57 protein-coding genes and 2 pseudogenes (1 of these 59 running past the window's edge) are annotated in these 57,029 nt (G+C 40.8%); 35 read left to right on the forward strand and 24 right to left on the reverse strand.

The window, feature by feature from the left end; translation table 11 throughout:
* Positions 1-381: 381 nt before the first annotated feature.
* The 5 genes from RF53_RS16790 to RF53_RS16810 all read right to left on the reverse strand — a co-directional run bounded on the left by RF53_RS16790 (position 382) and on the right by RF53_RS16810 (position 5,925).
* Positions 382-1,578, reverse strand: coding sequence for a dipeptidase (locus RF53_RS16790; RefSeq protein ID WP_039038345.1), 1,197 nt, complete (start codon positions 1,576-1,578; stop codon positions 382-384).
* Between the two features lie 64 nt (positions 1,579-1,642).
* Positions 1,643-1,897 carry a YheU family protein gene (locus tag RF53_RS16795; protein WP_006793737.1) on the reverse strand — a complete coding sequence of 85 codons (255 nt, stop codon included), beginning with the start codon at positions 1,895-1,897 and terminating at the stop codon, positions 1,643-1,645.
* Positions 1,897-2,886: a hydrolase gene (locus tag RF53_RS16800; protein ID WP_039038346.1), complete on the reverse strand. Its 990-nt coding sequence runs from the start codon at positions 2,884-2,886 to the stop codon at positions 1,897-1,899. The genes RF53_RS16795 and RF53_RS16800 overlap by 1 nt, the downstream gene beginning before the upstream one ends.
* Before the next feature lie 710 nt (positions 2,887-3,596).
* Positions 3,597-4,019 (reverse strand): TIGR02444 family protein, encoded by a 423-nt coding sequence (locus RF53_RS16805; RefSeq protein ID WP_039038347.1) that lies wholly within the window; start codon positions 4,017-4,019, stop codon positions 3,597-3,599.
* On the reverse strand, positions 4,003-5,925 hold the full coding sequence (locus RF53_RS16810; RefSeq protein WP_039038348.1) for an ATP-binding cassette domain-containing protein: 1,923 nt from the start codon (positions 5,923-5,925) through the stop codon (positions 4,003-4,005). Before RF53_RS16810 ends, RF53_RS16805 begins: the two co-directional genes overlap by 17 nt.
* Before the next feature lie 132 nt (positions 5,926-6,057).
* Here RF53_RS16810 and RF53_RS16815 point away from each other — a divergent pair, with 132 nt between their 5' ends.
* On the forward strand, positions 6,058-6,261 hold the full coding sequence (locus RF53_RS16815; protein ID WP_010557786.1) for a YheV family putative zinc ribbon protein: 204 nt from the start codon (positions 6,058-6,060) through the stop codon (positions 6,259-6,261).
* Positions 6,262-6,291: 30 nt separating this feature from the next.
* Here RF53_RS16815 and RF53_RS16820 read toward each other — a convergent pair whose 3' ends face one another.
* Positions 6,292-6,507 (reverse strand): SlyX family protein, encoded by a 216-nt coding sequence (locus RF53_RS16820; RefSeq protein ID WP_006793743.1) that lies wholly within the window; start codon positions 6,505-6,507, stop codon positions 6,292-6,294.
* Complete coding sequence (locus tag RF53_RS16825; protein ID WP_039038349.1) at positions 6,494-7,492, reverse strand: WD40 repeat domain-containing protein; 999 nt, start codon at positions 7,490-7,492, stop codon at positions 6,494-6,496. Before RF53_RS16825 ends, RF53_RS16820 begins: the two co-directional genes overlap by 14 nt.
* Before the next feature lie 216 nt (positions 7,493-7,708).
* Between RF53_RS16825 and fkpA the strand changes: the two genes are divergently transcribed.
* Complete coding sequence (gene fkpA / locus RF53_RS16830; RefSeq protein ID WP_008126756.1) at positions 7,709-8,455, forward strand: FKBP-type peptidyl-prolyl cis-trans isomerase; 747 nt, start codon at positions 7,709-7,711, stop codon at positions 8,453-8,455.
* Positions 8,456-8,526: 71 nt separating this feature from the next.
* Here the strand turns inward: fkpA and RF53_RS16835 are convergent, their stop codons facing one another.
* Positions 8,527-8,997, reverse strand: coding sequence for an Rsd/AlgQ family anti-sigma factor (locus RF53_RS16835; RefSeq protein ID WP_006793746.1), 471 nt, complete (start codon positions 8,995-8,997; stop codon positions 8,527-8,529).
* Between the two features lie 523 nt (positions 8,998-9,520).
* Between RF53_RS16835 and hemE the strand changes: the two genes are divergently transcribed.
* A complete protein-coding gene (hemE, locus tag RF53_RS16840; protein ID WP_008126752.1) occupies positions 9,521-10,585 on the forward strand; it encodes a uroporphyrinogen decarboxylase in 1,065 nt (354 codons plus the stop codon).
* A gap of 73 nt (positions 10,586-10,658) precedes the next feature.
* On the opposite strand, the gene sthA is transcribed toward hemE, so the two are convergent.
* Both sthA and RF53_RS16850 read right to left on the reverse strand, forming a co-directional pair.
* Positions 10,659-12,089: a Si-specific NAD(P)(+) transhydrogenase gene (sthA, locus tag RF53_RS16845; protein ID WP_010557785.1), complete on the reverse strand. Its 1,431-nt coding sequence runs from the start codon at positions 12,087-12,089 to the stop codon at positions 10,659-10,661.
* 13 nt (positions 12,090-12,102) lie between these two features.
* The gene (locus tag RF53_RS16850) at positions 12,103-13,236 is read right to left on the reverse strand and encodes an acyl-CoA desaturase (RefSeq protein ID WP_039038397.1); all 1,134 of its coding nucleotides are present in this window, start codon (positions 13,234-13,236) and stop codon (positions 12,103-12,105) included.
* A 126-nt stretch (positions 13,237-13,362) separates the two neighbouring features.
* Here RF53_RS16850 and fabR point away from each other — a divergent pair, with 126 nt between their 5' ends.
* The 5 genes from fabR (at position 13,363) to leuD (ending at position 19,071) form a co-directional block, all read left to right on the forward strand.
* Positions 13,363-13,977, forward strand: a complete 615-nt coding sequence (gene fabR / locus RF53_RS16855; protein ID WP_039038350.1) for an HTH-type transcriptional repressor FabR — start codon at positions 13,363-13,365, stop codon at positions 13,975-13,977.
* Positions 13,978-14,389: 412 nt separating this feature from the next.
* Complete coding sequence (leuA, locus tag RF53_RS16860) at positions 14,390-15,943, forward strand: 2-isopropylmalate synthase (RefSeq protein WP_010557777.1); 1,554 nt, start codon at positions 14,390-14,392, stop codon at positions 15,941-15,943.
* Positions 15,940-17,016, forward strand: coding sequence for a 3-isopropylmalate dehydrogenase (leuB, locus tag RF53_RS16865; RefSeq protein WP_006793757.1), 1,077 nt, complete (start codon positions 15,940-15,942; stop codon positions 17,014-17,016). Before leuA ends, leuB begins: the two co-directional genes overlap by 4 nt.
* A gap of 55 nt (positions 17,017-17,071) precedes the next feature.
* Positions 17,072-18,472 carry a 3-isopropylmalate dehydratase large subunit gene (gene leuC / locus RF53_RS16870; protein WP_039038351.1) on the forward strand — a complete coding sequence of 467 codons (1,401 nt, stop codon included), beginning with the start codon at positions 17,072-17,074 and terminating at the stop codon, positions 18,470-18,472.
* Positions 18,472-19,071: a 3-isopropylmalate dehydratase small subunit gene (gene leuD / locus RF53_RS16875; protein WP_039038352.1), complete on the forward strand. Its 600-nt coding sequence runs from the start codon at positions 18,472-18,474 to the stop codon at positions 19,069-19,071. The genes leuC and leuD overlap by 1 nt, the downstream gene beginning before the upstream one ends.
* A gap of 82 nt (positions 19,072-19,153) precedes the next feature.
* Here leuD and RF53_RS16880 read toward each other — a convergent pair whose 3' ends face one another.
* Positions 19,154-20,662 (reverse strand): DUF3360 family protein, encoded by a 1,509-nt coding sequence (locus RF53_RS16880; protein WP_039038353.1) that lies wholly within the window; start codon positions 20,660-20,662, stop codon positions 19,154-19,156.
* A gap of 377 nt (positions 20,663-21,039) precedes the next feature.
* Here RF53_RS16880 and RF53_RS16885 point away from each other — a divergent pair, with 377 nt between their 5' ends.
* A complete protein-coding gene (locus RF53_RS16885) occupies positions 21,040-21,633 on the forward strand; it encodes a hypothetical protein (RefSeq protein WP_039038354.1) in 594 nt (197 codons plus the stop codon).
* 5 nt (positions 21,634-21,638) lie between these two features.
* Here RF53_RS16885 and RF53_RS16890 read toward each other — a convergent pair whose 3' ends face one another.
* Positions 21,639-22,001: a hypothetical protein gene (locus tag RF53_RS16890; RefSeq protein ID WP_008129050.1), complete on the reverse strand. Its 363-nt coding sequence runs from the start codon at positions 21,999-22,001 to the stop codon at positions 21,639-21,641.
* Positions 22,002-22,098: 97 nt separating this feature from the next.
* On the opposite strand from RF53_RS16890, the gene RF53_RS16895 reads away from it, so the two are divergent.
* On the forward strand, positions 22,099-22,545 hold the full coding sequence (locus RF53_RS16895) for a tellurite resistance TerB family protein (protein WP_008129052.1): 447 nt from the start codon (positions 22,099-22,101) through the stop codon (positions 22,543-22,545).
* A gap of 11 nt (positions 22,546-22,556) precedes the next feature.
* Here the strand turns inward: RF53_RS16895 and RF53_RS16900 are convergent, their stop codons facing one another.
* Positions 22,557-23,123, reverse strand: a complete 567-nt coding sequence (locus RF53_RS16900) for an NADPH-dependent FMN reductase (protein WP_006793765.1) — start codon at positions 23,121-23,123, stop codon at positions 22,557-22,559.
* Between the two features lie 118 nt (positions 23,124-23,241).
* Here RF53_RS16900 and RF53_RS16905 point away from each other — a divergent pair, with 118 nt between their 5' ends.
* Positions 23,242-24,135: a LysR family transcriptional regulator gene (locus RF53_RS16905; protein WP_039038355.1), complete on the forward strand. Its 894-nt coding sequence runs from the start codon at positions 23,242-23,244 to the stop codon at positions 24,133-24,135.
* Between the two features lie 108 nt (positions 24,136-24,243).
* Here the strand turns inward: RF53_RS16905 and RF53_RS16910 are convergent, their stop codons facing one another.
* From RF53_RS16910 to RF53_RS16925, 4 genes and pseudogenes are all read right to left on the reverse strand, one after another.
* Complete coding sequence (locus RF53_RS16910; RefSeq protein ID WP_006793767.1) at positions 24,244-24,615, reverse strand: hypothetical protein; 372 nt, start codon at positions 24,613-24,615, stop codon at positions 24,244-24,246.
* The gene (locus RF53_RS16915) at positions 24,615-26,231 is read right to left on the reverse strand and encodes a S41 family peptidase (protein ID WP_006793768.1); all 1,617 of its coding nucleotides are present in this window, start codon (positions 26,229-26,231) and stop codon (positions 24,615-24,617) included. Before RF53_RS16915 ends, RF53_RS16910 begins: the two co-directional genes overlap by 1 nt.
* 146 nt (positions 26,232-26,377) lie before the next feature.
* Positions 26,378-26,827 (reverse strand): annotated as a pseudogene (locus tag RF53_RS16920) (endonuclease); the annotation flags it as partial.
* Position 26,828: 1 nt separating this feature from the next.
* Positions 26,829-27,299 (reverse strand): annotated as a pseudogene (locus RF53_RS16925) (hypothetical protein); the annotation flags it as partial.
* 246 nt (positions 27,300-27,545) lie between these two features.
* Between RF53_RS16925 and RF53_RS16930 the strand changes: the two are divergent.
* On the forward strand, positions 27,546-27,926 hold the full coding sequence (locus RF53_RS16930; RefSeq protein ID WP_006793771.1) for a hypothetical protein: 381 nt from the start codon (positions 27,546-27,548) through the stop codon (positions 27,924-27,926).
* Between the two features lies 1 nt (position 27,927).
* On the opposite strand, the gene RF53_RS16935 is transcribed toward RF53_RS16930, so the two are convergent.
* Positions 27,928-28,371 carry a PaaI family thioesterase gene (locus tag RF53_RS16935; RefSeq protein ID WP_039038356.1) on the reverse strand — a complete coding sequence of 148 codons (444 nt, stop codon included), beginning with the start codon at positions 28,369-28,371 and terminating at the stop codon, positions 27,928-27,930.
* A 176-nt stretch (positions 28,372-28,547) separates the two neighbouring features.
* Between RF53_RS16935 and lexA the strand changes: the two genes are divergently transcribed.
* The 5 genes from lexA (at position 28,548) to RF53_RS16960 (ending at position 33,756) form a co-directional block, all read left to right on the forward strand.
* The gene (gene lexA / locus RF53_RS16940) at positions 28,548-29,165 is read left to right on the forward strand and encodes a transcriptional repressor LexA (RefSeq protein ID WP_006793773.1); all 618 of its coding nucleotides are present in this window, start codon (positions 28,548-28,550) and stop codon (positions 29,163-29,165) included.
* 415 nt (positions 29,166-29,580) lie between these two features.
* Positions 29,581-30,723: a cytochrome c oxidase subunit II gene (gene coxB, locus RF53_RS16945; protein WP_006793774.1), complete on the forward strand. Its 1,143-nt coding sequence runs from the start codon at positions 29,581-29,583 to the stop codon at positions 30,721-30,723.
* Complete coding sequence (gene ctaD / locus RF53_RS16950) at positions 30,723-32,315, forward strand: cytochrome c oxidase subunit I (protein ID WP_006793775.1); 1,593 nt, start codon at positions 30,723-30,725, stop codon at positions 32,313-32,315. Before coxB ends, ctaD begins: the two co-directional genes overlap by 1 nt.
* Positions 32,315-32,845, forward strand: coding sequence for a cytochrome c oxidase assembly protein (locus RF53_RS16955; protein ID WP_010557765.1), 531 nt, complete (start codon positions 32,315-32,317; stop codon positions 32,843-32,845). The genes ctaD and RF53_RS16955 overlap by 1 nt, the downstream gene beginning before the upstream one ends.
* A 35-nt stretch (positions 32,846-32,880) precedes the next feature.
* Entirely contained in the window at positions 32,881-33,756 is an 876-nt protein-coding gene (locus RF53_RS16960) for a cytochrome c oxidase subunit 3 (RefSeq protein ID WP_006793777.1), read from the forward strand.
* Here the strand turns inward: RF53_RS16960 and RF53_RS19700 are convergent.
* A complete protein-coding gene (locus RF53_RS19700) occupies positions 33,656-33,967 on the reverse strand; it encodes a DUF2909 domain-containing protein (RefSeq protein ID WP_074210162.1) in 312 nt (103 codons plus the stop codon). The genes RF53_RS16960 and RF53_RS19700 overlap by 101 nt on opposite strands.
* 14 nt (positions 33,968-33,981) lie before the next feature.
* On the opposite strand from RF53_RS19700, the gene RF53_RS16965 reads away from it, so the two are divergent.
* The 13 genes from RF53_RS16965 (at position 33,982) to RF53_RS17025 (ending at position 46,446) form a co-directional block, all read left to right on the forward strand.
* Entirely contained in the window at positions 33,982-34,722 is a 741-nt protein-coding gene (locus tag RF53_RS16965) for an SURF1 family protein (protein WP_033025338.1), read from the forward strand.
* Positions 34,712-35,206 (forward strand): hypothetical protein, encoded by a 495-nt coding sequence (locus RF53_RS16970; RefSeq protein ID WP_006793780.1) that lies wholly within the window; start codon positions 34,712-34,714, stop codon positions 35,204-35,206. Before RF53_RS16965 ends, RF53_RS16970 begins: the two co-directional genes overlap by 11 nt.
* Before the next feature lie 22 nt (positions 35,207-35,228).
* Complete coding sequence (locus tag RF53_RS16975) at positions 35,229-36,218, forward strand: COX15/CtaA family protein (protein ID WP_010557761.1); 990 nt, start codon at positions 35,229-35,231, stop codon at positions 36,216-36,218.
* A gap of 12 nt (positions 36,219-36,230) precedes the next feature.
* Positions 36,231-37,160 (forward strand): heme o synthase, encoded by a 930-nt coding sequence (gene cyoE, locus RF53_RS16980; RefSeq protein ID WP_006793782.1) that lies wholly within the window; start codon positions 36,231-36,233, stop codon positions 37,158-37,160.
* Positions 37,157-37,768, forward strand: coding sequence for an SCO family protein (locus RF53_RS16985; RefSeq protein ID WP_039038357.1), 612 nt, complete (start codon positions 37,157-37,159; stop codon positions 37,766-37,768). The genes cyoE and RF53_RS16985 overlap by 4 nt, the downstream gene beginning before the upstream one ends.
* Positions 37,769-37,942: 174 nt before the next feature.
* Entirely contained in the window at positions 37,943-38,215 is a 273-nt protein-coding gene (locus RF53_RS16990) for an STAS domain-containing protein (protein WP_039038358.1), read from the forward strand.
* A gap of 8 nt (positions 38,216-38,223) precedes the next feature.
* On the forward strand, positions 38,224-38,586 hold the full coding sequence (locus RF53_RS16995) for a response regulator (RefSeq protein ID WP_006793785.1): 363 nt from the start codon (positions 38,224-38,226) through the stop codon (positions 38,584-38,586).
* A 14-nt stretch (positions 38,587-38,600) separates the two neighbouring features.
* The gene (locus RF53_RS17000; RefSeq protein ID WP_039038359.1) at positions 38,601-40,688 is read left to right on the forward strand and encodes a chemotaxis protein CheA; all 2,088 of its coding nucleotides are present in this window, start codon (positions 38,601-38,603) and stop codon (positions 40,686-40,688) included.
* Positions 40,685-41,149: a chemotaxis protein CheW gene (locus tag RF53_RS17005; RefSeq protein ID WP_006793787.1), complete on the forward strand. Its 465-nt coding sequence runs from the start codon at positions 40,685-40,687 to the stop codon at positions 41,147-41,149. The genes RF53_RS17000 and RF53_RS17005 overlap by 4 nt, the downstream gene beginning before the upstream one ends.
* Positions 41,150-41,199: 50 nt before the next feature.
* Entirely contained in the window at positions 41,200-43,899 is a 2,700-nt protein-coding gene (locus RF53_RS17010) for a methyl-accepting chemotaxis protein (RefSeq protein ID WP_039038360.1), read from the forward strand.
* A gap of 72 nt (positions 43,900-43,971) precedes the next feature.
* Positions 43,972-44,796, forward strand: a complete 825-nt coding sequence (locus RF53_RS17015) for a CheR family methyltransferase (protein WP_039038361.1) — start codon at positions 43,972-43,974, stop codon at positions 44,794-44,796.
* A complete protein-coding gene (gene cheD / locus RF53_RS17020) occupies positions 44,786-45,403 on the forward strand; it encodes a chemoreceptor glutamine deamidase CheD (RefSeq protein ID WP_039038362.1) in 618 nt (205 codons plus the stop codon). Before RF53_RS17015 ends, cheD begins: the two co-directional genes overlap by 11 nt.
* A gap of 8 nt (positions 45,404-45,411) precedes the next feature.
* Positions 45,412-46,446, forward strand: coding sequence for a protein-glutamate methylesterase/protein-glutamine glutaminase (locus RF53_RS17025; RefSeq protein ID WP_039038363.1), 1,035 nt, complete (start codon positions 45,412-45,414; stop codon positions 46,444-46,446).
* A gap of 15 nt (positions 46,447-46,461) precedes the next feature.
* On the opposite strand, the gene RF53_RS17030 is transcribed toward RF53_RS17025, so the two are convergent.
* Positions 46,462-47,487 carry a polysaccharide deacetylase family protein gene (locus RF53_RS17030; protein WP_039038364.1) on the reverse strand — a complete coding sequence of 342 codons (1,026 nt, stop codon included), beginning with the start codon at positions 47,485-47,487 and terminating at the stop codon, positions 46,462-46,464.
* A 42-nt stretch (positions 47,488-47,529) separates the two neighbouring features.
* On the opposite strand from RF53_RS17030, the gene RF53_RS17035 reads away from it, so the two are divergent.
* On the forward strand, positions 47,530-48,801 hold the full coding sequence (locus tag RF53_RS17035) for an MATE family efflux transporter (RefSeq protein WP_039038400.1): 1,272 nt from the start codon (positions 47,530-47,532) through the stop codon (positions 48,799-48,801).
* Between the two features lie 3 nt (positions 48,802-48,804).
* Here the strand turns inward: RF53_RS17035 and RF53_RS17040 are convergent, their stop codons facing one another.
* Positions 48,805-49,074, reverse strand: coding sequence for a hypothetical protein (locus tag RF53_RS17040; RefSeq protein ID WP_006793794.1), 270 nt, complete (start codon positions 49,072-49,074; stop codon positions 48,805-48,807).
* Positions 49,075-49,083: 9 nt separating this feature from the next.
* Entirely contained in the window at positions 49,084-49,659 is a 576-nt protein-coding gene (nfuA, locus tag RF53_RS17045) for a Fe-S biogenesis protein NfuA (RefSeq protein WP_006793795.1), read from the reverse strand.
* Positions 49,660-49,807: 148 nt separating this feature from the next.
* Between nfuA and RF53_RS17050 the strand changes: the two genes are divergently transcribed.
* Positions 49,808-52,357, forward strand: coding sequence for a M14 metallopeptidase family protein (locus RF53_RS17050; protein ID WP_039038365.1), 2,550 nt, complete (start codon positions 49,808-49,810; stop codon positions 52,355-52,357).
* A 10-nt stretch (positions 52,358-52,367) separates the two neighbouring features.
* Here RF53_RS17050 and RF53_RS17055 read toward each other — a convergent pair whose 3' ends face one another.
* On the reverse strand, positions 52,368-53,042 hold the full coding sequence (locus RF53_RS17055) for a ComF family protein (RefSeq protein WP_039038366.1): 675 nt from the start codon (positions 53,040-53,042) through the stop codon (positions 52,368-52,370).
* Positions 53,043-53,116: 74 nt separating this feature from the next.
* Between RF53_RS17055 and bioH the strand changes: the two genes are divergently transcribed.
* From bioH to RF53_RS17070, 3 genes are all read left to right on the forward strand, one after another.
* Positions 53,117-53,857 carry a pimeloyl-ACP methyl ester esterase BioH gene (gene bioH, locus RF53_RS17060; RefSeq protein ID WP_039038367.1) on the forward strand — a complete coding sequence of 247 codons (741 nt, stop codon included), beginning with the start codon at positions 53,117-53,119 and terminating at the stop codon, positions 53,855-53,857.
* 89 nt (positions 53,858-53,946) lie between these two features.
* Complete coding sequence (locus RF53_RS17065) at positions 53,947-54,255, forward strand: hypothetical protein (RefSeq protein ID WP_006793799.1); 309 nt, start codon at positions 53,947-53,949, stop codon at positions 54,253-54,255.
* Positions 54,256-54,259: 4 nt separating this feature from the next.
* The gene (locus RF53_RS17070) at positions 54,260-55,111 is read left to right on the forward strand and encodes a putative metalloprotease CJM1_0395 family protein (RefSeq protein ID WP_039038368.1); all 852 of its coding nucleotides are present in this window, start codon (positions 54,260-54,262) and stop codon (positions 55,109-55,111) included.
* A 154-nt stretch (positions 55,112-55,265) separates the two neighbouring features.
* On the opposite strand, the gene RF53_RS17075 is transcribed toward RF53_RS17070, so the two are convergent.
* Positions 55,266-57,029 carry the 3' portion of a Tex family protein gene (locus RF53_RS17075; RefSeq protein WP_039038369.1) on the reverse strand. The gene runs 561 nt beyond the window's last position, so only the last 1,764 of its 2,325 coding nucleotides appear in the window; the start codon falls outside the window, past its right edge; it ends in the stop codon at positions 55,266-55,268.

Below are 57,029 nucleotides of genomic sequence, written 5' to 3' on the forward strand. Positions count from 1 at the left end.
CAACTATCGTAGAGTAATAATTAACGTTTAAGTTAATTAATACTAAAAAAAACCCGAGCTTAGTCTCGGGTTTTTTAATGCCTGCAATTTACGTCATGCGAAGGTGGCGCTCTTACCTTAGGCGTAGGTGCTTCGTAGCAACGCTCAATGAGTAATAATTAACGTTTTAGTTAATTGTTAGAAAAAGGTCACTTAGGTGGCCTTTTTTAATGCCTAAAGAAAAGTGTTTCGTTTTCAGCTATTAGTAGCTTGGTGTTAAATTATACTTAACACATAAAAAAGCACGACTTTAAGCCGTGCTATTAATTAAACTTTTTGACAACTGACAACTGACAACTGACAACTGACAACTGACAACTGACAACTGACAAATTTCACAGCTTAGTGTTTTTTGGCATATGCTTCAGCTTGCTTCCATACTCTTAGTGTATTGCCACTTAGTATTTTTTTTATGTCGCCATCGCTGTAGCCTCTATCCATAAGGCCTTGTACTAAGTTTGGATAACTAGATACATCCTTCAAGCCAATCGGTAACGAATCGCCAACACCGTCGTAATCAGAGCCAATGCCAACATAATCAATGCCAATCAACTCTACAACGTGATCAATATGATCAAGCACTTGTTCAAGGCTGGCAAAAGGGTACGGATTTTTAGCACGATAAGCCGCATCAAAATCATTACTTAACTTAGTGCCTTGTTCTTTAGCAGACTCTTTTGTACTTTTTAGTTGCTTACCCCATGCACCTGCTTTTGCTGTAACAAAGCTTGAACCAAAGTTAATTTGAATCACACCACCGTTCTTTTTAAGGGCTAATAGCATATCGTCATTCATATTACGCTCAAAACCCGGAGTGTATTTACGAAGCGATGAATGTGAGGCAATAACAGGAGTTTTAGACAATTCCATTACCTGATAAAACGCATCATCAGAAATATGCGATACATCTATTAACATGCCCATATTATTCATTGCAGTGACCAGCTCTTTACCAAAGGGGCTTAAGCCTTTCCATTTACGGCGAATATCGTAAGATGAGTCAGAAATATGATTACTTTGTGAGTGAGCAAGGGTGATATAACGTACGCCACGGTCAAAAAAGTGCTGAAGGTTTTTTAAGTCACCTTCAATAGGGGAGCCGTTTTCCATTCCCATAGCAATAGACAATTTGCCATTTTTAAATTGTTGTTCTATGTCGCTTGTAGAGCTTGCCATTGCAAATTTAGCGGGCGCACGTTGTGCAATCGCTTCCATCCCATCAATTAACTGGTTTGCTAATTGATAGCTTTTGCCTTTACCTTCAAACTCTAAATGGGCAGGAATATATATCGACATAAATGGCGCGTTTAAGCCACCTTTTACTGCGCGAGGGTAATCAAAATCGCCATCCTGAGTCGCTTTAGTTACATCAGCCCACGTATCGTGAATACGGTAAGGTACATCAATGTGGGTGTCGATTAAAATAGTGTCTTTGGCAAGTTTAACCGCTTTGTCTGACGCGCTAACAGGTTGCTCTGCAAAGGCTTGGTTTGTTAAAGCTAGTGATACGGCTACCACTAGAGTGCTGAGTTTTATCATGTTTTGGCTCTTTGGGTAAAAAGCCATTGTGTACGCTCAGCTAAAAAGTTACAAGTATTACACTCTAATCATACGACGCTTGTTGGTGCTCTTCACTTTGCAGTGCTTTAAATTCACTCTTTGAGATGATAGTGACCGATTCGTGCAGCTCTGAAAAAAACACCATGGCTTCGCCGCTTTTTAATTGTTGATTTACCTGCGCAACTTTACTTCCAATACTGAACTCTTGCTCGCCATAATCAGTGCCTTCACGCAGTACATAGCTTTCTATTAAATTGTATAGTGTGTCTTTATCAAGTTGTTCAAAAGGGATAATCATTACTGCTTGTTACTCGTTTTGTTTATTATGTGTTGGCCAAAATAGCTAGGTACGGCTTTTTCTAACCAAAAAATGGGTTTAAACGGATTACTACCGCTAATAAATCCAACGTGCCCACCTTTTTCAGAGACGCACAGGGTAACATCTTCACTCACATCTTGCTTGCTAGGCACTGCTTTAATCGACAGCATTGGGTCGTCTTTCGCATGAATGATTAAGGTAGGTACAGCAATATGTTTTAAGTAGGGCATAGCACTGGCTTGACGATAATAATCATGTGCATTCTCAAAGCCATGCAAAGGGGCTGTTATATGATTATCAAATTCTAATAAATCATTAATGTCCATTAATTCATCAGTTGTAATGGGTATTTGCTGCTTAATTTGAGGCAACTTGCGCTGCATCGATTTTTTCATACGATCGAGCAAATACTTTTGATAAATTTTACCCAAGCTTTTGCGTATTACATCACTTGATGATGATAAATCATACGGTGCTGATATAACGGCTGCTGCATTTAATGGGCATCGCTGGGCTTGCTCACCTAAATATTTTGCTAATACATTACCACCTAACGAAAAGCCAACCGCAAATAAAGGCCTGTTTGGAAATTGTAGTTTTAAGTGATTAATAAAAAAGGCTAAGTCGTCTGTGTCACCACTGTGGTACGCACGGGGAAGACGGTTTACCTCTGTTGAGCAGTTTCTAAAGTGCATGAGTACAACGGCATACCCTTGCTTTTTTAGCGCTTTCATCATGCCTTTGGCATAAAAGCTATTAATATTGCCTTCAAGGCCATGCAATACAATGGCGAGTGGAGCGTTTTCGTTATGCGGAAGTGACCATGCAAGCTCAATAAAATCACCGTCGGGTGTATCAAGCTGTTCTAATTCGTAGCGAGTATTATGAAAAGGGCGGAAAAAACGCGGCATTATGGTTTGAACGTGACGATTTGTCATCCACCATGCGGGTTTAAACTTATGAGTCATGTTTATACTACACACTTTGCAAAAACGAAGCGTTAGTGTATCAAAAAGAATAAAAAGCGCCTAATTAATAACTAATTAGGCGCTTTGTGCGTCGTGCTTAATTTTTTAATGTTGTTCTTTCAGATCAGCGTCGTGTACTTTTTTCATGAAAAAATACACAAAAAATAGGCATAAACTAATAACGACGCCTAAAAAGCCAAATGATAAAAATAACACTGGGTCGCTAAAAAAATCTCTAAAGAATACGTCCATAATTGCCTCCTGATGTTTATGGGTTAATCATAGTCCGGGGTTGTATTGACATATATGATCCAGATCAAGCTATTTCCTATAGTTACCTAGCAGCAAACTAGAAGTTGATTTGGATCATATTTTGAGCGGAACTTGAAGAGAGAAGGGGGTCAGGTTAAAGGTATTAGATAGTGAAATCTTAAGCAGGAGCTATTTTCTCCAAAAGCAAAGCGCCTCTAGACCTCTTTGTGATTTATTGGCTTAAATATCTTTTGAACAAAGAGAAAAAAGAGAAGTAAATGAGGGCAGGGTAATAAACTACTGAGCCAAACAACCGCTCAATAATTATATTTAAGTAATTTAGTTTGTTTTCCTCAAAAGCGAAGCGTCTCCTAATCTCTTTGTGAATAAATCATTTAAAGACCTTTTGCACAAAGAGAAGAAAATGAGCAGTGAAATAGGGTATAAAAACTCATAGCTTAGGTGGCTTTCACATATAGCTCAATATTGTTTGGCTCTGTATGTTTGACTAATTCAAACTCATTTACTGCTTCAATCAACATATGTTGCTGTTGTTTTTCAAGTTTCAGCTCAGTGCTTAGTAACTCTGCGCGTATTGTGGCGTAATCACTTATTGTATTCTGGTTAGCTTTTAAATAGCTGCGTGTGGCGCGCAGAGGTTGTAATGCCAGAGTGTCAAACTCACTAACCACTTTTTGTAAGTGACTTAATTGCGCAGTATTAATGCTCAAATTTAACGAATCTAAATAATAAAGTAATAAGCATAAATTTACATTTTTATCCTGTTGGTTCTGTAATGCCAGCAAGAAATTTTGTTGCCCAGGTTTTGCGTACAAGGTGCACGCAAACTGCCAAAAGTCGTCTTTATTGAGCAAGTTCATCGGCAAAGGCCTGTTCTTTTTCTTCCATTTCTTCAAGCGCCATAAGTAACTCTTCTTCAATATCGTTAAGTTTAGGCGTAAGCGTGGCTTGCTTAGCAATTAACTCTTTTAACTGGGCTTTGTTGTCATCGTTATAGAGTTCGTTATCGCCAAGTGCAACTTCCACTTCGCTGAGCTCTGCGGCGTGTTTGTCGAGCTGCTTTTCAAGTTTCTCAATTTGCTTTTTAAGCGGTTGAATGGCTTTTCTAAATTCAGCCTCTAGGCGCTTTTGCTCTTTTCTATTAACCCCTGAGTTTGCTTTTGGCTCATCGGCTTGCTCCGATTTAGTAGCCGCTTTATTCGCATTAAGAAGCCATTGGTAATAATCGTCAAGTTCGTAGCCAAATTGGGTTACTTCGCCGCTGTCTACAAGGTAAAACTCATCGGCGGTATTTTTCAGCATGTGGCGGTCATGCGATACGGTAACCATAGCGCCTTCAAATCCTTGCAGAGCCATAACAAGAGCATGGCGCATTTCTAAGTCAAGGTGGTTGGTTGGCTCATCGAGTAGCAGTAAATTTGGTTTTTGATATACCAGCATAGCCAGCACTAAACGGGCTTTTTCACCACCCGAAAACGGCGCTACAGGCTCAAGCGCTTTATCGCCAATAAAGGCAAAGCCGCCTAAAAAGTCACGTAGTGATTGTTCAGTAGCTTTTGGGTTTAAACGTTGTAAATGCGTAATTGCGCTGGCTTTTAAGTCAAGGGATTCAAGCTGGTGCTGTGCAAAGTAGCCAATATTAAGGCCTTGGTGCTGAAATACATCCCCTGCTTGTGGTTTTAAGTCGCCGGCAAGTAATTTAATTAATGTGGATTTACCTGCGCCATTTCTACCAAGCAGTGCAATACGGCTGCCAGGTACTAAGTTCAGCTTAATACTATTTAAAATAGTTACGTCGCCATACCCGGCTTGAGCTTTGTCGAGCGTCATGAGTGGGTTTGGTAGCGCTAATGGCTCTGCAAACTCAAAATTAAATGGTGAGTCAGCATGTGCAGGGGCAAGCTTTTCCATACGTTCAAGAGCTTTAACACGGCTTTGCGCCTGTTTAGCTTTACTGGCTTTTGCTTTAAAGCGAGTAATAAACTGTTCTAGGTGGGCAATTTGCTCTTGCTGTTTTTCGAACATGGCTTGCTGTTGTAATAAACGCTCTGCTTTTTGGCGTTCGAACTGCGAGTAGTTACCTTTGTATACATTGATAAGTTGTTTATCTATGTGCCAAATTTGATCAACCACGGCATCTAAAAACTCACGGTCGTGCGATATAAGTACCAATGTGCCTGTGTAGGCACGCAAAAAGCGCTCAAGCCAATATACGGCATCTAAATCAAGGTGGTTTGTCGGCTCATCGAGCAATAGTAAATCAGCGTTTCGAATAAGTGCTTGGGCAAGGTTTAAACGCATGCGCCACCCCCCCGAAAACGCACTAACAGGGTTTTCTATTTGGTTATTAGCAAATCCTAACCCATGCAACAGCTCGCCAGCTTGCGATTCAATGCTGTAGCCTTTCATGTTTTCTAGCTGAATATGCACTTTGGCTTGGGTATCGCCATCGTTATTTTGTTCTGCTTCTCTCAGCGCAATACGCAGCGCGTAGTATTCAGGGTGTCCTTGTAATACATAATCAATCGCGCTTATTTCGAGGGCTGGGGTTTCTTGTTTAACCGAGGCAATAGACCAATCTTTAGGAATACTGCAATTACCAGCATCAAGTTGCAATTCAGATTTTAGTAAACCAAATAAGGTTGATTTTCCACAGCCATTGGCGCCCACAAGGCCTACTTTGTGCTCTGGAAATAACGTAGCTGATGCATTTTTTAATAAGGCTGTTCCGCCACGAAGGAGTTCTATTTCTGATATTTGGATCATGAATGCGTTACTTTACTGTACCCTTGTTAAGTTGGCGCTATCATACCATAGAACTTAATGCGCTTATCAAGCGTATCAACAAGTGATGTTATACGATAAAATAGTTGTAGTTCAAACCACAGGAAAAATGTTGTGAGACAAAAGAAGCGATTTATTGCTGGTGCATCGTGCCCTGACTGCAAAGCCATGGATACAATGATGCTTTACAGAGAACATGATGTTGAAAAAGTAGAGTGTGTTGAGTGTGGGCATAAAATGTCACAACCAGAGAACGCTGTTCAGGCATCTACTCGCCAATTTGAGCAAGTCATTGGTGTGTTTAAACCGGGCGACTAACCCGGTTTTTATTGCCTAAGTACACACCTTTTAGTAATGCGGAGGCGGCGGCTCTGGCATATTAGACATCATAGAAGGCGAGGTTTGCGCTTCTTTAATTTTTTCTGCCAGCAGCTCTGTTTGGCGTTTCATTTTAGCTAGCATTTGCTGGTGCACTTTGATCTCATCGTTTAAGATTTCAATCGTTTCATCTTGAAAAGCTACTTTGGCTTCAAGTTCCATTACGCGGTGTTCAATTGTGTTCATTAGTGTCTCGTATAATAAATCGCTCTGCGATACCGCTGGAGCTTTCGGTTAACAACGACTTATCGTTATCTATAAATGCCACATCAAGCACAACGGCCGATTTTGGTTTACTGCCTTCTCGCGGCGTAACTTGCCACGTTTGAATTTTTTCACCGCTTGATATTTGCCATAAATCAACTCGCTTATTAGGCGAACCCGTTGCCAGCAATGTGCCTTGCTCGTTAAAGCGCACGGCGGTAAAAATTTTCTGACGCGCAATATACGCCAGTTTACTCACAAGATCACCTGTAGTCAGTTTCCATACATGTGCTTGTGCCATACTGTCGGCGGTAAATGCAAAGCGACCTTGTGGATCAAGGGTTACTTGAGTAACACGAGTTGGGTGGCTAAAGCGATGAATAACTTGGCCTGTATTGGTATCCCAAAAATAGGCAACATAGTCGTTAGAGCCGCTTAAGGCGTAGCGTCCATTAGGCGATAAATCAACGGTGTTTACTTTGTCTTGGTGGCCTAAAAACTCAATGCGACGTCCAGTTTCAAGGTTTAAAAATACAACCACGCCGTCGCTGCGGCCGTATAAAACACTGCGGCCTTGGTTACTAATGGCAATATCTCGAATCGTGGCTTTTTGTATTTTGTAATAGCCTTTGTTTTCGCCAGTGCTGATATCCCACACTGCGAAAGTTGTTTTTTCTGCGGTAACCGCCACGCTGTTATCAAAGGCAATAGCAAGGCTGTAAACTAAGTTGTCTTGTGATTGCTGCTGAAACCATTGGTATTTTAAAACCTGCTGTTGATTATCCCACAGCGCGACCCCATGGTTGATAGAAGAGATTAAACTGTACTTTCCATCGTGAGAGAGAGCTGACGAAAATGCACCTTGTGCGGTGTGCTCAAAGCTTTCTACCGATTGATTTTTTTTATCGGTACAGGCAATGGCTAAAAAACAGCTAAAAACGATTAAAAAAGTACGAAATATCGACATCTTACAGGTATTTCCTCTTAACTCTTAGTGACTGAGAGGTTAGACTAGGTGCGTTAAATGCCTAGGTTGTTTGTCTAATCACTGGATATATATTTCTAAGTTTAGCTAACAATACAGACTTTAGTTATTAAACAAACAGCCTACCATGTAGGGCGTTAATCTTTAACTAGTAATATTACAATAAATGACAACTGCAAAGTATGTCGGAGATTTAAAATGAAAAAGACGATTAGATTGTCATTGATTGCAGCGTCGGTTTTAGCGCTTACAGCTTGTAATCAAGAAGCAAAAAAAGAGCAAGCTGAAGTAACATTAGACACTGTAGAGCAACAACAAGCATACGGTATTGGTGCTTCTGTAGGTAATTTTTTAAATAAAGACCTAGCAGACAAATCTGAAATTGGCATTGAGCTAGACCAAGCGTTATTAATTCGTGGTTTTGAGGATGCACTTGCTGGCAATGCAAAAATTGACGAAGAAAAAATTCGTGAAGTGTTAACCGCTTTAGATACCTCAGTACGCACTAAGCAAGAAGAAAAAGCAAAAGTTGAGTCTGAAAAAAGCAAAGCGGCAGGTGTTCAATACCTAGCTGATAACGCTAAAAAAGAAGGCGTAACAGTAACTGAGTCTGGCCTACAATACGAAGTATTAAGCGAAGGCGAAGGCGAAAAGCCAGCAGCAACAGACGTTGTTAAAGTACATTACAAAGGTACTTTATTAGACGGCACTGAGTTTGATAGCTCATACGCACGTAACGAACCAACTACGTTCCCACTTAATCGCGTAATTGCTGGTTGGACGGAAGGTTTACAACTTATGCCTGTAGGGTCTAAGTACAAGTTTACTATTCCTTCAGAGCTTGCTTACGGCGATCGTGACCTTGGTAAAATTCCAGCTAATTCAACACTTGTTTTTGAAGTTGAATTACTAGAAATTCAAAATGCAGAAGCACCTGCAGAATAATCCAAGCTTAAAACGTAAAAAGGGACCTTAGGGTCCCTTTTTTAATTCGTGTAACTTAATTAAATCTTAATTTAATCAGTATGATTAGAAAACAGGTTATCAATCAGTTCATCTTCAAGCTCAAAACGAAGCTCTAATGACTCACCAATAACTGAAAGGTCGTTATCAAACCCTTCTAATAAGTCTTCTTTATTTACTTCAGCGTACTTGTCATTAAAATCAAGTGCGACATCGGTGGTGCCTGAAATACGCGGATAAATTGAGTTTGCAAGCTTTTGGCTCTCTAAGCCCTTTTTTTCACAGGCTTTAGCAATATCATCGTACACTTCAAAATGCCCTGCAGAGAGGTAATCCATAAGGAGTTGGCAAAAAGACTGTATTTGTTCAGGCTCTGGTAGCGCGTGATCTTTTTTATCATAAGGCGCAAACCCTGCAATCTTGCAATACAGTACAATAAGTTCTTGGCGTTCATTAAGCCAGTTATCGATTACTGTATGGCTACCACCCCATTTCTGTTGAGCTTTTTCTACACGCGTCAGCATAACTGTTCTCCTAAGCTGGGTTGGTTTTTAGTTACATTCGTTTTTATGTACATCAAGATATATTTAATTTGCGTGTATATCAACAAGTAATGCAGATGTTGTAAAAGTGCAGAAGAATTATTTATTGAAAGGCTAAACATTTTATTGCAGGCAAGAAAAAACCACCGGTTAAGGTGGTCTAATTTCTTCAAGTGGCTTGTTATAACAAGCTTTCTTATTTTTATTAAATGATTTTTATTGTTATTATTTAAAACTTTTTATTTTTATTGTTTTAATAATTTATTATTGTTTTTGTTAACGCGGGAAAGACAATACCAAAGTTTTTGTTATGTTGCAAACATATTAACAAAAAGTTTTAAATGTTAGTGTTTTTTGCCTAATTTATAATCAAAATGGATTAAAACCATCAATATTATTGTTCTACTTCTATGTAAAGGTGTTTTCGTCTTTAAGAAATAGAGAGGCGATGAATATGGTGGTACAATCTTGCACAATTTCTATAAGTATTAGGATCATTTACGCCATGAGCGAATTAAAAAACGACCGTTATTTACGTGCACTTGCAAAACAACCCGTTGATGTAACGCCTGTATGGATGATGCGTCAAGCTGGACGTTATTTACCAGAGTACCGTGCTACACGTGCGCAAGCGGGCGATTTTATGAGCCTGTGCCGTAATGCTGAGCTTGCTTGTGAGGTAACACTTCAGCCACTGCGTCGTTACCCATTAGACGCGGCCATTTTGTTCAGCGATATTTTAACGATTCCTGATGCAATGGGTTTAGGTTTGTACTTCGAAACGGGTGAAGGCCCTAAGTTTGAACGTCCTATTTCGTCGCTTGCAGATGTTAAAAAAATACCTAAGCTCGATCCAACTGACGAGCTTGGTTATGTAATGAATGCAGTAAGTACTATCCGCCGTGAACTTAAAGGCGAAGTACCACTTATTGGTTTTTCTGGTTCACCATGGACACTTGCTACATACATGGTTGAAGGCGGGAGCAGCAAAGTATTTGGTAAAATTAAAAAAATGGCGTTTGCAGAGCCGCAAACACTGCATTTACTGTTAGATAAACTTGCTGATTCAGTAATCGACTACTTAAACGCACAAGTAAAAGCCGGCGCGCAGTCGTTAATGGTATTTGATTCGTGGGGCGGTGTATTAAGCCCGCGCGACTACAACGAGTTTTCACTGCAATACATGCACAAAATTGTTGATGGCCTGATTCGTGAGTACGATGGCCGCAAGGTGCCAGTAACGTTATTTACTAAAAATGGTGGCCAGTGGATAGAAGCCATTGCAGCCACAGGTTGTGATGCAGTAGGTCTAGATTGGACCATTAATATTGGCGATGCTAAACGCCGTGTAGGCGATAAAGTGGCCTTGCAAGGTAACATGGACCCGTCAATGCTACATGGTACGCCAGATCGTATACGCCAAGAAGTAGGCACTATTTTAGAAGACTTTGGTACAGGCAATGGCCATGTGTTTAACTTAGGTCACGGTATTACGCCAGATGTTGACCCAGAAAATGCCGGTGTATTTATTAATGCTGTGCACGAGCTTAGCGGCCAGTATCACAAATAATTAATGTGTTTTATGCATTAATACTAAAAAGCCCGCTTAACAGCGGGCTTTTTGTTTATACGCTTTAAAGTGCTTACTTAAACAAGCGATTTAAACCATTTAATGCTGCAACCCGATAGGCTTCTGCCATGGTTGGGTAGTTAAATGTGGTATTTACGAAGTAGTCGATATTATTGCCACCATTTTTTTGCTCCATAATGGCTTGGCCAATGTGAACAATTTCAGAGGCACGTTCGCCAAAGCAATGTACCCCAAGTACTTCTTTGGTTTCGGTGTGAAATAATATTTTTAAACTACCTACTTCAGTACCTGCAATCTGCGCGCGTGCAAGATGTTTAAACTGAGCGCGGCCTACTTCGTAAGGTACTTTAGCAGCGGTTAGTTCTTGCTCTGTTTTGCCCACTGAACTCATTTCTGGAATGGTATAAATACCCGCTGGAATATCAATAATTAACTTATCATCACAGTTACCACAGGCTATTGCATCAGCTGCAATACGGCCTTGGTCAAACGCAGCACTAGCTAGGCTTGGGTAGCCAATTACATCGCCTACCGCATAAACGTTTTCAACCTCAGTTTGGTAGGTTTCGTTTACTTTTATTTGCCCACGGCCGTCGGCTTTTAAGCCAATGGCTTCAAGGTTTAGTGTGTCAGTGTTACCTGTGCGGCCATTCGCAAATAAAATACAGTCAGCTTTCACACGCTTGCCCGATTTTAAATGCATAACAACGCAATCGTCGCGCGTTTCTACACGGTCAAACTCTTCGTTATGACGAATAACAATGCCGCTATTCCAAAAGTGGTAGCTAAGTGCATCAGATATTTCAGCATCCATAAAGGCAAGTAAACGGTCGCGAGTATTCACTAAATCAACTTTAGCGCCTAAACCTTTAAAAATAGAAGCATACTCACAGCCAATAACCCCTGCGCCGTATATAAGTACGCGCTGAGGGTCGTGCTCAAGGCCTAAAATAGTATCGCTCTCGTAAATACGAGAATGGCTAAAATCAACTTCAGGTGGGCGGTAAGGGCGAGAGCCCGTAGCAATAACAATTGTTTTTGCAGTAATACGCTCGGTTGAACCGTCAAGACGTTTTACTTCAACCGTGTGTTTATCAACAAAGCTCGCATCACCTTGAAACATATGAATACGATTACGATCGTAAAAGCTGCTACGTAAATTAGACTGCTTAGAAATAACCGAACTTGCGTGACGTAAAATATCAGGAAATGTTAAACGACTCGGGCGTTCACCAATATTAAACAACGGGTTGGCTTTGTATTCAATGTAGCGGCTAACCGAGTGACGCAATGCCTTAGAAGGGATTGTTCCCCAATGTACACAACCGCCGCCGACTGTTTCTTGGCGCTCTATAACCGCTACTTTTTTGTTGTTTTTCGAAAGGTTCATGGCGGTGCCTTCACCGCCAGGGCCCGTACCAATAATTATTGCGTCATATTGGAAACTTACGGGTGCTTTTTTCTGTTCTGGTTGTTTGGCCACAGCCACTCCTAAATTAATTAAAAGAGGCTTTTAATAACCTCGCATTAAGTGCTAGCCATGCCTGTTTTTGATTTTCCCAGGCGGCTTCCAGCTCGTGATATTGTGCCATTAAAGCTGAACGTTCACACTGCTTTGCCATATTATTTTTTTTAACTTCTAAAACTTGTTTTTGAAGTGAACAATAAGTCTGCAGTTTTTTCAGCAATAAATCGTATTCTTGTTGTAATAATGTAAGCCTATCTTGCGCTAAAGGCAATTTTGCAAGGCGTGTTTGCGTTTTGCTCATAAGCGTATCGGCTTTAGCTTTTTCTATGCGCTCAACAGGGGTACGCTTTAATTTACTGGCTAAACCAACAGCAGCTAAAGAGCGAATCATCCATTTAGTGGGGTCATAATGAAACCACTTAATCCCATTACGGTAATCACTTGCAAAAATATGATGAAAGTTATGGTAACCCTCGCCATAAGTAAATAACGCTAAAAAGCCATTATCGCGCGCGGTATTTTTTTCAGTGTATGGGCGCGAACCCCATATGTGAGCCACCGAGTTAATAAAAAAGGTAAAGTGTTGGCTTAATACTAAACGCAGTAAACCCGCTAAAATAAGCATACCCCACACGTCGCCCACCAATAAACCAAGTACCAATGGTAGGCCAACATTCATCGCAATAACTAGTTTTAGGTAGTGCTTGTGTTGCCACATAACGATTTTATTACGCTGTAAATCACGACAATTACTGTAATCACCGTAGCTATCGCCTTGGTAGTCACGTAACATCCAGCCAATGTGGCTGTACCAAAAGCCATTGGTTGCGGCGTAAGGGTCTTTTATTGGGTCGTCAACGTGGCCATGGTGTATACGGTGATCGCTACTCCAGTGCAGAGCGCTGTTTTGCAACGCAAACGCACCGCCAAGGGCAAAAATAAATTCAACAGCAGGATGAGCATTATACGTTTTATGTGCCCATAAACGGTGGTAACCGGCTGTGATAGATAGGCCCGCAAAAAACATACAGGCTACAAAAGCAATCCAATGTGCGCTGGTAAATCCGTAGCTAATGCCATACCAAGGAACAAGTGTGATAGCCGCTAAAAAGGTAAGGCTAAAAAATAGGACGTTTGTCCAAATAATCGGTGGTTTATTCATCATTCTCAATCTCAGCGTACAACTGTAAGCTAAAATAGTATTTCAAACTCTCGCCGTCAAGTATTAGACTGGGGAATTGAGCTATTATCACTAAATATTAATATAAAATTATTCAGGGAGTTGTTGATGTCGGGTGTTAGAGCGCAACAGAAACAAAAAACACGACAAGCCTTAATTCAGGCGGCATTTAATCAGCTAAGTGCAGATCACAGCTTTTCGAATTTAAGTTTACGCGAAGTAGCCCGCGAAGCCGGCATTGCGCCCACCTCGTTTTATCGCCATTTTAAAGACATGAACGAGCTAGGTTTAACCATGGTAGACGAAGCCGGTTTAACCCTTCGCCAGCTAATGCGCCAAGCCCGAAGACGCATAGCAAACGACGGTGGCAGTGTAATCAACACCTCGGTTGTTACGTTTATGGAATTTATAGACAGCTCAAGCAACCAATTTAGGTTATTACTGCGTGAGCGCTCTGGCACATCTAAGGCATTTAGAGCCGCAGTCGCACGCGAAATCAAACACTTTATTTTAGAGCTTGCCCACTATTTAGAAAGCGAAACCAAGTGCGACGCCATGCACGCCTACATTCAATCAGAAGCCATGGTAACACTGGTGTTTAATGCCGGCGCAGAGGCGCTAGATATAGAAGGCCAACAACTTGACGAACTTGTTGAGCGTGTTATTTGGCAGCTGCGTTACATAACGCGTGGTGCAACCCATTATGTAAGAGAAACAAATTAAGTAACTTAGCCTAAAAAATAGTAAAAAGTTAATATAAGCAGAGCAGCTTGTTGAGATTATAAATTTAAGCGTGACTTAGCTTTTTTTTGATTTTAAAATCCCTTTTTCAGTAGTTTTTTGAATAATAAAATCTAAAATTGTATGGTGCGAAGTTGTTTTGTGAAATTTTTATGCTTGCTTCGATCTCTCTGTAATGTTAAAAATAGGCCTCACTGAACACACACACAAGAAACAAGATGCAAAATATTCGTTTAATTACACTAAAACTTAACCTCTTACTGCTATGGCAAGTAAGCGGGGATTAGTGTGTTTGCATTGAGTTGAACATTAAAAACCCCGCAATTGCGGGGTTTTTTTTATCTCGCGGCTGGGATAAATTGAAATTTGGGTAACATAGGAATGAGGGGCAGTTATGCAAGACAAAGATAAAGTATGGATTTTTGATACCACTTTACGTGATGGCGAGCAGGCACTTAAGGCAAGCCTTACTGAAGATGATAAAATTCAGTTAGCGCATACTATTAGCCGTTTGAATGTTGATGTGATGGAAGTGGGTTTTCCGGTATCCAGCCCTGCTGACTTTCGCTCGGTGCAACGAATTGCAACTGAAGTAAAAGGCCCAATTATTTGTGGCTTAGCACGTTCAGTAGCAAAAGATATTGAAGCCTGTGGTGAGGCACTTCGCACAGCACAGCAAAGCCGTATTCATACTTTTATTGCCACAAGCCCTTTGCACCTTGAACATAAATTACGTATGAGCCTAGATGACGCTACGGCCATGGCGGTTAAATCAATTAAATTAGCGCGCAACTACACAGACGATGTGGAGTTTTCGTGTGAAGATGCAGGGCGCACGCCGCACTGGGATTTATGTAAAATTGTTGAGCAGGCCATTAACGCAGGTGCCTCTACTATTAATTTACCCGACACCGTTGGCTTTGTAACGCCAGATGAATACGCCGCGATGATCCGCCATTTAATGAATAATGTGCCGAACATAGATAAAGCGCGTTTAAGTGTACATTGTCATAATGATTTAGGTTTAGCTGTAGCTAACTCGGTCGCCGCGGTACAAGCCGGTGCTCGCCAAATTGAATGTACAATAAATGGTATTGGTGAGCGTGCGGGTAACTGCTCGCTTGAAGAAGTGGCGATGATCATGAAAATGCGCAAAGACCACTTAAAAGTTCACACCGATATTAAAAGCGAAGAAATTTATCGCGCATCTCGCCAAGTGGCAAAAATTTGTAATATGCCAGTGCAGCCAAATAAAGCCATTGTGGGCGAAAACGCCTTTGCACATAGCTCGGGCATTCACCAAGATGGCGTATTAAAAGCACAAAATACCTACGAAATAATGTCGCCAGAAAGCGTAGGCGTACCAAACAACCAATTAAATATGACTTCGCGTTCGGGCCGTCATGTTATTGAGCACCGCTTAGAAGAGTTAGGGTATCAAAAAGCGGACTACGATATGGACAGCCTATACGAAAGCTTTTTAGCCCTAGCTGATCAAAAAGGCACGGTGTACGACTACGACCTTGAAGCCATGATTTACTTAAATCAAATTAACGACAAAGATGAAAAATACCAGTTAGAGTTTGTTAACTCAGCGTCTAACTCGCAATCGGTAGCCAGCTCTACTATTGGTATGGTGATTGATGGCGAAGTTAAACAAGAAGCCGCAACAGGTAATGGCCCAGTAGAGGCGTCGTTTGCAGCTATTGAGCGCTTAACCGGTATGAGCGTTGAAATGATTGAATACAACTTAGAAGCGACAGGCCAAGGCGCAAGCTCGCTAGGCCAAGTAAATATTATAGCTAAATACGATGGCCGCCCTTACCACGGTGCGGGTATTGCTGCGGATGTGGTAGAAGCGTCGGTACGCGCCATGATCCGTGTTTACAACTTAATTTATCGTGCACAAAAAGTGTCTGATTTAAAACAACAAAGGAAAGCAGGATGAGTAAAACAAACTACAGCGTTGCCGTATTAGCAGGCGACGGTATTGGCCCAGAAGTAATGGCAGCAGCAGAGCAAGTACTTGATGCTGTGAGCAATAAGTTTGGTTTTACTCTAAACCGCGAGCATCATGCTATTGGTGGTGCAGCCATTGATGAATTTGGTGAAGCATTACCACCAAAAACACTGAGCGCGTGCGAAAACGCTGATGCTATTTTATTTGGCTCAGTAGGTGGCCCTAAGTGGGAAAACCTTCCACCAAATGAGCAGCCTGAGCGTGCATCGCTTTTACCGCTTCGTAAGCACTTTGGTTTGTTTTGTAATTTACGCCCAGCACAGTTATTACCAGCATTAAGTGCAGCGTCGCCACTTCGCGCTGATATTAGCGAAAAAGGCTTTGATATTTTATGTGTACGCGAGCTTACCGGCGGCATTTACTTTGGTGAAAAAGGGCGAGGTGGCGAAGGCGAAGAAGAGTTTGCATTTGATACGCAAAACTACTCGCGTAAAGAAATTGAACGCATTGCCCGCTTTGCTTTTGAAGCAGCAAAATTACGTAGTAACCATGTTACCTCTGTTGATAAAGCCAACGTACTTGCATCAAGCGTATTATGGCGTGAAGTAGTCACTGAAGTAAGTAAAGACTACCCAGAAGTCAGCCTAGATTACATATACGTAGATAACGCAGCTATGCAATTAGTTAAACAGCCTAGCCAGTTTGACGTGCTACTTTGCGATAACTTATTTGGTGATATTTTGTCAGATGAGTGTGCGATGATCACAGGCTCAATGGGCTTATTACCATCGGCAAGCTTAAATCAATCGGGCTTTGGTTTGTACGAACCTGCTGGTGGCTCAGCGCCAGATATTGCAGGTAAAGGCGTTGCAAACCCGATTGCACAAATTTTAAGTGCCGCACTGATGCTACGTTACTCATTAGGGCAAGACGAAGCAGCACGCACCATTGAAAAAGCCGTAGCCGAAGCCGTAGAAGCAGGCGTTGGCACGCCAGATATCTACCCACAAGGTGGATACAGCACAAGCGATGTGGCAGCTGCCATCGTTTCACGTATTTAATTATTAAAGCCGCGGCACCGTTATGCTGCGCCTTAACAAAGTAGGGAATTAGCAAGTGGCCCAAACGTTATACGACAAAATTTGGCAAGCACATACCGTTGCCAGCATAAACGAGCAAACTGATTTACTTTATATTGACCGCCATTTAGTACACGAGGTGACATCACCACAGGCTTTTGCTGGCCTACGTGAAAAAAACCGTACGGTACGTTGCCCAGAAAAAACCTTTGCAACAATGGATCATAACGTATCGACTAAAAGCCGATCACTTGATGCCGCAAGCGAAGTCTCTAAAAACCAGTTAATGGCACTAGATGCGAACTGTAAAGAGTTTGGCATTGTACTTTACGATTTAAACTCAATTAACCAAGGTATTGTGCATGTAATGGGCCCAGAGCAAGGTATTACACTGCCTGGCACTACCATTGTATGTGGTGATAGCCATACTTCTACGCATGGTGCGTTTGGCGCATTAGCACATGGTATTGGTACGTCTGAGGTTGAGCACGTATTAGCTACGCAAACACTACAGCAAAAAAAGGCAAAATCGTTAAAAATTCAAATTAACGGTGTGCTTCGCCCAACGGTAACTTCTAAAGATTTAATTATGGCGGTTATAGGCAAGTTAGGTACCGCTGGTGGTACAGGTTATGTAGCTGAATTTTGCGGTGAAGGCATTGAAGCACTTTCAATGGAAGCCCGTATGACGCTATGTAACATGAGCATAGAAATGGGTGCTAAAGCGGGTTTAATAGCACCAGATCAAATTACGTATGATTACTTAAAAGGTCGTCCGTTTGCACCAAAAGGCGCAGATTTTGATGCAGCAGTTGAATATTGGGAAACATTAAAAACAGATGAAGGTGCACACTTTGATTTAGTTGTTGAGCTTGAAGCTGACGACATTCAGCCACAAATTACCTGGGGTACAAGCCCAGAGCAAGTAATTGGTGTTGATGAATGCATACCAGACCCAGACCAAGAGCCAGATTTAATTAAAGCCGACGCTATTCGCAGCGCACTTAGATACATGGACTTAAAAGCGGGCGATAAATTATCAAGCGCGAAAGTAGATACCGTCTTTATTGGCTCATGTACAAATAGCCGTATTGAAGATTTACGTGCCGCGGCAAAAATTGTTGAAGGCAAGCAAGTAGTAGCTGGCATAGAGGCATTAATTGTACCGGGCTCTGGTCTTGTTAAAAAGCAAGCCGAAGACGAAGGCTTAGCCGATATTTTTAAAGCGGCAGGTTTTGAGTGGCGCGAGCCGGGCTGTTCAATGTGTTTAGCAATGAACGACGACCGCTTAGAGGCGGGCAAACGCTGTGCATCTACGTCTAACCGTAACTTTGAAGGTCGCCAAGGTCGTGGCGGACGTACACATTTAGTAAGCCCTGCAATGGCGGCAGCCGCTGCAATACATGGTCACTTTGTTGATATAAGAGGAGAAGCCTAATGAGCGTATTTTTTAGTGGCTTAATGGCCCCACTTGATAAAAACAATGTAGATACAGACCAAATTATCCCAAAGCAGTTTTTAACATCAACTAGCCGTGATGGTTTTGATGCAGCACTATTTTACGATTGGCGTTACCTAGAAAACGGCGAACCAAATCCTGATTTTATTTTAAACCGCCCATGCTACCAAGGTGCGCAAATATTATTAACGCGTGATAACTTTGGTTGTGGCTCATCACGTGAGCATGCACCGTGGGCGCTTAAGCAATATGGTTTTGAAGTAATTTTAGCGGAAAGCTTTGCCGATATTTTCTTTAATAACTGTGGCAACAACCAAATGCTAGCCATTGCGCTTCCGGCTGATACGCTTGAGCAATTGTTTGTACTTAGTGAGCAACACGACGATATAAACATTCAAATCGATCTTGAAAACCAAACACTATCAAGCGATAAATTTGCGCCAATTAGTTTTGATATTCGTAAAGACGTAAAAGAGCGTTTATTAAGTGGCTTAGACTTTATTGGTGTGACCGAAACGCTAAATCCACAAATTGATGCGTTTGAAAAACAACTTGCTGCTGAGCGCCCTTGGCAGTAACGAAAAGCAATTAATTACATATGAAAACAAAGCGCGGCTGAGTATATAAGCCGCGCTTTTTTATGTTTAAGTTTTCTAATTATTAATGTCTAAAATCTGCCATTAGCGCGGGTATGCCTGGCAGCATACCAACAATAGCCATTACCGTAGTTAAAACTACAAACATAATGAGCGGGATAACCCAGCGGCTCATTTTGGTTAAGTTAGCACTGCGTTCTTTACAGCCAATTAAGCCTAAGTTATCAAGCAGCATAGTTAGAGACCAACCAAAAGCAGGGTTAACCAAGCTTGAGGCAAATACCACAATAGCGGCCGATTGCGTTGTTTTACCTTCGCGCGTCATTTCCATACCGGCCTCAAGCAGCGGAATAAACACACCAACAATAAGCGCAACACAAAGCACGGGTTGCCATATGGCTAAATCCATTGGGTAGCCCCATAAACCCGCAACAATACAAAATACGGCTGTTAAAATGGCGCCCGCCGGAATAGGGCGTTTAGCAATAGCGGCAGGAACAATGTAAGTCCCCCACGATGAGGTAAAGTTAGCACCACCGGCCAGCGAGCCAAAGGTTTGTCTAACCGATGCGCTTAGCATGGTGTCGTCTATGTTCATTTGAACTTTTTCAGTGCGTTGCGGGTAACTAATTTTTTGAAAAACTTGATGCCCTAAAAAATCCGGTGACCACATAGCTACAGCCAATACCGCAAACGGCAGCACAACCACAAAGCTTTCAAGCGTTGGTAGGCCCAGCATCCAACCTGTGTTTTCGCCCCACCAATAAGCTGGGTTCATATTTGGTAAGCCCGGCGCGGTATTAAATTCAAACGGCGCACCGAGTGCAAATGCAACCACACCGCCAATAAGGCAGCTAAGCGGCACAGCTAACCAGCGCTTTTTAAAGTGCTCAAGTAACGCATACAATAAAATGGTCGCCAAAATAACAATAAACGCAATGTGCGCCATATCAATGGCCTCAGCCCATGCAAACAGTTTTTTAACCTGCGAAATTGTGCCAATAAAGCCTAAATATATAAGTAAGCCCCCGCACACGCCTTTACTCGTTAAGCGTGCCAGCAAGCTCCCTCCTTTGGTTATGGCTAAAATAAAGCCAAAGGCACCAATCAGTAAGCCAAACGCCATAGGATGGCCGCCAGCGGCAACCACAATAGGAATAAGTGGAATAAGTGGGCCATGAGTACCCGCTAAGTTAGCGGTAGGTAAAATAATGCCCGAAAACAAAATAATAAAAATAGAAACAATCAGTAATTCATAGCGTACGTTCTCTAACACAAACGCATCGCTTAAACCTAGTGGCGCTGCAAATGTAGCGGCAATAGCACCCACCATAACCACTTTACCAATAGTGCCCGCCATGGCTGGAATCGTGTCTTCAAATTCAAAGCGGTAGTCTCTAAAAGGTAAATTAGGCCGCCAGCGCTTAGGCTGCATAATTTGTAGCTCGTGCTCTAGGTATTCGTCGCGGGTATTAAACTCTGAACTGGGTTTATGGTTGTTTTGATAGCTGTTGGTATTGTCGTGCAATGTACTTTTGTGATCTGAGTTGTGACCCTTTGGGGTTACTGACATAGTCCCTCCTGTTACTCGTTGCTTATTTACTAATACGGCTTTTGTTAAAGCAAATGAATAGTGAAGGGGCAGGGTAGATCAGCTTTTACTCAGGAATGTATAGGCAAAAGGTCGTGTATGAAGAAAAAGGAAGTCAATATACCAACAATCATTTATGTATAGTTAAAAACAATCAATAAAATTCATTGTTAATCAGATTGTTATGTTTTTTCTGTATAGGGTGAAAGTAAATTTATTGCAGCTTTTTACAATATAAGCCATTAGTCTAATAACAAAGAGATTACTTATATTCAGCTGTTTTTAGCCACTTGTCGCAGCTACTTCCTATTATTAACTTAAACCGCTATGGTATTAAAAAACTATTATAAGAGTACTTTATGAAATTATTAACGGCAGCAACGTTATTACTTGCTTCATCAGCCGCTATTGCGCGCCCTGCGCCTTTGGTATCTATACCAACACACGATGAATTTTTTAATAATATAGCAGCGTATTGTGGGAAAGCGTTTGAGGGCAAAGTAAGCGTAGATAACGCAAAAGGCCCAAGCTCATTTGATAATAAAAAGTTAGTTATGCATGTTCGTAAATGCACAGATAGCGAGCTGCAAGTGCCATTTCATGTGGGTGATGATGCATCGCGTACGTGGATCATTACTAAAACGGGCAGTGGTTTGAGCTTAAAGCATGATCATCGCCATAAAGATGGCACAGACGACGTATCTACTATGTATGGCGGTCATACACTTGATGCGGGTTTTGCACAAATGCAGTCTTTCCCGGCCGATCAATACTCTAAAGAATTATTTGTAGCACAAGGTATTGCACAGTCGGCAGGTAATACATGGCAAATGTATATTTATCCTGAGGTATTTACGTATCGGTTAATTCGCCAAGGGCGCGAGTTTAAGGTGGACTTTGATTTAACTAAACCTATTACGCCACCGGCTGCACCATGGGGATACGAAGAGTAAGCTTATTATTCAGGCTCTTCGCATTGCAATAAAACCGTTAAAGGTGGTTGATAAGCGCGTGGTTTAGTAGGAAAACGTTCGTACTCTTGCACGCCTTCAAGCACTTTTAACATAAAGGTGTTGCCACGGCATAACCTGTCTGCATGGCGCAGTAAAAACATACTTTGATTAGCAAAGTGTTTGTAATCGTCTGATTGTATTTCTATTTTATAATTGCTGTTGTCAATTTTGGTTTGATAATAATGAACTTTGTTATCAAAGTCGTATGATTTTTCTTTTTCGACGGTGTCGGCCAGTGCAGTGCCTGTATTCGAAAGGCCCACCAGTACGCAACTAATGATAAAGCGCGGTGAATATAACCCTTTCATAAAATGTATCCTTTAATTTGCGAACTTAATACCCATTAAATACTCATACAAGTTCGGTTTATGTACGTTAAGTCTAACACCCAAAAGAGATAATGTGATGTTCAAACAAATAAAACAGCTTTTTACAGCATTCGATGATCCAGCGCCAAGTATAGAGCCACACGATTTAAAAACAGCGGTAGCAGCGTTGCTAATTGAAGTGATGCGTGCAGATACCAAGCTCGACCATGATGAACAACACACCCTGACTGTAACCTTAAAAAAGTATTTTAATTTAACAGATTCTGAGGTTGAAGAACTCACTACCAATGCAGCAAGTAGCTTAGATGGTGCAATTGATTACTTTCAGTTTTCAAAACAGATTAATGAGCATTGCAGTGCGGCAGAGCGAATAGAGATAATAGAATTGCTGTGGCGTTTAGCCTACGCAGACGGTGAAATAGACCCACAAGAAGAGTACGTAATACGTAAAATAGCGGGTCTATTATATGTAACGCATGTTGATTTTATCGCCGCAAAAATAGCGGCGACAAAGCAAAAGTAAAGCGTATAAGGTTACTTTAATTTGCTTGCAACACTGACTAATTGATGAGCAAGCGAAGATACTTTATCAGCTACTTCTGGGTCGCTAATTTGGCCATTGTCATCAAAAACAGAAAACGCAGACGGTACAGCAAGTTGGTCGGCAAGCACTAACGAACCAATGCCGCTTAAAATATCACGTACGTGGTTTAAACCGCGTAAACCTCCTAATCCACCCGGTGAAGTAGCAAATAAGGCCACAACTTTATTACGAAACGCCGGTACTGCACCTTGCTCAGTGCGTGACGCCCAATCTATAGCGTTTTTCAATGGCGCAGTGATCGAGCCGTTATACTCTGGGCTTGCCAGTAAAATACCATCTGCAGAGCGAAGTTTGTCTTTTAAACGTTGTGCATCAGCGGGTGTGCCTTGTGCTTCAATGTCCTCGTTAAATAGTGGAATATCTAACTCGTTTAACTGAATAACTTCTACTTCAGCGCCTGTTTGCAGAGCAAAACGTGCTGCTTCATTAATAAGTTTTTGATTAAAGCTTTCTTTGCGTAAGCTGCCCGCAAGCGCGATAATTTTTGGTGCTGACATGAGTTTGGCCTTTTTATGTTTTAAGTTACATACCTAATGTAGCAAACTTTTACTTGTAGAAAACCCAAATAAACGCAACACTTATGTGCGTATATGCACACAAGTAAAGGCAGATCGCATGGCAATAAAATTTGATGACTGGCAAGACGTAAAAGTGGCCTTTGAAGTGGCGCGGCTTGGCACGCTTACAGCTGCAGCAGAGGCACTAAATGTGCACCATAGTACAGTACTAAGACGAATTAATAGCCTTGAAAAAAACCTAGATACGCGCTTGTTTCATCGCCATGCTCGTGGTTACAAGGTAACCGAAATAGGCGCTAAATTATTTGCGACAGCGCAAACTATAGATACCTCGCTCGAACAGCTACATAACGATATTGCCGCTGCCGACAGTACTTTACGCGGAAGTTTATTACTTACTACGGTGAGTGGGTTTATTGATGTTATGGGTGATGTATGTGAGCAATTTCAGGCATTACACCCACAAGTGCAGCTTGAAGTTATTTTGGAGCAAAAACGCTTGCGGCTCGATCACGGGCAAGCACATATTGCGCTTCGTGCAGGGCCTAAACCTGATGAAGGGGATTACATAGCTCAGCACTTAGCAAAGCTTACATCGGGTTTATATGCTAACAAACGCTACATTACAAAGCATGGCATGCCTAAATCACTAGGTGATTTATTGCAGCATAATTTTGTATCCGGAGTGGCGGGATATAATGCGCGGGTACCTTATTTTGCTTGGGCAGACGAAAACATTCCTGCATCGCAAATCAAATTACGTGTATCAGAAACTGCCGAGGCTACACGCGCGATTATTAAAGGCTTAGGGATTGGTGGTTTACAACATGATGTAGCAGCGCAATATAGCGATTTGGTTCCTGTGCTACATAATGAATTAAATTGGCCCACCGATGTGTGGTTAGTGACCCACCATTTAGTGCATCGCACCGCGAAAGTACAAGCTTTTGCAGGCTTATTAAAGGCGCATTTTAATAAACTTGCTAAGTAAAAAAATTGAAGGGCTCCCGATCGAGTTATTTTTTGGCAATTAGCATTTAAACAGTTTTACAATGAAAAGGCGTACAACAACAAGTTGTACGCCTTTTTAGTTTTTAAATTACTGTGCTTTACAACTTACGTTTTTAAGCTCAATAGTGAGATCTTTTTTAGGGTAATACAGCACGCATTGCTCGCCAATAATTTGCAAAACAAACTTTTCTGACTTGATATTATGCGCGCCCATAATGGGCATACCATTGGGATCTTTACTTGTACCATGGCTTAGTAAAAGCTCACTGCGTTTCGTAAAAACGGTGTCGGCCAGTGTAACAAGCGTACCGCCTTTAGCTTTTATTATTGCCTGTTGCAGCACAGTTATAACGCCTGGGTTAACCTCTGTTAATAGCGCAGGCTTTGCAACGGCATTACTCATACTATTACACCCTCCTATACTTATTAATACAGTGAGTACCGCCAGTAACTTTACCATTATTGCTCCTTAGACAACGTAGGCCATGTAAGGTCCATGTTACCGCGGGTAAGATCATTTGGTGCGTTTAAAGGCTGCAGTTTTTCGCCCGTTGCAGCAAAGCTTGGTACATCTACTTTACTATTAGCGACCGTTGTTGTGATTGGGCACTCGCCGTTATTATCTATATGAAAAAGTGCTGTAGATAGTAACCCTTCGTTGCTATCACCAAGTTGATTATCAAAGTCATCACTAACAACACACCCTTGTACATCGGCATTAAATTGTGGTGTTGGTGTTGGGGTAAAGCCTGCGGCATATTCGCCAAAGCCTTTACTGTTAACGCCACTAAATTGAATGGTGTAGTAGGTTGTTCCACAGTTGTGTGTAGGCGTAAATCCGTATGGTTTACCACAGGTTGTGTCGCCAATAAGTACCACCTCTGCATCTATTCCCTTTAAGCCATTAATAAATGCTTCAGAGGCTGAACAGGTACCTGATGTACTTAGTACATACACTTTAGATAAGTTTAAATCAGGTAATTTATCGCCAGTACTAAAAAACGTTGAGTAATCTATTTCTTCGTCAATAAACGGAAATGGAGAATCGACAGGCTGTTTATCATTTTGTTGCGTTTGATAGTAAAAGCGGTTTTGTACATTGGCACTTCCTGCCACCATATACGCTAGCTGCGCAGACAGCGCTAATAAACCACCGCCGTTGTATCTAAAATCAATAACGAGTTCGTCTACGTTATCGGTTCTAAATTTATTTACTGCATCAATTAGGCCCTCTTGGGCAATACCTATATGGCTATTAAACTGCATATAACCAACGCGCGTGTTATTGCTTGTTACAATCGTTTTTACATTTTGAACAGGCGTTTGCTCAATGTTACCCGCTGTGACGTTAAATGTTTTTTCCGTGCCGTCGTTACTGCGAACAACAATTGTATGCGAATCACCGTTGGTTGGGCTAAATAAGCCTTCGTTTAAAGTATCAATCCCGGCTTGGGTATTGGTATTAATACTTACGCCATCCACTTCAAGTACGGTATCGCCTCGTTGAAAGCCAATTTGGCTTGCTGGTGAGTCATCTTCAAGGTAAGCAACACGTAAAATTCTATCGGCTGAATCACCAATAAATGCCCAGTTAATACCATAACCAGAGGTAACGCCCGATTGTGCTTCTTGGAAGTAATCTTCAGAGGGTTCTGAAAAATGAAAGTTATCTTTTTTAGCGCCTGAATCGGTTAGCTCTTCGGTTTTTAGTTGAGCAAAATAGTCAGCGACGGTATCGAACGATTCAGGGTCGTTATCGGCTATTTCGTCATACCACAGGTATGTTTCGTCGCTCCATGAGCGAAGCCATAGTTTTTCGTATAAGGCTGAACCAGCTTGGTCAGGGTAAGGCTCATTATTATTAAACGGGTCGTTACCTGTACGTGGGTTTTCGCAAAAGTTTTTGAGTTCGTCTGAAGGTTCAAATACACCGGCAGTCCATGTCGGTGTGCTACTTGTAGGTGGCGTGACAGGCGCTGGTGTAGTGTTGCTACCTCCGCCTCCACCACAACCTGTTAAAGCAAAAACTGAGAGCGCGCTAATAATTGCAAGCGATAGAGTGTTGTTTTTAAACATATTCGGTACTTCCTGTAAATAAGTTGTTTAAAATACTACAACACCTGATTATTTATTCAACGTTTTGCTTTTTCTTTATGTAAATAATTGTGTCATTTTTTATTGGTAAAGCAGTATTTTAAGTTCGCTTATTAGCGGGAATATCATTACATTTTTTGTATAGTGCTTTTTAGTGCTAGGTCTTGCTTTTGCCACGCATTAAAAAGTTTTTGTTGTTGTTTTGAAATTTTTAAACCATAGGTTTTTTGCATGTAAGCATAGGCGTCGGCAATTTTTTTACGGGCATAAAATGGTGGCTCAACAACACGTTGCTTAAAGTTTACTTTTACATCGCATTGGCCGTATTGAGTCGCGGCTCCACCTAGCATGCCAAAACGATAATTAGAGCGGTCAGCATTTATTTCGCCAATTGCGGGGGCTAAGTTATTTATATCAGCTTCCATTTTTCGAAATTTTTCGCTGACTTTACGACAGTTTTTCCGCCCACCATTTTGCCAACATTGTAGTTGATGCCCAAACTCCCATGCCGATACAATATGCTCCCATTCAATACGTAAAGCGCGCTTGTTTACTTTGCCTGAGCGGGTAAATGTATTACAATGTATCGTTAAATTGTACTTTCCATACATCTTTTTTATAACCGCTTTCTCTTGGCCCTAAACCTAATAAAGTTGTACTTACTGGTTGAGCATCAATAAGTAAATGCGCGTGTGCATTAGCAATTATTTGCTGTTTGTTGGGGGCTTTGAATGGTTGCCCAGTCATGCCATTAAAACTTTGAGGGTTGCCTTCACTGGTTACAGTTATAAGTGGGGTAGATAAAAAATGCGCAAAGGTTATCTTAGTCGGATTAGTTACTTGTGAAACAATATTATCAATTGATGCGACGTAATCGCTGCTTTTAAAGGGGTTAGCCAGGGTGCGTGTTGCTAAGTGTTTACCATGTACTTTTTCAAGCGGAATAGCACTCATAACCAAACCGCCAAGCAACCAAGCTAGTATTTGTATTCCTAATAAATAGCCCAACCATTTATGAAGTTTACGTGCTGGTTTAAAAATTTTTTTCATGTGTGTTTATCTTATTATTTTTACAAAACATTTTACGCGATGGTTGAGCAAGGTGAGTGCGACAAAATGTCGCACTAGTGCATTAAAATAGCGTTTCAGCACAATAGCGCCAATTGTAAGTAGCAATCGCACTCTAAAATAAGAGTATTACCATATAAAACGTCTATTTATAGGGTGTTGATTTGGTATAAAGGTAAAACTGCGTTAAAGTTTGCATGGTAACCATTAGAGGATAAATACGAGACAATGTCGGAAATTCAATTTTTAAATGTAGATCTAGAGCTTGAGTCAAAACAAGATATTAGTGTGCTGGTGGCCGACCTAAAAAAAGTCGCAACGATTTTACATTATGACAAAGACGAATACCGTCAATTAGCACGTATTGAGGTAGCTGGCGATGTAAAATCACCAGACAAAGCAATAAACCATATATGTGAGCTTATTGAGTCATGTTCACGCAATGCATTAAAGCAATGGTTAAGCTGCTCACGTAGAACGTTTGATATAGGGTTTGAGTCAGGCACGTCGCCAAAATGTTTTAATCAAGCTTTACATGCAGATACACTACTGCGTATATCTGCTATTGGCGCGGGTATGGAAATAACAATTTACCCTCTCGAAAAATAACTTACGTCTTTCGCTCAACAACGGCTGCGGTCATTTTCGATACGCAGCACAGCTCGTTGCGGCTGTTTGTGATTTTTATTTCCCAAACAGAGCTTCGTTTTCCAATATGAAATGCGCGTGCTGTTGCTGTTAATGTACCATTGCGAGAAGCCTTTAAATGGCTTGCACTTATTTCTTGCCCAACACAGTAAAACTTTGTGAAATCAACCACAAAATTAGCAGCATAGCTCGCTACGGTTTCGGCGAGTACAACGTTTGCGCCGCCATGAACCATGCCAATAGGGTTATGGTGTGCAGGGATTGCAGGCATAGTTGCTACTAAGTAATCGTCGCCTATCTCTGTTATTTCTATCCCCATGGTTTTCATTAGCGTCCCTTGGCCATTAATGCCTTCGTCCAATTGTTTACACAATGCTAATGTAATGGGTTGATGCCAAATACTCATATAGATTCCTTTAAATTTATTGTAGCAAGTTACTATTTTTATAGGCTATTTTATAAAGCCTCTAAAATGTACACGTAAGGAAGTAATTTAGCTATTTGAACGGATAATTTAAATTTGCGATTTTTATTTAACTGTATATACTCACAGTTAAATGTACTGTATGGAAAACCAGTTGTATGCGCCCATTAACTAAACGCCAAGCTCAAATACTCGAATTAATTAAAGTGTTTATTAAAGACACTGGTATGCCGCCTACACGTGCCGAAATAGCACAAACGTTAGGGTTTAAAAGTGCAAATGCCGCTGAGGAACATTTAAAAGCCCTTGCCAAAAAAGGGGTGATTAAAATGAAACCTGGCGCAAGCCGTGGAATTCAACTTGTTGAAGAAGAGGAGCCAGAACAATTAGGTTTACCGCTTATTGGCCGAGTTGCGGCAGGTTCACCTATTTTGGCGCAAGAACATGTTGAAAGCCACTGTAAAATTGACCCATTAATGTTTAAACCAGCTGCCGACTTTTTACTGCGCGTAAATGGTATGAGTATGAAAGATATAGGCATTATGGATGGCGATTTACTTGCTGTGCATAAAACACAAGTGGCTGAAAATGGTCAAGTTGTGGTTGCCCGTGTTGATGACGATGTAACCGTAAAACGCATTGAAAAAGCGGGTCGTCAGGTGTTGCTTCATGCCGAAAATGACGAGTTTGCACCAATTAAGGTCGATCTTGAAACTGAGTCGTTCAACATTGAAGGCTTAGCAGTGGGTGTAATTCGTAACGCGGACTGGATGTAGTTTTTCTTATTTTATAAAAAGCGCACTTTTTTGGTGCGCTTTTTTTATTTTTAAAATTTTGTTTTTTTTTTATTCACACTCTTTCATTTCATCCTTAGCCCTTACCACCTCTCGATTTGAGCCATTTTCTTCTATGTTCAACTAAGTCAACTCTCTACTTTTTATATATTTATTGTTTGTTTTTAATACAAAAAACTTGCATGGTGGTTAAATATTAACTAATTGTTAATAAGCTGACGCTGGCAATACTCATCGCTTTTAAGTTTTGAGCACACACAATAAACTTTTGCTAGCGCAGTGAATGCCAATTTTTATAAATAAAACGGCATTAATAAAAAAATAAAAATAACGAATTGGCGTTTAAGCCGTATGCCTCTTCGCTTTGCACTAGCAACAGCATCAAAGGAGTCGTCACATGGGTAAACTTAGTTGTACCTTGTGGCTTATATTGTGTGTTTTTCCGCAGTTAGCCTTGGCAAATAGCCAATTTAATATGCGTAAGGGCGTTACAGATATAAGTGAAAATGTTTACGAATTACACATGACCATATTTTTTATATGTTGTGTGATTGGGATAATAGTGTTTGCCATTATGCTTTGGGCACTCATTCATCATCGCAAATCTAAAGGAGCGGTTCCCGCTCAATTCCACGAAAGCACCAAAGTAGAAATTCTTTGGACCGCCATTCCATTTGTTATTTTAATTGCAATGGCAGTGCCAGCTACAAAAACCTTAATCGCTATGGAAGATGCCAGTAAAGCCGACTTAACAATTAAAGTTACAGGTTCACAGTGGAAATGGCATTATGAATATATGGGAGAAGATGTAGAGTTTTACTCAATGCTTGCAACTCCTCAGGATGAAATAACTAATTTAGCTGATAAAAACCCAAATTATTTACTTGAGGTAGACAAACCCCTCGTACTGCCAATTAATCAAAAAATTCGTTTTTTAATGACCTCAGATGATGTTATCCACTCTTGGTGGGTACCAGACTTTGCCGTTAAAAAAGACGCCAACCCAGGCTTTATTAACGAAACATGGACCAACATAAACGAAGAAGGCATTTACCGGGGTCAGTGTGCCGAGCTGTGCGGTAAGGATCACGGGTTTATGCCCGTTGTGGTAGAGGCCAAATCTGAGGCTGACTTTAAAGTATGGTTGGCCGATGCTAAACAAGCTAAGCAACAAGCAGCTTTAGCTGATGCCGCTTTACTTGATCAAACATTACCTAAAGAAGAGCTAATGGAGCTGGGCGCTCAAGTATACATGGCAAGTTGTGCAGCATGTCATCAACCTACAGGGTTAGGGCTACCGGGCGTATTTCCGGCTCTAAAAGGCAGCCCAATTGTACTTGGCGATATCAAAGGTCATATAGACATACTTATCCATGGGAGCCCAGGTACGGCAATGCAATCATTTGCCAAGCAGTTATCTATAAAACAATTGGCTGCGGTTATTACTTACAAGCGAAATGCATGGGGTAACGATACCGGTGATGTTATTCAGCCTAGTGAGATTCAAGCAGCACTTGATGCCGACGTGGAGGCTAACTAATGAGTAGCATAGCAGAACAACCAAACGCCAATGAAGCGCATCATGCTCATCATCCAGCTAAAGGCTTTAAGCGCTGGCTTTATACAACAAATCATAAAGATATTGGCAGTTTATATTTAATATTTTCGTTGACCATGTTTTTAATTGGTGGCGCCATGGCTATGGTGATCAGGGCCGAATTATTTCAGCCAGGGTTGCAGTTGGTCGATCCCCACTTTTTTAATCAAATGACTACAGTTCACGGTTTAATAATGGTGTTTGGCGCCGTTATGCCTGCCTTTACGGGATTAGCCAATTGGATGATACCGTTAATGATAGGTGCGCCAGATATGGCATTACCTAGAATGAATAACTGGAGCTTTTGGATCTTACCTTTCGCATTCTTAATTTTGCTTGCTTCTTTATTTATGCCTGGAGGAGGTCCTGCTTTTGGCTGGACCTTCTATGCTCCGCTTTCAACCACATACAGTAACGACAATACTGCCTTGTTTGTATTTGCGGTGCACATAATGGGTATTAGCTCAATTATGGGTGCTATTAATGTGGTTGTGACTATAGTTAATTTGCGTGCACCTGGCATGACGTGGATGAAACTTCCCCTGTTTGTATGGACATGGCTAATAACGGCATTTTTACTCATTGCTGTTATGCCCGTTTTGGCAGGGGCGGTGACCATGGTTTTAACCGATAAATATTTTGCGACTAGCTTTTTTGACGCTGCCGGCGGTGGCGATCCGGTGATGTTCCAGCATATATTTTGGTTTTTTGGTCACCCCGAAGTTTACATCATGATTTTGCCAGCGTTTGGTATCATTTCAACCATAGTGCCTACTTTTTCGCGTAAAAAGCTATTTGGCTATGCATCTATGGTTTATGCCACGTCATCTATAGCATTACTAAGCTTTATTGTGTGGGCGCATCACATGTTTACCACCGGTATGCCGGTAGCTGCAGAGCTATTTTTTATGTACTCCACAATGCTGATATCGGTACCTACCGGCGTGAAAGTATTTAATTGGGTAGCCACCATGTGGCGCGGTTCTATTAGCTTTGAAGTCCCTATGATGTTCAGTATTGCTTTTATAGTGCTGTTCACATTAGGTGGTTTTTCAGGGTTGATGCTTGCTATTACTCCCGCTGATTTTCAATACCACGACACTTATTTTGTAGTGGCTCATTTTCATTATGTATTAGTGACAGGGGCGGTATTTTCAATCATGGCCGGTGCTTATTACTGGCTGCCAAAATGGACTGGCAATATGTTTAATATCACGCTGGCTAAGTGGCATTTTTGGTTGTCGTTAGTCAGTGTAAATGTGCTGTTTTTTCCAATGCATTTTGTGGGTTTGGCTGGTATGCCTCGTCGTATTCCTGATTATGCACTGCAATTTGCAGACTTCAACGCAATTATAAGTATTGGTGGTTTTGCATTTGGTTTATCTCAGCTGTTGTTTGTAGTGGTTGTCTTTAAATGTGCAAGAGGCGGCGAAAAAGTCCCTGCAAAAGTATGGGATGGCGCTGAAGGGTTAGAGTGGGAAGTTGAATCCCCTGCGCCTTACCATACCTTTTCAACACCACCGGAAATTAAATAATGACCCACGCACCGCTCCTTAAACGCTTGATTATTATCAGCATAGGTATGTTTGCGTTTGCGTTTGCCTTAGTGCCGTTATACGACGTGTTTTGTGACTTAACCGGGCTAAATGGTAAGCCATCGTTAGAGCAAGCGCAGCAAAGTAGCGTGATTGAGCAAACAAGGGACGTTAGCGTGAGTTTTACAACTCATGCACAAAGCGGTGCACCTTTTGAGGTGAAATCAAAAGAGTACAGTGTGGTTGTGAAACCCGGAGAAATGCGAGAAGTCGTTTTTAGCGCAAAAAATAGTAGTGAACTCGATAAAGTTATGCAGGCAGTACCGTCTGTTTCACCAGGCAAAGCGGCAAAATATTTACACAAAATGGCCTGCTTTTGCTTTGATCAACAACCCCTAAAAGCGGGGGAAGAGCTCGAATTTAAATTGCTTTTTTATGTTGATACAGCGCTTCCAAGTGATGTTGAAGAGCTAACTTTGTCTTACACCGTATTTGATATTAGTGAGCAACTAGTTGCCAGTAATAACTAGCAACAAACACTAGTGCGAAACTAGGAGCAAGTAAAATGAATCAAGAACATGAGCATTATTACGTACCAGAGCAAAGCCCGTGGCCCATTGTAGGAGCGGTTGCGTTGTTTTTTATCGCCGTAGGCGCAGGCTTAACAGTTATGGAAGTTGGCAAGGAAGGGGGGAGCGGTGTTTATTTACTTTATGCCGGTATAGCCGTTCTTTTATATATGTTATTTGGCTGGTTTAAAAATGTTATTCACGAGTCAGGCCAAGGGTTGTACTCAGCACAAATGGATCGTTCTTTTCGACAAGGCATGAGCTGGTTCATTTTTTCTGAGGTTATGTTTTTTATGGCCTTTTTTGGTGCGTTATTTTATGCACGTATGATTTCGGTGCCCTGGTTGGGGGGCGCGGGTAACAATGCTATGACTAATGAAGTGTTGTGGCCTACCTTTGAAGCTATGTGGCCTTTGGTTGTTACACCTTCCGGTGACACAACCCAAGCTATGGGGTGGCAAGGCCTACCATTAATCAATACGTTAATTTTAATCGCTTCATCGGTCACGTTACATTTTGCCCATGTTGCAATGGAAAACAACAAACGTAAACCACTGAAAGTGTTTTTAGGACTTACGGTGTTATTAGGCGTGTGCTTTTTAGCATTGCAGGTAGAGGAATACGTTCATGCATACAATGACTTAAATTTAACATTAGATGCCGGTGTGTACGGTAATACATTCTTTTTGCTTACAGGCTTTCATGGCATGCATGTCACACTCGGAGCCATACTTTTATTTGTTATTTTAATACGAATATTAAAAGGTCATTTTACCAAAGAAAAGCACTTTGCGTTTCAAGCTGCTGCTTGGTATTGGCATTTTGTTGATGTGGTATGGCTGTGTTTATTTGTGTTTGTATATGTGCTGTAACGTTGATCGGCGAGCTATTTGCCTTTATATAACCAAGCTTAACTGCTGCGATTGCGACCACTAATACAACAACCGAAAACAACACTCGGCGTCCTAAAAAGTGAGACATAGGTCGCCCGTTTGTTTTCCCAGACACCATAATAAATAGCGCTCTAAATAAGTTAAAAAGTATAAACATTAACAACAGTACAATAATAATTTTAATAATCACTGAGTTGACCCTTTATGCAAGTAGTTTTAAGGCACAAACAAAAGCTTAGTTCAATAATCACAATTTGCATGGTTGTGGTTGTCGTGCTGGTATGTGTGCGCCTAGGTTTTTGGCAATTAGAACGAGGTGAAAAAAAACAGCAACAGCTCACTGCTATTGCTCAAATACAAACTCATGGTGTTATGAGTTGGTCGCAGTTGCTTAATTTACCAAAGCAGTGGAATAAAACCGGTGTACTAGTCGAGCTTAAAGGGACACTTTTAAGCGAACATTACTGGTTGTTAGATAATCAAGTATATAACGGACAAGTGGGTTACGACCTACTCGCCCTGTTAAAACCAAATAATGATATGCGTGCAGTATTGGTTAATTTAGGTTGGGTGAGAGCCCCGCTATCACGGGATATTTTACCTGCAGTAGTTATGCCCCAAGGTGAGTTTACGGTCAAAGCACAAATTAAAGAGAATAACCTCAGTAGTTTTACCCTAGAAGATAAGACCTCGAGTGGTGATTTGCCCAAACGCATTCAATCAATCGACTTAAGCTTTATACAATCACACACTAATTTCCCATTGGTTAACTTTATGGCTTACCGCCAAGGTGAGGGTGATGAAATTGCGATACCGCATTACGAAGCGGTTGTAATGAGCCCACAAAAACATAACGCCTATGCGGTGCAGTGGTTTTTAATCGCCTTTGCATGTGTTGTTGTAGCCATTTTTGCGAGTAAAAAAAGGAATAAAAATGAAAAATAAACCCCTTTTATTGTTTGTAACCTGTTGTGCTATCCCTTTGTTTTTAGCCTATAGCGCGCTCAAATTCGATTGGTTACCTAGTGCGGTTACAAATCACGGTGAATTTCTAAATGAAGAGATAAAACTAGAAAACTGGCAACAAAATAATCCTAAACAATGGACTATAGCACTTAATTATTCGAGTGAGTGCAGTGCGTCATGTAACGAGCAACTTGAGGCGCTTAATAATTTGTATATAGCGCTTGGTAAAAATCAAGGAAAGGTAGATATGGCTGTTATGGGAAGTCCTTCACAAGCTGACTTACCGTGGAAAAAAATGGCCCAGCAAGCAAGCTTGACCCCCGCAAGTTTGTATTTAATTGATCATATGGGGCTTGTGGTACTTGAGTACCCATACAAAGCAAAGCCTCAAGAAAACCGCTTAGTTCAAAAAGGGCTATTAAAGGATTTAAAAAAACTACTTAATTATTCTCGTTCAAGCTAATCCGTTTAGTGTGAGGTTAAAGATGTACAAAAATTATAAGAATTGGGTTTTATTGACCGGACTTTTTGCTTTAGTTGTTGTTGCACTGGGTGCATACACTCGTTTGAGTGATGCAGGGCTGGGTTGCCCAGATTGGCCCGGGTGTTATGGCTTTTTAACGGTTCCTAAACATGAAGCTGATATTGCTTTAGCAACACAAAGCTACCCTGATATGGTGTTTGAAAAAGCAAAAGCCTGGAAAGAAATGATTCATAGGTATTTTGCGGGCACCTTAGGATTGATGATTTTAGCGCTGTTTATTGTTGCTTTTTTAAAGCGTCAATTTCCAACTACACCATTAAAGCTCACATCTTTATTGCTATTACTTGTTGTGTTTCAAGCTGCCTTAGGTATGTGGACTGTCACTATGAATCTGCAACCACTTATTGTGATGGGGCATTTATTGGGTGGTTTTAGTATTTTATCGCTAATTACATTGCTGTATTTAAGGTTAACAGCAAAACCCATTATGGGCGGAGATGCGGGGGCTAAGCGGTATTATGGAATAAGTTTGATTGCTCTTTTTGTGCTGATTTTACAAATAGCGCTTGGCGGCTGGCTTGCGGCTAATTACGCAGCACCACACTGTAATGGTTTACCCTTGTGTGATTACGCTCAGCCTTTTTCACTGAGGAGTGTTTTTCAGTTACCGCTTGAGCACAGCAACTACGAGTTTGGTGTGCTTTCACAACAAGCAAGAATGTCTATTCACTTATTACACCGTATTTGGGCATTAGTAACCTGCATAGTTTTGGCGCTTATTATGTGGAAAATTTACAGTCACGCTTACTCTCAAAAAATTAAAAGCTGCGTAATAGCAGTATTGGTTACTTTATTTTGCCAAATTAGCTTAGGACTCATTTTGGTACATTGGCACTTTCCGTTGGGTGTTGCACTGGCGCATAACCTAATGGCTGCCATACTGTTATTAAGTATGGTTAGGTTGTGTTATTACCTAAAATCACGCACATAAAGGAGAAATATAATGGCACTAACAATAAACAAAAAAACAATACAGCCTGCACATACTCAATCACTTAGCTTGCGTGCTTACGATCTATTACAAGATTACTTAGCCATCAGTAAATTTAAAGTGGTGGCGATGTTGGTTTTAACAGCCTGGGTTGGATTAGCATTAGCCCCGGATGTTGGACGTGGAATAGGCGTTCAGATGATTAGTCTATTAGGAATAGGCCTGTTGTCTGCTGCCGCTGCCGTTATTAACCATGTAGTAGATAGCGAAATAGACTCTAAAATGGCAAGAACGCGTCATCGCCCTGTTGCTAAAGGGCGTTTAAGTAAAACACATGCATTAACGTTTGCGGCAAGTATTGGTATTGCTGGTTTCATCATGCTTATGGTGTGGGCTAATACGCTTACAGCAATATTAACGTTATTTGCATTAGTGGGTTATGCCTTCATTTATACGTCATTTTTAAAACGCGCGACACCTCAAAATATAGTAATAGGCGGACTTGCTGGAGCGATGCCGCCATTGCTTGGTTGGGTATCTGAAACAAACCAAATGGCAGCAGCGCCGTGGTTGCTTGTTATGATTATATTTACTTGGACTCCTCCTCATTTTTGGGCTTTAGCCATTGCCCGAAAAAGTGATTACGAGCGTGCAAAAATTCCAATGTTGCCGGTAACCCACGGTATCGACTTTTGTAAAACATGTGTAGTTGCATACTCAGTTTTATTGGCCTTAGTGTGTGTGATGCCATACTTAATTGGTATGTCAGGAGGTATTTATTTAGTGGGTGCTTGTGCGCTAAATAGTGTGTTTATGTACAAAGCCATTAAGTTAAAATTTGCAGCTAATAACGACAAGGCTATGGATTTATTCCGTTTTTCGATAGTGCATTTAATGGTACTCTTCGTGATCTTATTTATAGATAAATGGCTCCCTTTATGAAACGGTTATGGCTTTTAGTAATTGTTGTTTTAAGTTTATTTTTATCAGCGTGCTCAAGTGAAAACGATCCTCAAAATTTAAATGCACTTGTTTATGAAAACGCTAAATCACTTTCGGATTTTACGTTAAAAAATCAGCACGGCGAACCAGTGACAAAAGCGCAATTTAAAGGGCAATGGAATTTAGTGTTTTTAGGATACACAAGTTGTCCCGATATATGCCCGTTAACATTGGCTAAGTTAAACGCAGTTTATAAAGAGCTGGAAGCTGATTACCCATTACAAATATGGTTTGTGTCGGTCGATCCAAACAGAGATACAGCAGAAAAACGAAAACAATATATAGATTACTTTAACCCCAATTTTTTGGCTGTTTCAGGGGAGCACAAAGATCTTTTTCCAGTAGTAAGAGAGCTTGGCCTCATTTACGCAATTAGTGATACAACAAAAGCTGATTATGCGGTTGATCATAGCGCATCAGTTGCGTTGGTTGATGATACAGGAGCGCTAAGAGCTATTTTCAAACCTGAGTTTAAGCAAGGCAGTGTGCCGCTTATTAATTCAACTCAATTAACGCAAGAGTTTAAAGTTATTGCAAACTACTACTAAAAACTGACTTTTTAAATTTTCACGTATTTTAAGGGGGCTTTAGGCTCCCTTTTTTGTTTTTTCATTCCTGTTTATAAATTTATTAAATTTTTTTTTGACCCTTTTATGGCAATTTTAGTAACTAGAGCTAAGCTTTTGTTATGAATTGAAATGAAAGGGATTACACAATTTTAAATGTTAAAACTTCCAAGCGAACTTGTGATTACCCAAGTTGAAACGCTCCACCAAGACTTACTACAAGAACTCAATAGCAACGACGATATAAGTCTTGATATTAGCGATGTAGTGTCTGCAGATACTGCATCTATTCAGCTGTTATGTGCGCTTCAAAAACACTTACTTACCATCCAACACAAAATTATATGGGTCGGCAATAGTGCAGCATTAGCACATACCATTAATCAGCTTGGCTTAGGTCATTATTTAACAATCGAAAGAAATAGTTAGAGGTTTATATGAAAAAAATCTTAGCAGTTGATGATTCAGCATCAATGCGTCAGATGGTGAGCTTTACCTTAAAAACCGCAGGCTTTGATGTAACAGAGGCCAAAGACGGCAGTGAGGCATTGGCTATTGCTAAGCAGCAAGGTTTTGATGCGGTTATTTCAGATGTAAACATGCCTATTATGGATGGCATTACATTAATCCGAGAGCTACGTACGTTACCTGATTATAAATTTACGCCACTACTTATGCTTACAACCGAGTCGGGCTTAGAAAAAAAGGTAGAAGGTAAAGCGGCTGGTGCAACAGGCTGGATAGTAAAGCCATTTAATCCTGAGCAGTTACTAGCGGTGATTAAAAAGGTTATTCGTTAGTCAAGGAGCGCAAAGTGAGTATAGATTTAAGTCAATTTTTTGAAGTTTTCTTTGAAGAGAGTTTTGAAGGCCTCGATACCATGGAAGCTGAGCTTTTAAACTTAGTACCCGGTGAGGAAGACTTAGAAACTATTAACACTATTTTTAGAGCCGCTCATTCAATAAAAGGGGGGAGTGGGACATTTGGTTTTTCATCGGTGTCTGATTTTACTCATGTACTTGAAACCTTACTGGACCAAATTCGTCAAGGCGAGCGCACCCTGACAACCGAGCACGTTAATTTATTACTTAAAGCGGTTGATTGCCTTCGTTCGTTACTGGCTGGATTGCAGGCAGAGCAAGAGCCCGACTTAACTGAAGCCGATACACTACGAGCACAATTTGAAGAAGTGCTAGGAATAAATAGCACAACGCAAGAGTCCAGCATTCAAACGTCTGATAGTCAGTCTGATAGCGATACATATCAAATAGACTTTAAGCCTCATCATCACTTATTTAAAACAGGTAATGAACCACTCATTATGATTAGTGAGCTTGAGCAGTTAGGCGAGTTAGATACCACCGTTTTTTATGATGAAGTCCCTGAAATAACCAATTTGAGTAGTGATGAGTGCTTTTTACATTGGCGTTTTTTCTTAAATACCAGCCATGGTGAAAGCGCAATTAAAGAGGTGTTCGAATGGGTTGAAGATGATGCTGATATTACCATTGAATTGTGTGGCGGCCTGTTTACTGATGAGTTACCCACTCCTGAAAATGACAGCAGTACAGTAGCTCAAGAGCCATTAATCCAAGAACTAGTGCCGAAGCAGGCGGAACAAGCTAAGCCTATAAAGCCAACTTCTGCTAATACTAATAAAAAATCAACAACACCCGAGTCGACTTCTATTCGCGTTGGGATTGATAAAGTTGACTCATTAATAAACATGGTGGGTGAGCTTGTTATTACCCAAGCCATGCTTAATCAACTTAGCGAGCAAGACATTACGCCAGCAACAATTACGGCATTGCAAGAAGGTTTAGCGCAACTTGCGCACAATACTCGCGATTTACAAGAAAACGTAATGCGTATCCGCATGTTGCCAATTAATTTTGTATTTAGCCGTTTCCCACGTTTGGTGCGCGACATTGCGCAAAAGCTAAATAAACAGGTTGAATTAAAGCTGATAGGCGAGCAAACCGAATTAGACAAAACCGTGATGGAAAAAATTTCTGATCCTATGGTTCATTTGGTTAGAAACTCATTAGATCATGGCCTAGAAACGGTTGAGAAAAGACTGCAAGCCGGAAAAGATCCAGTAGGAACGGTCACTTTAAATGCATTTCACCAAGGCGGAAATATTGTTATTGAAATAATGGATGATGGGCAAGGGCTAAACACTAAAAAAATTCAAGAAAAAGCCATTGCTAATGGACTGATCTCTGCCGACAACCACCTTAGCAATGAGGAAATAAACGAGCTTATATTTATGCCTGGTTTTTCCACTATGGATGAAGTGAGTGACTTATCTGGCCGTGGTGTTGGTATGGATGTAGTTAAGCGTAATATTCAGTCATTAAATGGCTCTGTAGAGGTTACATCCGCGCCAGGTGTAGGATCAACGTTTACAATTAGATTACCACTTACACTGGCTATTTTAGATGGCCAATTAGTTAAAGTGGCCCAGCATACCTATATTATTCCGCTTATTTCTATTGTTGAATCGCTGCAAATTGATATTGCCAAAGTAAGCCGTGTAGGCAAAAACCTAGACGTACTTAGATTGCGTGATGAATACATTCCAATTTTAAGACTCTACGATATTTTTAATCATGATAACGCCATTGAGTCTCTTGATAAAACCCTGCTTGTTGTTGTAGAAACCGACAACCAAAAAGTGGGTTTATTGGTAGATGACCTCCTATCGCAACAACAGGTTGTTATTAAAAGTTTAGAGGCAAATTACCAAAAAGTAGATGGTATATCCGGTGCGACTATTTTGGGCGATGGACGGGTTTCATTGATAGTTGATATAAGCGGGTTGATAAAGCTTTCAGGATTAAAAAAGCCGGGCAGCCAAGAGTTAAGTATTGAGTCGCAAGTTGCTTTGGAGGCGTTATGATTTCGGAGCTAAATCTGCAGCAGCAAAAGGGCGTGAAACAATTTTTAACATTCATTATGGCTGATGAAGAGTACGGCGTAGATATTTTAACTGTGCAAGAAATTCGTAGTTGGGAAGAGATAACCGTTTTACCCAATGCTCCCGAATTTGTAAAAGGCGTTATAAATTTGCGTGGCACCATAGTGCCGATTATTGATTTAAGGCTGCGATTTGGCTTGCCCAGTATAGAGTATGGTCCGCTTACAGTGGTAATTGTAGTAAAAATAGAGTTTGAGCACGACAGTAAAATTATTGGTATTACCGTTGATGCCGTTTCTGAGGTTTACAGTATTTCAGAGCAAGATGCCAAAGCGGTACCAAGTATTTCAGAGACAAATAACGACGATTATGTGGCAGGGTTAGTTAACGTGGGTGAAAAAATGGTGGCGTTAATCGACTTGCAAAAAACAATGAATATTTAGAGTCAGTATTTGCTAAATAAAGTAAAAATAACTTAAAGGTGGTGATGAGCATGGGATGGTTTAGAAATCCAAAACAGTCTGAATCAAATAATGATTTAATTGTAAGCGCATTAAATAAGTCATTAGCTGTGATTGAGTTTGAGCCAAGCGGTAAAATAATTACCGCTAATGCTAATTTTCTTCGCGTAATGGAATATCAACTAGAAGAGATTCAAGGCCAGCATCACTCTTTATTTGTTGATAACACTGAGGCCCAAGGGAGTGACTACACACATTTTTGGGTACGATTAAACAGCGGCGAGTTTATATCTCAAGAATTTAGGCGTTTTACCAAAAGTGGTAAGGAGGTTTGGATTCAGGCCACTTATAACCCAATTATAAACTCCCAGGGGCAAGTTATTAAGGTTGTAAAATTTGCGACGGATATAACACCACAAAAACTCGCTGCTGCAGAGGCAAGAGGGCAAATTAATGCAATTAGTAAATCTCAAGCAGTAATAGAGTTTAATTTAGACGGCACTATTGTTGATGCAAACGATAACTTTTTAAATACGTTGGGGTACCAGCTTAACGACATTATAGGGCAGCACCACCGATTATTTGTTACACCTGAACACGCAAATAGTGATGAATATAAAGCTTTTTGGGCTAAATTAGGGCGCGGTGAATTTGACTCGGGTGAATATTTAAGAATAGGAAAACAAGGTCAGGAAGTTTGGATTCAGGCCTCTTATAACCCAATCTATGATATGAATGGCAAGCCATTTAAAGTAATTAAATACGCATCAGACATAACAGCTCAAAAAGAGTTAGAAAAATCTTCGCGTAAAACTGCAGACTTAGCCAGCGCCTTAAAAGTATGCCAAGCAAATGTGATGATTGCAGACCAAGACCTCAATATTGTATTCGTAAACGAACGCGTGCAAGACATGTTAAAAGCGCGTGAAAAAGACCTACAAACCGTATTGCCACAATTTTCTGTTGATAATTTAATAGGTACTTGTGTTGATGATTTTCATAAGAAGCCGTCACACCAACGAGATTTATTAAAAAATTTAGATAAACCTTATAAAGCAGAGCTGCGTTTAGCGGGGCTTATTTTTACATTAATAGCGACGCCATGGTACAGCCAAGAAGGAAAGAAACTCGGTACCATTGTTGAGTGGGACGATATTACTGAAAAGGTTGCTAAAGCTGACGCAGAGCGTGCCATAGCACAAGAAAACCTTCGTGTGCGCCAAGCACTTGATACTGTCGCGACTAATACCATGATTGCAGATTCATCAAATGTCATTGTGTACATGAATAAAGCTGTTAGAAATATGATGCGTATTGCTGAAAATGACCTTCGAAAAGACTTACCTAATTTTGATAGCAAAAATCTACTTAATCAAAATATTGATGTATTTCATAAAAACCCAGCGCACCAACAAAACCTATTAGCAACGTTAAAAGATACTTACAGCACGCAAATAAAGGTTGGTGGACGCACATTTGGTTTGGTTGCAAACCCAATAATAACCCCAGAGCAAGAGAGAATTGGCACCGTTGTAGAGTGGGAAGATAGAACCGCAGAAGTTGCAATAGAAAGAGAAATAGCGCAATTAGTGAGCGCTGCAGGAGAGGGAGACCTTGATAAGCGTGTAATGGAAGAGGGTAAAGAGGGGTTCTTTTTACGCTTGGCACAAGGGTTAAACAGTTTAGTTAAAATTGTTGACGATGCGGTCGCAGATACTGGCAATATGCTAGATGCCTTGGCAACCGGTGACTTATCTAAGCGAATTGAAAAAGAATACAAAGGCTCGTTTGATAAATTAAAACGCGACGCAAACACCACGGCAGATAAATTAACGGAGGTTATTAATCGTATAAGTTCATCAGCAACCTTAGTAGCCAGTGGCGCAGAAGAAATTTCTCAGGGGAACGCAGATTTAAGTCAGCGCACGGAAGAGCAAGCATCATCATTGGAAGAAACCGCCTCAAGTATGGAAGAAATGACGAGTACAGTCCGTCAAAATGCAGACAATGCTAAAGTGGCAAATACACTCGCAGAAGAAACATGCGATAAAGCGATTCAAGGTGGTGAAGTGGTTAATCGTGCTGTGACGAGTATGTCGGCAATTAATGAATCGAGTAAAAAGATTGCTGACATCATTGGTGTGATTGACGAAATTGCATTTCAAACTAACTTACTTGCACTTAATGCGGCCGTTGAAGCAGCTAGAGCGGGAGAGCAAGGGCGTGGCTTTGCGGTTGTTGCAGGCGAAGTACGTAATTTAGCTCAGCGCTCAGCAGGGGCCGCTAAAGAAATTAAAGAGCTGATAAGAGATAGTGTAGGTAAAGTAGCAGATGGCTCTCAGCTTGTTAATGAATCAGGTGCAACGCTTAAAGAAATTGTGGTGTCGGTACAAAAAGTGACGCAAATGATTTCAGATATTACAGAGGCATCTGAAGAGCAGAGTGCAGGTATAGAGCAAGTAAATAAAGCTATATCTCAAATGGATGAAATGACCCAGCAAAACGCAGCCTTAGTTGAAGAAGCATCGGCTGCAGGTGAGTCAATGGCTGAGCAAGCAAATGAAATGCGCAGACTCCTTAATTTCTTTTCACTGGGTCAGCAAGACATGGCTATTATGTCGCCCACAATGAATACCCCAAGTTTAGCTCACAAATCACAAAGTAACGCAGTACAAAGCAAGCCAAGAGGCGATAATTTTATTGATTCGGCAGACGAGTGGGAAGAATTTTAATTATTTGATTACAGGCCTTATTGGAAAAGCGCTCAATAAGGCCACACTCACTACTATGTATGAGAGCTGCTAATGAAAGAGTTTCTGTGTACCGATCGCGATTTTAAAGACATTGCCAATTTAGTTTACAACGCTTGCGGTATTGTATTAGGCGATCATAAACGTGAAATGGTGTACTCACGTTTAGCAAGGCGGATAAGAGCGCTAAAATTAAACGACTTTAAAGCCTACTTAGCCTACTTAGATACGCATAAAGACCAAGAGTTTGATGCGTTTATAAATGCAATTACCACTAATTTAACGTCTTTTTTTCGTGAAGTTCATCATTTTGAATTTATTAAATCTGAGCTTATACCTAACTTAATAAAGGCGAACAAAGATACCAAGCGGGTCAGAATATGGTCTGCAGGCTGCTCAACAGGAGAAGAGCCCTACAGCTTAGCAATGACGCTAAATAATGCATTTCCAAGTAATTGGGATGTAAAGATTTTAGCCACCGATTTAGATTCTAACGTGTTAGAAAAAGCGCAAAAAGGTGTGTATACCGCGGCAAACGTAAATGGCTTAGATGCCACTCATCTAAAGCGTTGGTTTTTAAAAAGTAAAGATGGCGAACACTATAAAGTGAAAAACACGCTGCGTGAGCGTATTTCTTTTAAGCGCTTAAACCTATTGCAAGACTGGCCAATGAAAGGGCCGTTTGATCTTATTTTATGCCGCAACGTGGTTATTTATTTTGATAAAGAAACGAAAGATCATTTATTTAAACGCTATGCAAATATTCTAAGCGATCACGGTTACTTATTTTTAGGTCACTCAGAGAGTATGGGTAAAGAGCACTCAAATTATAAAAATTTAGGGAAAACTATGTATCAATTGAGAGCACATGCAGGCTGAATTTAAAAGTGTTTTGCCCAGCTTTGAACACATTAAGCGTTACTGGGATTCAGGAAGAAATCATATTGTTGCCAAAGTGCTCCCAGGGGAGTTTTATGTATCTAAAAATAATGAATTGATTTCAACGGTACTTGGCTCATGTATTGCGGCCTGTGTTTACGATGAAGTGTTAGGTATTGGTGGGATGAATCATTTTATGCTGCCGATACAAAAAGGCGTAGAGCTTAAAAGTGCACACGGCTTAAACTGCCGTTATGGTAATTGGGCTATGGAATACCTGATTAATGAAGTATTAAAAAACGGTGCGTCTCGTCATAATTTAAAAATTAAGCTATTTGGTGGCGGAAAAATAATTAGTGCGATGACAGATATTGGGCTGGGTAATATTAGTTTTGCTACCGCCTATGTTAAAGAAGAAGCGTTAAATCTAGTGGCCCATGATATGGGCGGCCCGTGGCCTAGAAAAATATTTTTTCATCCACAAACGGGTAAAGTGTATATGAAAAAACTTAAAAAATTACATAACGACACCATTGAAAAGCGCGAAGTACGTTACTTGCAAAACCTTAAAAAGCAAGAAGTGGTATCGAATATAGAGTTGTTTTAGGAGTCGCTATGATAAATGTATTAATAATCGATGACTCCCCTTTAATTAGAGGGTTGCTTACAGAAATACTGCAACAAGCTAACGACATTAACGTAGTGGGCTGTGCTGAAGATCCATACCAAGCACGCGAAATGATTAAAAAACTTAATCCCGATGTACTTACCTTAGACGTAGAAATGCCAAAAATGGATGGGATTAGCTTTTTAAAAAACCTAATGCGCCTAAGGCCTATGCCCGTGGTTATGATTTCTACGCTTACACAGAAGGGGTCGCCCATTACATTAGAGGCGTTAGAGCTAGGTGCTGTGGATTTTATTGCTAAGCCAACAAGTAACGTAAGAGCTCAACTAAATAATTATGCGTCATTGGTTCAACAAAAAGTAAGAATTGCGGCCGGTGCAAGAATACGCAGCTTTAAAAAAACGCCACCCGATACAAAACCTATAAGTTCAGAGACTGAATTTTTATTAAATAAAGTGATTGCAATTGGTGCATCTACCGGGGGTACCGAGGCAATAAAAGAAGTACTAATAAAAATGCCAGTTAATTGCCCTCCTATTGTAATTACTCAGCATATTCCTCCCGTATTTAGTGCCTCGTTTGCTGAGCGTATGGATAGAACATGCTTAATTAATGTGAAAGAGGCACAACATGGCGACAAGCTAAGCCCAGGTTGGGCTTATATTGCCCCCGGCGGGCTTCATTTAAGCGTAAAAAAGCGAGGAATTGCTTTGTATTGCCAGCTCGACGATGGTGAGCCTGTAAATCGGCATAAACCAGCCGTTGACGTACTATTTGATTCGCTTGTAAATTGTGGATCAAAAAATATAGTGGCAGCAATACTTACAGGTATGGGCGCTGATGGGGCTAAAGGACTGTTAGCACTGAAGCAAAACGGTGCATACACGTTAGCGCAAGATGAATACTCATCAGTTGTGTGGGGAATGCCTAAAGCCGCCATTGATTTAAATGCAGCCAATGAAGTGGCTGCACTTGATAAAATGGCTGAGCGATTATTAAGCCAAGCAGTTAAACCTAACTAAATAGAAAGCTCAAATTTATTGAATAACCCAAGGCTGAGAAAACCAATAATAGCTGTTCGGTTTTTTAATTGAAGGCGCTGTACAATTAAAGCGTGAACGGCCTTTGTTCAGTTTTTTAGGTGATGTTACCTCTACCGTATTATCAGTCACCCAGTTCAAGTTTGCTTTGCCTATACCCGATACATAACAAGCTAGTTGAGACTTGCTAAAATCATCAACTTCAAACCCAATGGTTAACGCAGGTGGGTTTTGCGTTGTTACGCTATTTTCATAGCTTAATTGAGTAATATTAAATGCCTGAGAATTCAATTTGGTTGCCAGTGTTTTTATGTCGCTATAAACGCCAGATGCAGGAAAGCGAGGTAATCGACTAAAGTTAGCGTGTTTATTTAGAGCACCAGAATGCTGGCCAATGCCTATATAGCCAAGCTCTGTCACTAAAGCTTGTAACTCGTTATCAAACTCTCCGTAGGGGTAAGCTAAATATTTATAGTTGTGGCCTATCTCTTCTTTTATACGTTGTTGTGAATGAACAATATCTTGGGTGATACGTTTTTTCCATTGCGTGTTAGTTTCACCGTCAAGTTTTACATGTAAATAGTCATGCTGTGCGGTGTGGTTACTTATAAGTGCGCCTTTTTTACTCAGTTCTTTAAGTTTATCCCAACCCATCACATAGCGTTTACCTTCGTCTATGAGCTTAGGGTTAACAAAAATTGTGTATGGATAGCCAAACTTTTCGAGTATTGGAGCAGCTTGATCATAATTATTGTTGTAACCATCATCAAACGTGATGGCGACGGTTTTATCAGGTAAGGTATGGCCTTGTTTTAAAGCATCAAGTAGTTCATTTAAGGCAATAACATTAAAATCATTATTTTTTAAATAGTTTAGATGCTCTGTAAACGTTTCTTCGCTCACACTAGTGACCGCCGGCAGGGTTTCACTTACATGGTGGTACTGTAAAATAACACCTGCATGAGCACGTAAAGATAACCCAATAAGAGTCAATAAAACTAAATGAAACAATTTCTTATACATAATAAAGCACACCATAAAAGCTTGCTGTTGTTAGCAGGACCAATGATATTATCAAATATCACCGTGCCACTGTTAGGAATAGTTGATACCGCGGTCATTGGCCATTTAGGCAGTGCTCATTATTTGGCTGGTATTGCGTTGGGCTCAGCTGTTATCTCCATTTTATTTTGGCTCGCGGGTTTTTTAAGAATGAGCACGACCGGCATGGTTGCCCAAGCCTATGGCCAAAATGACTTAACCCAGTTAGCTGCTTTACTAAAACGAAGCCTATTACTTGCCAGCATAGTGGCATTATTTCTTATTGCTATGTCTCCTTTAATAAAACACGCAATAGCATTTTTATCAGACGCTAATAATGCCGTGCTAAGCGAGGCCTATACTTATTTTAGTATTCGAATTTTTAGCGCGCCAGCGGCACTATGTAACTTGGTTTTATTGGGTTGGATGTTAGGCGTTCATTATGGACGAGGGCCATTTTACTTATTGTTGGTAACAAATAGTGTAAATATTGTGCTTGATATTTATTTTGTTGTTTTTTTAGATTGGGCTGTAGCAGGCGCGGCATGGGCATCGTTAATCGCTGATTATACTGCGCTGGTATTCGCGCTGTTTTTAGTGACTAAACTCGCAAAAAAACAAGGTGTAGTGTTAAGTACTCCGCACTGGTTTAGCTTTAAAAAAATGGCAGGGTTATTGAGTTTAAATCGCGACATTTTCATTCGCTCTTTAATACTTCAGTTGTGTTTTAGCTTTATGACTTTTTATGGCGCGCGTATTGGCGAAACAACCCTTGCAGCGAACGCAGTATTACTAAACTTTTTAATGTTAGTCAGCTTTGCACTGGATGGCATAGCTTACGCAAGTGAGGCTAAAGTAGGCCAAGCTAAAGGTCAGCAAAGTGTAAGTAAAATACAGCTGTGGGTAAAAATAAGTGTATTTTGGGGAATATTATTTGGTGTGATTTATAGCGTGTTTTTTGCTGTGTTTGGCGCTTATATAATTACGCTATTAACCAACGTACCTGAGGTTATTAATGAGGCTAAGCAATATTTACCATGGGTAATTGCTTTGCCATTATTAGCAATGAGCTGCTTTTTATTTGATGGTGTATTTGTTGGTTTAACGCGCGCTAAAGATATGCGAAATAGTATGTTGCTATCGGCAGCTATTGGGTTTTTTGGTGTATTTTGGGTATTTAATGATTGGCAAAATAATGGGCTATGGCTTGCGATGAGCTGCTTTATGCTAATGCGTGGAGTTACATTAATAATAAAATATCAAACGCTTAAAGCTAATAATCAGCTGCTAGATTAAGGCTTATTTCCACAGATCAGGATCGTGATGTTTGGGCCCTATTTCTTTTATTACTTGCGAAAAGCGGTTGGCAAAAATGCCACTGTAGCCCCAAAAAGCAAAAAATAGCGCAGGTATTAAAATTAAAACGCCAATAATTTGCAAACTGTAATGACTATAGTAACCCGCAAAAATAAAAATCACGGCTAGCACAAACAGTGCTACGCCGCGAAAAAACCGCTTTAAACTCAGCTTAGGGTTGCTCCCTAAGCGGTATATAAGAGGCTTTAGCATTTACTTGGCTTAATAGTAAGAGTGCTCGCCAGCTTCGTGATCAGTAATATCTGCAACACCTGTGATCTCGTCAAACTTAGCTATCATTTCTTTTTCGATGCCTTCTTTTAACGTTACATCGATCATAGAACACCCATTACAACCGCCACCAAACTGAAGCACTGCAACGCCAGCAGCTGTAATCTCTACTAGGCTTACTTGGCCGCCATGGTTAGCTAGTTGTGGGTTTACTTCTGTTTCAAGCATGTGCTGAACACGTTCGTTTAATGATGCATCATCACCAATTTTACGTGCTTTTGCATTAGGTGCTTTAAGCGTTAGCTGAGTACCCATTTTGTCGGTAACAAAATCAATTTCAGCTTCTTCTAAAAAAGGAGCACTTTCAGCATCAACAACGGCATCAAAACCGTTAAAATTTAAGCGAATATCGTTGTCTTCAACGGCGTCTTCTGGACAATAAGAAACACCACACTCGGCTTGTGATGTACCAGGGTTTACAACAAAAACGCGAATATTGGTCTGTTGTGATTGATCTGCTAATAGTTTAGCAAAATGTGCTTGTGCTGTTTCGGAAATAGAAATCATAAAAACGGCTTTATACCTGACTAAATTACTCGGATACTGCATATCATACTCCGCTCATCGTGTTGCGGCTAGTGTTGAGCGTAAAAAGTTGGCATCTATTTTAAGCAATGCTAGCGTGCAATTAACAAACATTTTTAGAGTGATCTATATGCGTTTATTAATAACAATAGTGGTGGTAATGCTGAGCTTTTCAAGTGTAGCAAAACCGCTTTCATACTATTTTGAAGACGATGTTGTATTCGACCCAGCCATTCCCACGCCCGAAGAAGTATTGGGTTATCAAGTAGGTGAGTGGCATGTAAGGCACGACCAACTCGTGCGCTACATGGAAGTACTTGCTCAAAAGAGCAACAGAATAAACTTTGAGATAATTGGCCGCACACATGAGCAACGACCACTGGTAATGCTGACGGTTACAGCGCCAAATAAATTAACTCAAATAGAGCAAATACGCCAAGCGCACTTGGCTCGTTTGGGTAATAACAGCAAAAAAGCAAACGATGAACCTGCAGTTGTGTGGATGGGCTACAGTGTGCACGGTAACGAATCATCGGGAAGCAATGCATCGCTTTTAACGGCTTATTACTTAGCTGCAGCACAAGGTGATGAAATAAATAACCTATTAAACAATACCGTTATTTTGCTCGACCCATCATTAAACCCCGACGGACTTGCACGTTTTGCTAATTGGGCAAACAGTAACCGCGGCATGAATTTGTCATCAGATCCTAAAACTCGTGAGCATACCGAAAACTGGCCAAGCAGCCGCACTAATCATTATTGGTTTGACTTAAACCGAGATTGGCTATTACTACAGCACCCTGAGTCGCGTGCGCGTATTGCAAAATTTCATCAGTGGAAACCAAATGTACTTACCGACTTTCATGAAATGGGCCCAAACAGCAGCTACTTTTTTCAGCCGGGTATTCCAAGTAGAAAGCACCCAATTACGCCAATTGAAAACGTAACATTAACCAAAGCAATTGCTAATTATCATGCCAAAACATTGGATGAAAATAATGCACTGTATTTTACAGAAGAAAGCTTTGACGATTTTTACTACGGTAAAGGTTCAACTTACCCAGATGTGAACGGGGGTGTAGGTATTTTGTTTGAGCAAGCAAGCTCTCGAGGCCATATACAAGAGACCATTAATGGCCCTTTAACGTTTCCATTTACTATAAAAAATCAGTTACTAACGAGCTTATCTACCTTTAAAGCGGCGGTTGAAAACCGTCAAGCATTGCTTGACTACCAAGCTAAATTTTATGATCAAGCCGCAGAGCTTGCAGGTGACGAAAACTTTGCAGGTTATGTTGTTGAAGGTGCAAAAGACAGCACCCGAATTACTGACTTTTTAGCGCTATTAGAGCAACATAAAATAAAGGCATTTGAACTTACTAAACCACTAAAAGCAGGTGGCATAAACTTTACTACCAACAGCTATTATGTGCCTTTAGCGCAGCCTCAATATCGTTTAGTTAAAGCGATATTTAGCGAGCAAAAAAACTTTGCAGACAATACATTCTACGATGTATCTGGTTGGACATTAGCGCATGCATTTAATCTACCCTTTGCAAAAGTAAAAAGTAACTGGGGGCTAGACGTTGCAGATACTCCTTGGAATAAAGCACCTAAAGCACCCCTAACAAGTTTAGAATCAGCGTATGCATTTGGTTTTGCATGGGACGACTACTTAGCGCCTAAAATGCTAAATACATTATTAAAGCAAGGTATAAAAGCACGCGTGGCATTGAGCGCCTTAACGGCAAAATCGAGCGCGGGCGACATAAATTTTGAGCCAGGGAGTATTATTATTCCGGCTGGTTTACAAACACAGCAAAACTGGATTACTTTGTTAAACAGTGCGCAAAGTGAATTTGGTATTGCCATAAAACCTATTACAACGGGCTTAACCAGTAAAGGTGCTGATTTAGGTTCACGCTCTATGGCAGTTGTTAAAGCCCCCAAGGTTTTACTTATTGGCGGCCAAGGCACTAGCCAGTACGAAGTAGGTGAAGTGTGGTATTACCTAGATAGGTTTGTAGGTGTTGCACCCACAATTGTTGAAATGACGCGTTTAAGTTCACTTGAGCTCAGTGATTATAGCCATATTGTGTTGGCCCACGGCAATTACAATAGCTTAACAGATGCAGAAAAAGTAGCGATTAAAAGCTGGGTAAGAAAAGGCGGTGTTATTTGGGGCCACAAAGGCGGCGCTAAATTTTTAGTCGACCAGCAACTACTTAAAGCAAATTATTTATCGCGACAGGATTTAGCTGGTGCTTTCAAAACTGAAGGCCTAAGCTATGGCGATAAAGATCATCTAGCGGGGCGTCAGCGTATTGCTGGGGCTATTTTTAACACTAGTGTGGATTTAACGCACCCATTAACTTTCTCACTCACGCGCGACACCTTACCGGTATTTAAAAACAGTACATGGTTACTTGAAGCGTCAGATGCCGCTTTTGTAAATGTACTAACCTACACAAAACGCCCGTTGTTAGCTGGCTTTACTGACTCTGTAAATGTAGAACAAGTAGCTGAAGGCGCTGGTTTAATAGCACATTCGTACGGACGCGGCAGTGTTATTGCTATGACTGACAACCCCGTATTTAGAGGTTACTGGTATGGTACAAGTCGATTGCTTAGCAATGCACTGTTTTTAGGCCATACATTCCGCGCAAGTGGTCAGTAACATAAATTAACTAAATTGGCGTTAAACAGGTTGTGAATGCCCACACTTGTTTAGCGCCGGCTTTCTTTAAAGCCTGAGTTGCTGCATTTAATGTTGCGCCGGTTGTCATAATGTCATCAACAATAGCGACTGTTTTACCGCTCATATCTTCAGTACATATAAATGCATTGGTTAGATTTTTAATACGTTTTGCTTTAGTGAGCTGCGATTGCGCATGGGTTTTTTTATTACGGATAAGCGCATTATTTAAAACAACGCGAGAGCACAAACAAGGGTGCCATACTTGGCTTACTTGATTAAAACCTCGCTTTAAAAATCGGCTTTCATGCAAAGGTAAAATTATAAATAGATCAGGGGATTGCGTACTACATGTAAAAAACGCATCGAGCTGTTTTTGTACAATTTGTTGAAGTGTTTTTTTGTAATGTATTTGGTTACTAAATTTAAGTTGGGTTAGCCACTGCTCAAATGGAGGGCGGTAAAAAGCGCAAGCAAATAACCTGTCAAATTCGCAGTTAGGAAACATATCAACAATATCAGGTCGGTGAAGTAAATTTGGGTGTTTAGTTACATCTAGTAATGCTAAATCTTCTAAGCAATATTCGCATAAACCTAGGCTTGCACTTACAGGGCTTTTGCACTGTACGCAATACGACGGGAACAGCCAGTTAAACAGACCTTTCATGAGATAGTGCCTTCCATTGCAATCATCTTTTTAAACGTTATTATGAGCCTAAGTTTGGTTAAGAATATGCAAATATGCAAAAAGAGTTAGTACTTTTACATGGTTGGGGAATGAATCAAGGCGTTTGGCAACTCATAAAGCCAGAGCTTGAAAACTTATATACAGGACAAGTGTGTAGCCTTGATTTACCTGGGTTTGGTAATAGCGCAACCACATTACCAACCCCGTATAATTTGCATGATGCCGCTATGCAATTAAGCCAACAGTTAAAACCTCATTCTATTTTAATGGGGTGGTCTTTAGGTGGTTTGTTTGCTCTATACATTGCAAAGCATTGGCCTGAAAAAGTAGCGAAGGTTATTTTAGTCGCATCGACACCTTATTTTGCAGAGCAGGGTGAATGGCCGGGAATTAGTGAAAAAGTACTAACTCAGTTTAAGGACCAATTGGTTAATCATAGAGAAAAAACCATTGAACGCTTTTTGGCTATTCAGGCTATGGGAAGTGAGTCAGCGAGAGATGACATAAAGCAGCTTAAACAATTGCTAAATCAATATTCAGCACCTAACAGTGAGGCGTTAACCGCCGGTTTAGATATTTTACAAAATGATGATTTACGCGATTTATTTGCAACGTGTCCGGTAAAAATTATGGGTGTATTTGGTCGCTTAGATGCATTAGTGCCGTTTAAAGCAATAGCTAAAATGTCAGTACTAAATACTGAGTTTGAATACCAAGTAATAGATAAAGCATCTCATGCTCCGTTTATTTCTCACAAAAATGAGTTTTTATCTATCGTTAAATCAATGCTTTAAAAATGCGACGATAATTGCGCCCCGTAAAGCTTTATTTTGAGCACAAACTGAGCGATAATTAAACAATATTTAAGTGGTGGAGGTTTACCATGTCAATCGGATCTGTATTTAATAATGGTGTTGAAGGGTTTAACCGTGCAAGCCAAGGTATTGAAAAGGCCAGCGCAGAAATCAACCGTGCCAGTATAGAACAGCAAGACGATGCGCAACTTGCACAACAGCGACAGTTAGTTGCAGCAACGCCGGATGAAGCCGTAACAGCACCGGTTGCTCAGCCTGCGCGTATTGACGAATCACTTGTTAACCTAAAAGTTGAAGAATTTAACGCTAAAGCTAATGCGCAAACAATTCAAACAGCTGATGACGTACTTGGTACGTTAGTCGACATTAAAGTGTAATTTAATGAATATTGTCACGCCATTTCCATCAATTAATATAAACACAGCCAATGTTTATACGGAAACAGCTCGTCGTGACAATCAACTGCGGGAAGTCATTCCTGCTCCTTCTGCAAATAGCGCAAGTAATACCGAAACCAAAGCGCAAAGCGATGCTGAAAAAGCCAAATTACCAGGTAATAATGAGGGTGCAACGTATAGTGCATCGGGTAAGTTAGTTGACGAAAAAGTGGTTCAAGCGCGCGACGATGAAAACGCCGAGAACCCAGAGGAGTCTGAAGAGCAAAAAGCGCAGCAACAAGAGTCTGAGCAAGAACAGCAAGTTTTAGAGCAAGAGCAGCAGCAAATAAAAGAGCTAAAAGCGCGCGATACTGAAGTGCGTATTCACGAACAAGCGCATGCTTCTGTAGGCGGTAAATATGCGGGTTCGCCAAGTTACGAATATCAACGTGGCCCTGACGGCACTAACTATGCAGTGGGCGGCGAGGTACAAATTGACGTTGCTGAAATTCCAGGTGATCCCCAAGCAACCATAGAAAAAATGCAAACGGTTAGAGCCGCAGCCCTAGCTCCTGCCGAGCCTTCGGGTGCTGACCGATCAATAGCGGCGGACGCGACTCAAAAGCTGGTAGCAGCTCAGGCTGAACTTGCAGCGCCTCAAAATGATGAAGACGACAGCGCTGAAAACAATAGCAAAGCGTCATTTACAAGCAGTGAAACGCAAGAAACTAAAACGGCAGAAAGTGAAGAGCAAACACGAGATGCAGACGTGGAAGCACGCGCAGGACGAATTGCTAATTTTTATCAAATGGCAACTTCGCCATCCACACAAAGTGGTTTTTCAGCAATCTCTTAGCAATAGCCTGAACACCGAATATTAAACTCTCCTCAATAAATTGCTTTTAATGCTTACTGATTTGAATAAAAAAACCGCTTTCGCGGTTTTTTTATTTTAAAGCGTAGAGCACTTTCCGATTTTTACTTAAAAGCTAAACATGCTAAATGGCCTGCTATTTTTTTACTTTGGCATTCGCAAATGCATCAGCAAACGCGTTACCCATAACCGCATTACCGCTATCACGTTTAGGTTTAGCAGCTTTTGGTTGCGCATTGTTAGTGCGCGGCTGTTGTTTTTGTGCAGCAGGGGCTGGCTTGTTGCTGGTGTCTATTTCGTCGTTTAAACGCATGGTAAAGCTAATACGTTTACGCGAAGCATCAACCTCCACTACTTTAACTTTTACAATGTCGCCCGCTTTAACTACTTCGCGAGGATCAGATATAAACTTATTCGTAATCGCCGAAATATGCACTAACCCATCTTGGTGAACACCTACATCTACAAACGCACCAAAGTTAGCAACATTCGATACAACACCTTCTAAAATCATACCTGGTTTTAGGTCACTTATTTTCTCTACACCTGCTTTAAACTCAGCTGTTTTAAACTCTGGACGTGGATCGCGACCCGGCTTATCAAGCTCAGTAATAATATCGGTAACCGTAGGTAAACCAAATTTTTCGTTGGTGTAGTCGTTAGCAACGAGCTTGTTTAAAAATTCGCTATTACCAATTAATGTGGTTACTTCTGCGTTGTTTTTTTCGCAAATTTGCTTAACAACAGGGTAGGCTTCAGGGTGAACTGATGAGTTATCAAGTGGGTCGCTGCCATTGTTAATTCGTAAGAAACCAGCAGCTTGTTCAAATGCTTTTTGCCCTAAGCGTTCTACTTTTTTTAGCTCACTACGTTTTGCAAATGATCCATTGGAATCGCGGTAATTTACAATGTTTTGCGCTAAGGTTTTGTTTAATCCTGATACGCGTGTAAGTAAAGGAACCGACGCCATATTTAAATCAACACCTACCGAGTTTACACAGTCTTCAACAACGGCTGTAAGTGTTTGTCCGAGTTGGCTTTGCGACACATCGTGTTGATATTGCCCTACACCAATTGATTTAGGCTCTATTTTAACAAGTTCAGCAAGAGGATCCTGCAAGCGACGTGCAATCGATACCGCGCCACGTAATGACACATCTAAGTCAGGAAATTCGTTAGCTGCAAATTCAGATGCTGAGTAAACCGACGCGCCAGCTTCGCTCACCATAATTTTATTAAGTTTTAACTCGGTATTTGCTTTCATTAGCTCAGCAACCAATTTGTCTGACTCGCGCGACGCTGTACCGTTACCAATGGCAATAAGTTCTACTTTGTGTTGGCGGCAAAGTTGCTCTAGTGTACGCAGCGATTTATCCCAATGGTTTTGCGGGGCATGAGGGAAAATAGTTTGCGTAGTTAGCAGTTTACCTGTGCTGTCTACAACAGCAATTTTGCAACCGGTACGTAAACCGGGATCAAGTCCAAGTGTTGTGCGTGGGCCTGCAGGTGCCGCCATTAGTAAGTCTTTTAAGTTTTTAGCAAATACATCAATAGCGCCTGCTTCTGCTTTTTCGCGCATGGCTGCAAAAAACTCGTTTTCTAAGTGTAAACCTAGCTTAATTTTCCAAGCCCATTGCACCACGTTTAAAAGCCAAGTACTCGCTGTTTGGTCGGTAATATTTAAGCGGTAGTGCTGTGCAATCATATTTGCACAAAGTTGAGCAGGGTTTTCAGAACTTGGTTCAGGGTTTACATTTAATTGAAGTATGCCTTCGTTGCGAGCTCGCAGCATAGCTAATGCACGATGCGAAGGTACTTTAGTAAGTAGCTCCTGATGATCGAAGTAATCGCGATATTTAGTGCCCGCTTGTTCTTGACCTTTAATTACCGTGCTTTGTAT

It is taken from the genome of Pseudoalteromonas sp. ECSMB14103 (assembly GCF_000813065.1).
Lineage (GTDB): Bacteria > Pseudomonadota > Gammaproteobacteria > Enterobacterales > Alteromonadaceae > Pseudoalteromonas > Pseudoalteromonas marina.

What these genes read in the sequence shown, in the direction of transcription:
- RF53_RS16970 (WP_006793780.1), top strand. Translation starts at nt 34,712, where the DNA reads ATGAAAAATAAACCCCTTTTATTGTTTGTAACCTGTTGTGCTATCCCT.
- RF53_RS16895 (WP_008129052.1), top strand. Translation starts at nt 22,099, where the DNA reads ATGTTCAAACAAATAAAACAGCTTTTTACAGCATTCGATGATCCAGCG.
- RF53_RS16930 (WP_006793771.1), top strand. Translation starts at nt 27,546, where the DNA reads ATGTCGGAAATTCAATTTTTAAATGTAGATCTAGAGCTTGAGTCAAAA.
- nfuA (WP_006793795.1), bottom strand. Translation starts at nt 49,659, where the DNA reads ATGATTTCTATTTCCGAAACAGCACAAGCACATTTTGCTAAACTATTA.
- cyoE (WP_006793782.1), top strand. Translation starts at nt 36,231, where the DNA reads ATGGCACTAACAATAAACAAAAAAACAATACAGCCTGCACATACTCAA.
- RF53_RS16985 (WP_039038357.1), top strand. Translation starts at nt 37,157, where the DNA reads ATGAAACGGTTATGGCTTTTAGTAATTGTTGTTTTAAGTTTATTTTTA.
- RF53_RS17005 (WP_006793787.1), top strand. Translation starts at nt 40,685, where the DNA reads ATGATTTCGGAGCTAAATCTGCAGCAGCAAAAGGGCGTGAAACAATTT.
- RF53_RS17065 (WP_006793799.1), top strand. Translation starts at nt 53,947, where the DNA reads ATGTCAATCGGATCTGTATTTAATAATGGTGTTGAAGGGTTTAACCGT.
- RF53_RS16990 (WP_039038358.1), top strand. Translation starts at nt 37,943, where the DNA reads ATGTTAAAACTTCCAAGCGAACTTGTGATTACCCAAGTTGAAACGCTC.
- cheD (WP_039038362.1), top strand. Translation starts at nt 44,786, where the DNA reads ATGCAGGCTGAATTTAAAAGTGTTTTGCCCAGCTTTGAACACATTAAG.
- leuB (WP_006793757.1), top strand. Translation starts at nt 15,940, where the DNA reads ATGAGTAAAACAAACTACAGCGTTGCCGTATTAGCAGGCGACGGTATT.
- RF53_RS16915 (WP_006793768.1), bottom strand. Translation starts at nt 26,231, where the DNA reads ATGTTTAAAAACAACACTCTATCGCTTGCAATTATTAGCGCGCTCTCA.
- RF53_RS17040 (WP_006793794.1), bottom strand. Translation starts at nt 49,074, where the DNA reads ATGCTAAAGCCTCTTATATACCGCTTAGGGAGCAACCCTAAGCTGAGT.
- RF53_RS16795 (WP_006793737.1), bottom strand. Translation starts at nt 1,897, where the DNA reads ATGATTATCCCTTTTGAACAACTTGATAAAGACACACTATACAATTTA.
- RF53_RS17030 (WP_039038364.1), bottom strand. Translation starts at nt 47,487, where the DNA reads ATGTATAAGAAATTGTTTCATTTAGTTTTATTGACTCTTATTGGGTTA.
- RF53_RS16820 (WP_006793743.1), bottom strand. Translation starts at nt 6,507, where the DNA reads ATGAACACAATTGAACACCGCGTAATGGAACTTGAAGCCAAAGTAGCT.
- RF53_RS16790 (WP_039038345.1), bottom strand. Translation starts at nt 1,578, where the DNA reads ATGATAAAACTCAGCACTCTAGTGGTAGCCGTATCACTAGCTTTAACA.
- RF53_RS16965 (WP_033025338.1), top strand. Translation starts at nt 33,982, where the DNA reads ATGCAAGTAGTTTTAAGGCACAAACAAAAGCTTAGTTCAATAATCACA.
- lexA (WP_006793773.1), top strand. Translation starts at nt 28,548, where the DNA reads ATGCGCCCATTAACTAAACGCCAAGCTCAAATACTCGAATTAATTAAA.
- RF53_RS16955 (WP_010557765.1), top strand. Translation starts at nt 32,315, where the DNA reads ATGACCCACGCACCGCTCCTTAAACGCTTGATTATTATCAGCATAGGT.
- RF53_RS16900 (WP_006793765.1), bottom strand. Translation starts at nt 23,123, where the DNA reads ATGTCAGCACCAAAAATTATCGCGCTTGCGGGCAGCTTACGCAAAGAA.
- RF53_RS16905 (WP_039038355.1), top strand. Translation starts at nt 23,242, where the DNA reads ATGGCAATAAAATTTGATGACTGGCAAGACGTAAAAGTGGCCTTTGAA.
- RF53_RS17070 (WP_039038368.1), top strand. Translation starts at nt 54,260, where the DNA reads ATGAATATTGTCACGCCATTTCCATCAATTAATATAAACACAGCCAAT.
- RF53_RS16805 (WP_039038347.1), bottom strand. Translation starts at nt 4,019, where the DNA reads ATGAACTTGCTCAATAAAGACGACTTTTGGCAGTTTGCGTGCACCTTG.
- RF53_RS16885 (WP_039038354.1), top strand. Translation starts at nt 21,040, where the DNA reads ATGAAATTATTAACGGCAGCAACGTTATTACTTGCTTCATCAGCCGCT.
- leuD (WP_039038352.1), top strand. Translation starts at nt 18,472, where the DNA reads ATGAGCGTATTTTTTAGTGGCTTAATGGCCCCACTTGATAAAAACAAT.
- bioH (WP_039038367.1), top strand. Translation starts at nt 53,117, where the DNA reads ATGCAAAAAGAGTTAGTACTTTTACATGGTTGGGGAATGAATCAAGGC.
- RF53_RS16995 (WP_006793785.1), top strand. Translation starts at nt 38,224, where the DNA reads ATGAAAAAAATCTTAGCAGTTGATGATTCAGCATCAATGCGTCAGATG.
- fabR (WP_039038350.1), top strand. Translation starts at nt 13,363, where the DNA reads ATGTCGGGTGTTAGAGCGCAACAGAAACAAAAAACACGACAAGCCTTA.
- hemE (WP_008126752.1), top strand. Translation starts at nt 9,521, where the DNA reads ATGAGCGAATTAAAAAACGACCGTTATTTACGTGCACTTGCAAAACAA.
- RF53_RS16910 (WP_006793767.1), bottom strand. Translation starts at nt 24,615, where the DNA reads ATGGTAAAGTTACTGGCGGTACTCACTGTATTAATAAGTATAGGAGGG.
- RF53_RS16810 (WP_039038348.1), bottom strand. Translation starts at nt 5,925, where the DNA reads ATGATCCAAATATCAGAAATAGAACTCCTTCGTGGCGGAACAGCCTTA.
- RF53_RS17050 (WP_039038365.1), top strand. Translation starts at nt 49,808, where the DNA reads ATGCGTTTATTAATAACAATAGTGGTGGTAATGCTGAGCTTTTCAAGT.
- coxB (WP_006793774.1), top strand. Translation starts at nt 29,581, where the DNA reads ATGGGTAAACTTAGTTGTACCTTGTGGCTTATATTGTGTGTTTTTCCG.
- RF53_RS16880 (WP_039038353.1), bottom strand. Translation starts at nt 20,662, where the DNA reads ATGTCAGTAACCCCAAAGGGTCACAACTCAGATCACAAAAGTACATTG.
- RF53_RS16960 (WP_006793777.1), top strand. Translation starts at nt 32,881, where the DNA reads ATGAATCAAGAACATGAGCATTATTACGTACCAGAGCAAAGCCCGTGG.
- RF53_RS16850 (WP_039038397.1), bottom strand. Translation starts at nt 13,236, where the DNA reads ATGAATAAACCACCGATTATTTGGACAAACGTCCTATTTTTTAGCCTT.
- RF53_RS17025 (WP_039038363.1), top strand. Translation starts at nt 45,412, where the DNA reads ATGATAAATGTATTAATAATCGATGACTCCCCTTTAATTAGAGGGTTG.
- RF53_RS16835 (WP_006793746.1), bottom strand. Translation starts at nt 8,997, where the DNA reads ATGCTGACGCGTGTAGAAAAAGCTCAACAGAAATGGGGTGGTAGCCAT.
- ctaD (WP_006793775.1), top strand. Translation starts at nt 30,723, where the DNA reads ATGAGTAGCATAGCAGAACAACCAAACGCCAATGAAGCGCATCATGCT.
- RF53_RS17015 (WP_039038361.1), top strand. Translation starts at nt 43,972, where the DNA reads ATGAAAGAGTTTCTGTGTACCGATCGCGATTTTAAAGACATTGCCAAT.
- RF53_RS17010 (WP_039038360.1), top strand. Translation starts at nt 41,200, where the DNA reads ATGGGATGGTTTAGAAATCCAAAACAGTCTGAATCAAATAATGATTTA.
- RF53_RS17055 (WP_039038366.1), bottom strand. Translation starts at nt 53,042, where the DNA reads ATGAAAGGTCTGTTTAACTGGCTGTTCCCGTCGTATTGCGTACAGTGC.
- RF53_RS16825 (WP_039038349.1), bottom strand. Translation starts at nt 7,492, where the DNA reads ATGTCGATATTTCGTACTTTTTTAATCGTTTTTAGCTGTTTTTTAGCC.
- RF53_RS16890 (WP_008129050.1), bottom strand. Translation starts at nt 22,001, where the DNA reads ATGAAAGGGTTATATTCACCGCGCTTTATCATTAGTTGCGTACTGGTG.
- RF53_RS16935 (WP_039038356.1), bottom strand. Translation starts at nt 28,371, where the DNA reads ATGAGTATTTGGCATCAACCCATTACATTAGCATTGTGTAAACAATTG.
- RF53_RS16800 (WP_039038346.1), bottom strand. Translation starts at nt 2,886, where the DNA reads ATGACTCATAAGTTTAAACCCGCATGGTGGATGACAAATCGTCACGTT.
- fkpA (WP_008126756.1), top strand. Translation starts at nt 7,709, where the DNA reads ATGAAAAAGACGATTAGATTGTCATTGATTGCAGCGTCGGTTTTAGCG.
- leuA (WP_010557777.1), top strand. Translation starts at nt 14,390, where the DNA reads ATGCAAGACAAAGATAAAGTATGGATTTTTGATACCACTTTACGTGAT.
- RF53_RS16975 (WP_010557761.1), top strand. Translation starts at nt 35,229, where the DNA reads ATGTACAAAAATTATAAGAATTGGGTTTTATTGACCGGACTTTTTGCT.
- RF53_RS17035 (WP_039038400.1), top strand. Translation starts at nt 47,530, where the DNA reads ATGATATTATCAAATATCACCGTGCCACTGTTAGGAATAGTTGATACC.